Genomic DNA, 57,671 nt, shown 5'->3' on the forward strand with positions numbered 1-57,671 from the left:
TCGCAGGGCTTGCGGTGCTTCTTCAGTACCAGACCGCGGTTGTCCGCCATCCGGTCCGCCTCGGTGACGGTGGTGCCGACGAAGTCGGGGGCCTTGAAGGTTTCCTGGGAGTTGCCGTCTCCGCTGAAGATCCACTTGCCGATGAGTATGGCGCCCACCAGGACCAGCAGACCGGCGGCCATCAGCAGCACCGTCGAGGAGTTGCTCTTCTTCTGCTTTCTGCGGTCCGGCCGGTCGTCGTAGCCGAAGCCGCCGTCGTCCGGATTGGTCGGCGGCAGCATCGAGGTCTGCCCGCCGTCCTGCGACCGCATCGCGGTGGTCGGCTGGTCGTCGCCGTAGCCGTAGCCCGCGGCGCCCATCGCGGCGGCCGCGGCCACCGGCTGCCCGTCCAGCAGGGCCTCGATGTCGGCACGCATCTCGTCGGCCGACTGGTAGCGGTAGTCCGGGTCCTTGACCAGTGCCTTGAGGACGATGGCGTCCATCTCGGGCGTGATCTCGGGATCGAAGACGCTCGGTGGCTGCGCCTCCTCCCGCACATGCTGGTAGGCGACGGCCACCGGTGAGTCACCGACGAACGGCGGCCGCACGGTGAGGAGTTCGTAGAGCAGGCAGCCGGTCGAGTAGAGGTCGGACCGGGCGTCCACGGTCTCGCCCTTGGCCTGCTCGGGGGAGAGGTACTGGGCGGTGCCGATGACCGCGGCCGTCTGCGTCATGGTCATACCGGCGTCGCCCATGGCGCGGGCGATACCGAAGTCCATGACCTTGACCTGGCCGGTGCGGGTCAGCATCACGTTGGCCGGCTTGATGTCGCGGTGCACGATGCCGGCGCGGTGCGAGTATTCGAGGGCCTGGAGGATGCCGATGGTCATCTCCATGGACCGCTCGGGCAGCAGCTTCCGCCCGGAGTGCAGCAGCTCACGCAGGGTCGAGCCGTCCACGTACTCCATCACGATGTACGGGATGGAGACCTGGTCGACGTAGTCCTCGCCCGTGTCGTACACCGCGACGATCGCGGGGTGGTTGAGGGAGGCGGCCGACTGGGCCTCGCGGCGGAACCGGGCCTGGAACGACGGGTCGCGCGCGAGGTCCGCACGCAGCGTCTTCACCGCCACGGTGCGGCCGAGGCGGGTGTCGTGCGCGAGGTAGACCTCCGCCATGCCACCGCGCCCGAGCACCTGGCCCAGTTCGTACCGGCCGCCGAGGCGACGCGGCTCTTCCATAGCTACCTACCAGCCCTCTCCGTCGGTCCGGACCACACCGTGTTGCGTGGTCCGGCGGTGTGCTGCCCGGGCCTCACCGTACCCGGCCCGCCGTGCCCGCTCGGGCCGAGTCGATGACCCGATACAGGACCGGTACAACCGCGTGCGCCGAAGCGTTAACGGGGTGATCGGGGTCACTGCTTGCCGTGGAGGACCGCCTGCATCACGTCCTTGGCGATCGGTGCGGCGAGACCGCCACCGGAGATGTCACCGCGGTTCGCCTTGCTGTCCTCGACGACCACCGCGACGGCGACCGGCGAACCCGAGCCGGTCTTGGCGTAGGAGAGGAACCAGGCATACGGATTGCCCTCGTTGTTGATGCCGTGCTGGGCGGTACCGGTCTTGCCGCCGACGGTGACGCCGGGGATCTTCGCGGTCTGCCCGGTGCCGGTCTGGACCACGGTCTCCATCATCGACTGGAGCTTCTGCGCGTTCTCCGCGGACAGCGGCCGGCTGAGCTCCTTCGGGTCGGTCTTCTCGATGGTGTCCACGTTGGGTCCCTGCAACTGCTGCACCATGTACGGCTGCATCAGCTTGCCGTCGTTGGCCACCGCGGAGGCCACCATGGCCATCTGCAGTGGGGTCGCCGCCGTGTCGAACTGGCCGATGGAGGAGAGCGCGGTCTGCGACTTGTTCATGTCGTCGTCAAAACGGGACGCATTGGCGCGGACCGGGACGAACTGCTCCTTGTTGAAGCCGAACTTCTCCGCGGTCTCCAGCATCTTCTCGTTGCCGAGATCCGAACCGATCTTGCCGAACACCGTGTTGCAGGACCACCGCAGGGCCTCCCGCATGGTGGCGTTCTTGCAGGGGATGTGGCCCTCGTTCGGCAGCGGCGTCGTGGTGCCCGGCATCGTCCACGGCAGCGGCGAGTCCGTCTTCTCGTCCGGCTGGCTGTACTTGCCGTGCTCCAGCGCCGCCGCCGCCGTCACCACCTTGAAGGTGGAACCGGGCGGATAGGTCTGGCGCAGCGCCCGGTTGAGCGTCGGGTCGGACTCGTTGTTCTTCTTCTGCAGACTGTTCCACGCCTTCTCGTCCTTGGTGCCGTTGCCGGCGAAGGACGAGGGGTCGTACGAGGGGGTGGAGGCCAGCGCCAGGATCGCGCCGGTCTGCGGATCGATCGCGGCGACCGCGCCCTTCTTGTCGCCGAGACCGTCGAACGCGGCCTTCTGCGCGGCGGAGTTGAGCGTGGTCACGACATTGCCGCCGGCCTGCTTCTTGCCGGTGAGCATGTCCAGGGTGCGGCGGAAGAAGAGCCGGTCGTCGTTGCCGGTGAGGATGCCGTCCTCGATCGACTCCAACTGCGTGGCCCCGTAGGCCTGCGAGGCGTACCCGGTCACCGGCGCCCACATCGGGCCGTCCTTGTACGTCCGCTTGTACTTGAAGTCGCTGCCCGAGGTCTCCGCGTACCCGGTGACCGACTTGCCGTTGACGATGATGTCGCCCCGCGGCTGCGCGTACCGCTCGATGGAGACCCGGCGGTTGTTCTTGTCCGACTGCAAAGTGTTCGCCTGGGCGTACTGGAGCCAGTTGTCCCGGATCAGCAGGGCGAGCACCAGCAGCCCGCAGAAGATCGCGATGCGGCGCAGTGGCTTGTTCACGGTCGGACCACCTGGGTCATTTCGGCGTCGGGGTTGGGGGCCGGTGCGGGGGCCGGTCTGCGAGCGGTGTCGCTGATCCGGATCAGAATGCCGATCAGCGCCCAGTTCGCAATGACGGACGAACCACCGTATGCGATGAACGGCAGCGTCATACCGGTCAGCGGAATGAGGCCCATCACACCGCCCGCGACCACGAAGACCTGAAGCGCGAACGCGCCGGACAGGCCCACCGCGAGCAGCTTCCCGAACGGGTCGCGCGCGGCCAGCGCCGTCCGCACCCCGCGTTCCACCAGCAGCCCGTAGATCAGCAGGATCGCCATCACCCCGGCCAGACCCAGCTCCTCGCCGTACGTGGCCAGGATGAAGTCGGAGTTGGCGGCGAAGCCGATCAGGTCGGAGTTCCCCTGGCCGAGTCCGGTACCGAGGACCCCGCCGGAGCCGAACGCCCAGAGCGCCTCCATGGACTGCTCGGAGTGGCCCCACTGGCCCTGCTTGCTGAGCATGTACTCGTGCATCGGATCCAGCCAGGCCTGCACCCGCTGCTGGACGTGCGGCTCGAAGGAGGCCACACCGACCGCGCTGACCGCCGACATCAGCAGACCGAAGACGATCCAACTGGTGCGCTCGGTCGCCACGTACAGCATCACCACGAACATGCCGAAGAACAGCAGCGAGGTACCGAGGTCCGTCTCGAAGACCAGGATCAGGATGGACATCGCCCAGACCACCACGATCGGGCCCAGGTCGCGCCCGCGCGGCAGATAGATCCCCATGAAGCGGCGGCTCGCCAGCGCCAGCGCGTCCCGTTTCACCATCAGATAGCCGGCGAAGAAGATCGAGATCACGATCTTCGCGAACTCACCGGGCTGGATGGAGAGCGGGCCCAGGTGGATCCAGATCTTCGCGCCGTTGATGTTCTGCCCGAGGCCCGGCACCAGCGGCAGCAGCAGCAGTATCAGCGCGCCCATCATCGAGATGTAGGTGTAGCGCTGGAGGACGCGGTGGTCCTTCATCAGCATCAGCACCGCCACGAAGAGCGCGATACCGATCGCCGAGTACAGCAACTGCTTGGGCGCCGCCTCGCTGAACTTCCCGAACTGGAACTTCGCCAGCCGCTGCAACCGGTCCGACTGGTCCAGCCGCCAGATGACCACCAGACCGAGCCCGTTGAGCAGCGTCGCCAGCGGCAGCATCAGCGGGTCCGCGTACGGCGCGAATCTGCGCACCACGAGATGGCCGACGCTCGCCAGCAGGCCGAGCCCCAGGCCGTAGCCGAGGAGGCCGGGCGGGATCTCGTCGTCGATGGCCAGGCCCACGTTGGCGTAGGCGAAGACCGGGATGACGACCGCGAAGACCAGCAGCGCCAGCTCGGTGTTGCGGCGGCTCGGCGTGCCGATGGAACCGATGGTCGAGGTGTGCGAGGTCGATTGCGAACTGCTCATGGTGTGGCGTGGCCCCTCACGGCTGCTTACTGCTTACCGGCACAGCGAGACCACCTTCTGCTCTTCCTCGGAGAGGGTGGGCCCGGGCTTCGGCTTCGGTGAGCCCTTGGTCCCGGGGCCGGTGGTGGCGGAGGCGGCGGTCTGCTCGTCGGCGAGCGGCTTGGCGGCGTCGTCCGTGTCGCCCTTCCCCTGGCCGGAGTCCTGCTTTCCCTTGGCGTCGCTCTCCGCGGCCCGCCGCTCGGCGTCCTTGCGGCAGGCGGAGGCCTGGAGTTGGAGCTCCTCGACCTTCTTGCGCGCCCCGCTGAGATCGTCCTCGGCGATGGTGGCCTTGACCCGCTTCTGCTGGAACGGCGGCAGGTACTTGAGTTCGATCTCGGGGTGGTCCGTCCGCACCTTCGACAGGCTCACCCACGCCAGATCCTGGCTGATGCCCTGGTACAGCGCGATGTGCTCGTCCTTGGTGCCGACGTAGTACTGGGTCTGGGTCCAGCGGTAGCCGCCGTAGAGGCCGCCGCCGATCACCGCGAGCGCCAGGACCGCGTAGACGGAACGCTTCAGCCAGGGGCGGCGGGAGCGGGACTTCACGAAGTCGACGTCGTCGTAGTCGCCGAAGGAGTCCTGCGGGGCGTATCCCGGGTCGGCGCCGCTGCCGGGCGGGCCGAACTCGCCGCCGCCCTGCCCGGGGACCTGCCGGCCGAGGCCGGCCGCACGGCCCGCGGGGGTCTGCATGGCGCCGTTGTCGTGCAGTTGGTGCTGGTTCTCGGCGACCGCGCCGACCACCACCGGGGTGTCCGACAACTGCTCGGCGATGGTGTCACCGCTGTCGATGTCCAGTACGTCGGCCACGATCACCGTGACGTTGTCCGGTCCACCGCCGCGCAGCGCGAGCTGGATCAGATCCTGCACGGTCTCCTGCGGGCCCTGGTAGCTGGCGAGGGTCTCCTCCATCGTCTGGTGGGAGACGACCCCGGACAGCCCGTCGGAGCAGATCAGATAGCGGTCGCCGGCCCGCACCTCGCGGATCGACAGATCGGGCTCCACATGGTCACCGCTGCCCAGCGCGCGCATCAGCAGGGAGCGCTGCGGATGGGTGGTGGCCTCCTCCTCCGTGATCCGGCCCTCGTCGACCAGGCGCTGCACCCAGGTGTGGTCCTGGGTGATCTGGGTGAGGACGCCGTCCCGCAGCAGATAGGCGCGGGAGTCGCCGACGTGCACCATGCCGAGCCGCTGCCCGGTCCACAGCAGCGCGGTCAGCGTGGTGCCCATGCCTTCGAGCTGCGGATCCTCCTCGACCATCATGCGCAACTGGTCGTTGGCCCGCTGCACGGCGTTGCCCAGCGAGGTGAGGATGTCCGAGCCGGGGACGTCGTCGTCCAGGGTGACCAGGTTGGAGATCACCTCGGAGGAGGCCACCTCGCCCGCGGCCTGCCCGCCCATTCCGTCGGCGATCGCCAGCAACCGGGGGCCGGCGTAACCGGAGTCCTCGTTGCCCTCGCGGATCATGCCCTTGTGGGAGCCGGCGGCGAAGCGCAGTGACAGACTCATGCGCACCTCGCCCGTCGGCTCCGGGTACACCCGGTCCTGTCGAGCCACCCTGCCCACCCTCCGGTCGTGAGCGCTCCGGCGTCCGGGATACGGACCGCGCCGGCTCGCTCGCTCCGCTCGCGCTCGCTCATGGTCGTGACTACTTCCGCAGCTCGATGACGGTCTTGCCGATACGGATCGGCGCGCCCAGCGGCACCGGCGTCGGTGTCGTCAACCGGGTCCGGTCGAGATACGTGCCGTTGGTGGACCCGAGATCCTCGACGATCCACTGGCCGTCACGATCGGGGTAGATCCTGGCATGTCTGCTGGACGCGTAGTCGTCGTCCAGCACAATCGTCGAATCGTGCGCCCGCCCCAGCGTGATCGTCTGACCCTGGAGGGCCACCGTGGTGCCGGTGAGGATGCCCTCGGACACCACCAACTTGCTGGGGGCGCCCCGGCGTTGACGGCCGCCGCCCTGTCTCTGCTGCGGAGGCGAGTCCTGTCGACGGGCGGACTGCTGCGGGCGTGTGGCCTCCCGCCGCGCCCCGCGCTGCGTGACGCGCGTTCCGAACAGGTCGCTGCGGATGACCTGGACGGCCACGATCACGAACAGCCACAGAACGGCCAGGAAACCCAGCCGCATGACCGTCAGGGTCAGCTCTGACATTGCCCCCGCTTCACCCTTCGGCTTGCCGGTAAATGATGGTGGTGCTGCCCACGACGATCCGCGAGCCGTCGCGGAGCGTAGCGCGGGTGGTGTGCTGTCCGTCCACCACGATGCCGTTGGTGGAGCCGAGGTCCGAAATCGTCGAGGGCGTTCCGGTCCGGATCTCGCAGTGCCGGCGGGAGACGCCGGGGTCGTCGATCCGCACGTCGGCGTCGGTGCTGCGGCCGAGCACCATCGTCGGGCGGGCGATCTGGTGGCGGGTGCCGTTGATCTCGATCCAGCGTCGCGTCTGGGCGCCGGGCATCGGCCCCGCGGCCTGCGGACGGCCCGCGGGCGCCTGTGCGGGGCGGCCGGGCGGGGGCGAGCTGGGCATGGGCGGGGCACCGGCGGGGGCCTGCGGCGGATATCCGCCGCGGCCGGCGGCCGGGGCCGGGCCGGCCTGTGCCTGGGGCTGGCCGTGGGCCTGCGAGGCGCTGCCCGCCAGGGTGCGGCTGCGTACCCGGTAGAGACCGGTGTCCAGGTCCTCGGCCTTCTCCAGGTGCACCTTGATCGGGCCCATGAAGGTGTAGCGCTGCTGCTTCGCGTAGTCGCGCACCATGCCGGAGAGTTCGTCGCCGAGCTGGCCCGAGTAGGGGCTCAGGCGCTCGAAGTCGGGGGCGCTCAGCTCCACGATGAAGTCGTTGGGGACGACGGTCCGCTCGCGGTTCCAGATCGTGGCGTTGTTGTCGCACTCCCGCTGCAGGGCACCGGCGATCTCGACGGGCTGGACCTCGGACTTGAAGACCTTGGCGAAGGTGCCGTTGACCAGGCCTTCGAGGCGTTGCTCGAACTTCTTCAGGACTCCCATGAGGCACCTCCTCCTTCGTTGCCGTCCTGGTACTGCTTACTGATCGTATCCACGCGCCGGTAAATCGGCTGGTTCCCCCTGTCTGCCCGGCCGACGGGTGTCGACCCTCACAGGACATGCCCCCGGCGGGCGGCGGGAATGCCGGCCCGGACGCGGACCCGGCGGCGCTGCCGGGCACCGGCCCGGCCTCCGGGTGGGAGGCGGGCGGGGACGATCCACGGATCCTCTACGGAAGGGATCGTACGGGGGCTCCTGAACCAGTGTCCCGCACCTGTGGACGGTCTCCCGACCACTTCCGCTCCCCGCGGCCCGGCTGGAGCCGGGTTGGGACGAGACCAGTACGCAGGTGGTGCGCAGGAGGTCCACCGGGGCGGACGGGGCGCGTGAGCGGTGCGGAAACGCAGTGGGAGAGGAGGGAGAGAAGGCGGGAGAGAGGGGAGGGAAGAAGAGGACGCCGGAGCGTCCCGCCGGGGCCCCGGGGCGGCCGTTACCGCAGGTGGGGCCCTTGGCCATAAGGATGTGAATCCACCCCTGGCGGCGTGCTAATCTTCTGGATGTCGGAAGGCGCCGGCCCCGAGGGGAAGGCGACCCGAGACACACCTTGCGCGGGTGGCGGAATAGGCAGACGCGCTGGATTCAGGTTCCAGTGCCCGCAAGGGCGTGGGGGTTCAACTCCCCCCTCGCGCACAGCGGAATGGGCGGCATCGCGGTGGCGATGCCGCCCATTCTTCTTTTTCCGGTTTCTCCGGCACCCGCCCTCCGGCCCGGTCGGACTGTGCCGACTGAAGACGGTGTGTGAGGAAGGTCTCAGGGCGTACCGGTCGTCGGCGATGTCGGCCCGCGGCGGTCAACTCCGTTGCCGGCCGGGGGGATTCGGCGGGGGCGGGGGAGCGTCCCCTAGGCTGGACGGGTGACGAGCCCGGAGACCGAGTCCACCCAGCCCGAGGAGCCGTCGGAAGGCGCCGCGACCGCACCGGGCGGCGCCCGTCCCGAGGAGCGCCTGGAACGCGCGGTGCGCGGCGCCGAGCAGGCACTCATCGAGTACGAGATCGCCCTGGAGACCTTCCGGGTGGAGGTGGAGAACTTCTCCCGGCTGCACCATCAGAAGCTCGGCCCGATGTACACCCGGCTCGATGAACTGGACGCCGATATCGCCGAGGCCAAGGCGGCCCGCACCGGCACCCCGGAGGATCTGGCCGCGGCTCAGGAGGCGCGGGCGCGGGTGATGCCGATGCCCGGCGTGGAGGAACTCTTCAACGGGTGGATGGACTCAGACGGCCTCTCCCCCGAGGCCTCCGCCATGCTCACCGAGCAGCCGGTACGCCCCCCGCAGCGGGTCCGGCCCAGCGAAGAGGCCCGCAAGCTCTACCGCGAACTCGCCCGCCGGGCCCACCCGGACCTGGCGCAGGACGACGCCGAGCGGGCCCGCCGTGAGGAGTTCATCACCCGGGTCAACGCGGCGTACAGCCGTGGCGACGAGCCGCTGCTGCGGGAGCTGTCCGAGGAGTGGTCGGCCGGTCCGTCGCCCGCCGCGCAGCCGCCCAGCCGCAGCGAGGAGCTGTACGCCCGGCTGGAGTGGCTGGCGCAGCGCAAGGAAACCCTCTCCGTGGTCGCCCGGGAGCTGGAGGAGAGCGCGATCGGCGCGATGCTGCGGATGGCCCCGGACGACCCGGACCGGCTGCTGGACGAGATCGCCGAACAACTGCTGGCCGAGGTCGCCGAGCGTGAGTCGGAACTGGCCAGGCTGCTCGCCCCGTCGGGCGGCTGACGGTCGGGTAGCGTCGTCCGTATGCATTTCGGATCTGGTGTGCCCACGGTGTCGGTCGGCGATCTCTCGGACGGTGACTTCCTGCTGGACGTCCGCGAGCACGACGAGTGGCGGGCGGGGCACGCCGAGCGCGCGCTGCACCTGCCGATCAGCGAATTCATGGCCCGCTACGGCGAGTTCACCGAGGCGGCGCCGGAGGACGGCCGGGTGTATGTGATCTGCCGCTCCGGAGGCCGTTCCGCCCAGGTCGCCACCTACCTGGTGCAGCAGGGGGTGGACGCGGTGAATGTGGACGGCGGGATGCAGGTGTGGGAGGCGGCCGGCCGCCCCGTCGTCAACGCGCAGGGCGGTCCCGGCGCGATCATCTGAGGCGGTGCCCGGGTCGGTGCGCTGGTCCTGTGGTGGTCCTGGCAGGGCGTCGCGCGGCTGTCGGACGCCGGTCGGTGGCCGGTCTGCGATGGGTTTCAGCCGGTGGTTCTCGGTGGTGGGCTCGGTGGTCGCGGTGAGCCAGTGCCGGGGGCGGTGGTCGAGGTGCAGGTCATGGGGGCTTCGGTGGTCCGGGCTCCGGTCGGGCCGGTACCGATTCGGTTGGGTTCGGTTGGCGGGATTTCGCCGTGACACCTGTCGCCCTTAACGTGTCGAAGCTGTGGAAAGGCCCGGGGCCGCTGTGCCGGGCGTGCCGCCCTGAGTAGCGTTCGACTGCGAACGCGACGGTGGGCGCCGCGGCGCGCACCGGGCGGCGGGGCCGCGGGGGTGACCACGGCGGTTGACCGGGATCGGATTTCGGGGAACGGGGCTCAATTGGACGCGCACGACAGGGGCACGGAGGGCCGTGCCGGGGAGGACGGGCCGGGCGCCCCTCCCGCCGAGGCCCCGCCCGACCGCAGTACTCCGCAGACTCCCGCCGCCGACCACCTCCCGCGCCCGCGTGAGGCGGGTGCGGGGCTGGCCGCGCTCTCGTTCCGGTACCAGGTGGTGGGGGCGCTGGCGCTCGCCGTGATCGGCGTGGTCGCCTGCACCCACCTGGCGATGGTCTTCCTGCATGTCGCCCCGTCGAACACGATGACCAAGCAGCACGGTCAGGCGGTGGACGACTGGGTGTACCCGGAGTTCGAGCAGAACTGGAAGCTGTTCGCGCCCAACCCGCTCCAGCAGAACATCGCCGTCCAGGTCCGGGCCGAGGTGCGCACCCCGGCCGGCGGCACTCGTACCACCGGCTGGACAGACCTGTCCGCGGAGGACGGCGCCGCCATCCGGCACCATCCGCTGCCCAGCCATATCCGGCAGAACGAGCTGCGCCGGGCCTGGGAGTTCTATCTCAACTCGCATGACGAGCGGGACCGGCCCGGCGGTCTGCGCGGCGATCTCTCCCAGCAGTATCTGCGGCGGATCGCCTCACTCCGGCTGGACCGGGACGGGGTGGACGCCGTGCAGCGCCTCCAACTCCGGTCCCGTACCACCAATGTGACGCCGCCGCCCTGGAGCACTGAACGCACCAGCCTGAAGCCGGTCTACCGGACCTTGCCCTGGTGGTCGGTGATCGGCGTGGACCGCTCGTCCGAGGCGGCCGGCGCCCCGCACTCAGATCCGGCGGGGACCCGTCGTACGGAGGCGAGCGCCCGGTGAAGCACTTCGAATGCGCCCTCTCGCGCCCGGTGGCCCGGGTCACCGGCAGCTCACTCGGCCCCTACCAGACGGCCGTCATCCGCATCGGCTTCGCCGGCACCTGGCTCCTCTTCCTGCTGCGTGAACTCCCCCACCGCGCCGAGCTGTACGGGCCCGACGGGCCGTGGAGCTGGGACATGGCACGGCAACTGGTGGACGGCAACGACGCGTTCACCGCACTGCTCTGGTCCGACGGCCGCCTCTGGTTCGAGCTGGTCTACGGGCTGGCGATCCTGTCCAGCGCGCTGCTGCTGCTCGGCTGGCGCACCAGGACCATGTCGGTGCTCTTCATGATCGGCGTGCTGTCGATCCAGAACCGCAGCATCTTCGTCGGTGACGGCGGAGACAACGTGATCCATCTGATGTCGATCTACCTGGTGCTCGTCCGCTGCGGTCAGGTCTGGTCGCTGGACGCCCGGCGGGCGCGCCGGGACCGTGAGGCGGCGGAGTCCGGGGCGCCGATCCGCCCGGATGTGGTCGGGCCGGTGCTGTGGGTGGTGCTCGGTACGGCTCTCGCGGTGGCGGGCGGTATGGGCCGGCTCGGCGGCGGGTGGCTCCTGATCCTCTGGGGACTGTGGATTGCCCAGGGCCTGTGGTGGGCGGCCAACCGGTATGCCCCCGGCGGTGAACAGCGGGCGCTGCTGGACGGGTTTGCCCACCTCGCACACAACGCGGCACTGTTCGTGATCATGGCGGAGGCCTGCCTGATCTACGCCACGGCCGGCTGGTACAAGATCCAGGGCAGCCGCTGGCAGGACGGCACCGCGGTCTACTACCCGCTGCACCTCGACTCCTTCACCCCCTGGCCCGCCCTCTCCGATGCCCTGGCCTCACACGGGCTGATGGTGATGCTGGTGACCTACGGGACGGTCATCGTGCAGGTCGCCTTCCCGTTCACGCTCTTCAACCGGCGAGTCAAGAACGTGCTGCTGGTGGCGATGATCTGCGAGCACGCGGGGATCGCGGTCATCCTGGGCCTGCCGCTCTTCTCCCTGGCGATGATCGCGGCGGACTCGGTCTTCCTCCCCACCCCGTTCCTACGCTGGCTCGGTCGCCGCGTCTCCCTGCTCACCCAACGCCTTCGCCCAGGCCGGGCGAGCGCGAGAACGGAGGCCGTGGCGGAGGCGGTTGGGCCGGCAGCCAGGGTGACCGTGCCTGGTCCGCGGGAGCGGGAGGACGGTGGGGAAGCCCTGGCTGCGGAGGACGGAAGCGCCGTCGCCTCCACCGCGGCCACCACTCGGGACGCCGAGTCCGATCCGGGCCGGGACCTGGGGTGACGGGCCTGGGCGTCGGCCGTCCCGGTGCGCACGTACGCTCAAGGCATGAACGTGAGGGAGACGGCCGCGCCGGGGGATGAGGTGGTGCGGCGCTGGCGTCGGGCGGCGGACGGGGCGGTGCTGCTCGACGGCTTCCATGCGATCAAGCACGCCCTGCGCTTTGACGCCCGCCTGCTCGCCGGGGTGACCAGCGACCTGCCGTCCGTCCTGGCCCTCGCCGGCCAACTCGCCCCCGATACAAGCGAATCCCTCGCCGCACTGCTGGTGGAGGTGACTCCGGAGGCACTACGGACACTGGTGCCGCGACCGCATCCCACCTCGGTGGCCGCCCTCGCCGCCCGCCCGGACCGCGCCACCCATCTCGCGGAACTGGCCCACACCCCGCGCACCGCGCCCATCGTCCTCCTCGACCAGCCCCGCAATCTGGGCAACGCGGGCGCCGTGATCCGGCTGGCGGCCGGATTCGGAGTGACCGGAGTGATCACCACCGGACCACTGGACCCCTGGCACCCCACCGTGGTCCGCGGCGGCGCCGGGCTCCACTTCGCCACCGCGGTGGAACGCCTGGACCAGCATGAAGAGGAGTACGCGGACGGGGGTGTGGTGGGAGCGGGGCTGCCGGAGGGGCCGCTGCTGGCGTTGGACGCGGACGGGGAGGACATCCGGGGGCTGCGTATCCCCGATGACGCGGTGCTCGCCTTCGGTTCGGAGCGCAGCGGGCTCTCCCCTGCCGTCAGAGCCCGCGCCGACCGGCTGATCTCACTGCCGATGCGCCCCCAGGTCTCCAGTTACAACCTGGCCACCAGTGTCGCCATGGCCCTCTTCCACTGGTCCACCGCCGCGGGCCGCCCCACCCCCACCGCCTGAGCACCGCCACCGCCCGGCCCCCGTCCGCTACCGGAGACCGCTCACCGTCACGGCTCCCGGCGGATTTCCACCACCCGGAAACGGTTGGCGACGAAGGCCCCATCGCACAGGGCCGCGTTGGCCGCCGGATTGCCGCCGGAGCCATGGAAGTCGGAGAAGGCGGCGGTCTGGTTGACGTAGACGCCACCGGTGAGGTTCAGCGAGAGCTGGGCGCACTCCTCCAGGCAGGCCTCCTCGATCTGCTCGGAGACCTCCGGCGAGGTGGTGTACGCACCGACGGTCATCGCGCCCTGCTCGCGGACGGTACGCCGCAGCAACTCCACCGCGGCCGCGGAGGAATCGACCGCGACGGCGAAGGAGACCGGGCCGAAGCACTCGTGCAGCAGCGCCGCCTCGGCCTCCGGCTTGGCCGCGTCCAGCTTCACGATCAGCGGGGAGCGCACCACCGCGGCGGGGAACTCCTCGTTGCTGATCTCCCTTGAGGCCAGGGCGACTTCGCCGAGCTCGGCCGCCGCTTCGAGCCGTGCCTTCACATCGTCGTTGACCAGGGCGCCGAGCAGGGCACCGGCTTTGGCGTCGTCGCCGAGGAGCGAGTCCACCGCGGCGGCGAGATCGGACACCACCTCGTCGTAGGACTTGGGGCCGGCGTCGGTGGTGATGCCGTCGCGGGGGATGAGGAGGTTCTGCGGGGTGGTGCACATCTGGCCGCTGTAGAGGGAGAGGGAGAAGGCCAGATTGGCGAGCATTCCGCGGTAGTCGTCGGTGGAGTCGATCAGGACGGTGTTGACGCCGGCCTTCTCCGTGTAGACCTGGGCCTGGCGGGCGTGGGTCTCCAGCCAGTCGCCGAAGGCGGTGGAGCCGGTGTAGTCCACGATGCGGATCTCGGGGCGGACCGCGAGCTGCTTGGCGATGCCCTCGCCGGGGTGCTCGGCGGCGAGGGCCACCAGATTCGCGTCGAAGCCGGCTTCACCGAGGACCTCACGGGCCACCTGTACCGTCAGCGCCAGCGGCAGCACCGCGCGCGGATGCGGCTTGACCAGGACCGGATTGCCGGTGGCGAGGGAGGCGAAGAGCCCCGGGTAGCCGTTCCAGGTGGGGAAGGTGTTGCAGCCGATGAGGAGGGAGACGCCGCGGGGGACCGGGGTGAACTCCTTGCGCAGCTCCAGCGGATCCCGCCTGCCCTGCGGCTTGGTCCACTCCGCGGTGAGCGGGGTGCGGGTCTGCTCGGCATAGGCGTAGGCCACCGCCTCCAGGCCGCGGTCCTGGGCGTGCGGGCCGCCGGCCTGGAACGCCATCATGAACGCCTGCCCGCTGGTGTGCATCACCGTGTGCGCGAACTCCTGGGTGCGGGCGCTGATCCGGGCGAGGATCTCCAGGCAGACCGCGGCCCGTACCTCCGCCCCGGCCCGGCGCCAGTCGGCCATCCCGGCCCGCATCGCCGGCAGCAGTACGTCCGGATCGGCGTGCGGGTAGCTCACGCCGAGGTCCAGGCCGTAGGGGCTGCGCTCGCCCTCGACCCAGCCGTCGGTCCCCGGCTGGTCCAGGTCGATCCGGGTGCCGAGCAGTGCGTCGAAGGCGGCCTTGCCCTCGGCGGGGCTGAGGCTGCCGTTCTCCCCGTAGGCCTTGGGGTGCTCGGGGTGGGGGGACCAGTAGGCCCGGGTGCGGATCGTCTCCAGGGCCTGGTCGAGGACGGGCCGGTGCTTCTCGGTGAGGGTGGTTGCTGCGGGGGCGGCGGCCATGGGGGACCAACTCCTCCTCGGGCCGGCTCGGGCCGGGCCGGCGGTCTGGGCAGGAACGGAATGACAGAGTTAGAGTAACCGAACGATCGGTCGGGACAAGAGGGTCCATCGAGACCTGTGGACAACTCGGAGCCGGGGTCCGCCGGGCCTGTGGAAAACCGGGTGAGGGAGGATCGCGGCCATGACAGGACTCCACCCGGCGCGCGCTCTCGGCACCCTCGTCCCCAAGGGGAACGCATGACCACCGCACGGCGCGACACCTACACCCCCGACTCCCTCCTCGCCGTCGCCGTCACCGTCTTCAACGAGCGCGGCTACGACGGCACGTCCATGGAGCACCTGTCCCGCGCCGCGGGCATCTCCAAGTCCTCGATCTACCACCATGTCTCGGGCAAGGAGGAGCTGCTGCGGCGAGCGGTCAGCCGGGCGCTGGACGGCCTCTTCGGCATCCTCGACGAGGAGGGCGCCCGTACGGGGCCCGCCGAGCAGCGCCTGGAGTACGTCACCCGCCGTATGGTGCACGTCCTGACCGATGAACTCCCTTACGTCACGCTGCTGTTGAGGGTGCGGGGCAATACGGGGACCGAGCGGTGGGCGCTGGAGCGGCGGCGGGACTTCGACCACCGGGTCGCCGCGCTGCTGGCGGAGGCGGCGGCCGACGGCGAGGTGCGCGAGGACATCGAGGGGCGGCTGGCGACCCGGCTGGTCTTCGGCCTGATCAACTCGATCGTGGAGTGGTACCGGCCGGGCCATGGCTCCGGCCAGGACGAGATCGCGGACGCGGTGGTCGGGCTGGTCTTCGGCGGCCTCCGCCGGGAGCACGCCGCCTGATCCGGCGGCGCCGGCCCGGCGCTCACTCCGCCGGGTCCAGGTGCTCCTCCTCGAAGACCAGCAGGGTGCGGGTGCTGAGTACCTCCTCCATGGCCTGGATGCGGGTGAAGATCAGTTCCCGCAGCGCCCGGTTGTCCGGGGTGTGGACCAGCAGCAGTACGTCGAAGTCGCCGCTGACCAGGGCGATATGGGAGGCGCCGGGCAGTCTGCTGAGCTGCTCGCGCACCGAACGCCAGGTGTTCTGCACGATCTTCAGCGTGATGTACGCCGAGGCGCCATGGCCGGCCCGCTCATGGTCGACGCGCGCGCCGAACCCCCGGATCACGCCGTCCTCCACCAGGCGGTTGATCCGGGCATAGGCATTGGCCCGGGAGATATGGACCCGTTCGGCGACCGAGCGGATGGAGGCCCGGCCGTCGGTCTGCAGTATCTGGAGGATCTCCCGGTCCACCGCGTCCAGTGGCCGGGCCGGCGGTGGATCCGGCCAGTCCATGCCCGCCTCGTAGCCGCGGAAGCCGCTGCCCAGCCCCTCCTCCATGTCCCGCGGATCGCCGCTCCCGGCGCCCGTCTCGCCGCCCCGGCCCGCCTCGCCGGACGGCCGGTCGGATGCCATTCGTTCAGATGCCATCGGCCCCCACCTTCCTAGCATGGACGTACGGCGCTCATCACAGGCTGTGGAGAACCGTTTGTCCACAGCCTGGAGGGGCCTGTAGCCAAAATGTGCCGACGACCGAACAATCGGTAGGTGAGGCGCGGTACCTGGCGCGCCTCTGCCGGCTCCCACGAGGAGACCCCGTCCACGAGGAGGTGCACGCGGTGAAGAGGCACAGCACGCCCGTCATGGAACAGGCGGCGCAGTCCGGGCAGGACAGCTCCGCCGAGGCCTACCGGCCCACCCCACCCCCGGCCTGGCGACCGCGTACCGACCCCGCCCCGCTGCTGCCCGACGCGGAGCCGTACCGCGTGCTGGGCACCGAGGCCGCGGCGCAGGCCGATCCGGCGCTGCTGCGGAGCCTCTACGCCCACCTGGTCCGCGGCCGCCGGTTCAACGCCCAGGCCACCGCGCTGACCAAGCAGGGCAGACTCGCGGTCTATCCGTCGAGCACCGGCCAGGAGGCCTGCGAGGTGGCGGCCGCGCTGGCGCTGGAGGAGCGCGACTGGCTCTTCCCCAGCTACCGGGACACCCTGGCCGCCGTCGCCCGCGGCCTCGACCCGGTCCAGGTCCTCTCCCTCCTCCGGGGCGACTGGCACAACGGCTACGACCCGCGGGCCCACCGGGTCGCCCCCCTCAGCACCCCGCTCGCCACCCAACTCCCGCACGCCGTCGGCCTGGCGCACGCCGCGCGGCTCAAGGGCGACGACGTGGTGGCGCTCGCCATAGTCGGGGACGGCGGCACCAGCGAGGGCGACTTCCACGAGGCGCTGAACTTCGCCGCCGTATGGCAGGCCCCCGTGGTCTTCCTGGTGCAGAACAACGGCTTCGCCATCTCGGTGCCCCTCGCCAAGCAGAGCGCCGCCCCGTCCCTGGCCCACAAGGCCGTCGGATACGGCATCCCCGGTCGCCTGGTCGACGGGAACGACGCGCTCGCCGTGCACCAGGTGCTCTCCGAGGCCCTGGCCAGGGCCCGGACCGGCGGCGGCCCCACCCTGGTCGAGGCGGTGACATACCGGATGGAGGCCCACACCAACGCCGACGACGCCACCCGCTACCGCACCGACGAGGAGGTGGACGCCTGGCGCGGGCACGACCCGATCGATCTGCTGCGCGGCGAGCTGACCGGCCGCGCCCTGCTGGACGAGGCGGCGGAGCAGCGGATACGCGAGGACGCCGAGGCGATGGCGGCGGATCTGCGTGAGCGGATGAACGGGGACGCCGAGCTGGATCCGGCGGAGCTGTTCACCCATGTCTTCGCCGAGCCCACGGGTCAACTGCGGGAGCAGGCGGCCCGGTTGGCGGCCGAGCTGGCGGCCGGGGCGGAGGTCGCCGCCGCGCCCGGGGACGGCGCGGGCGGCAGCGGTACCGGAGCGGACGACAGGGGGGCACGATGACCACCGCGGCGGCGAAGCCTTCGGCAGCGTCGAAAGAGGCGAGGGCCGCGAAGGCGGCCAAACCGGCCACCATGGCCTCGGCTCTCGGCCGGGCCCTGCACGACGCGATGGCCGAGGACCCGTCGGTGCACGTCCTCGGCGAGGACGTCGGCGCCCTCGGCGGCGTCTTCCGGATCACCGACGGCCTGGCCGCGGAGTTCGGCGAGGAGCGCTGCACCGACACCCCACTGGCCGAGGCCGGCATCCTCGGCGCCGCCGTCGGCATGGCCATGTACGGTCTGCGGCCGGTGGTGGAGATGCAGTTCGACGCCTTCGCCTACCCGTCGTTCGAGCAGCTCGTCTCCCATGTGGCGCGGATGCGGAACCGCACCCGCGGCACCCTCCCGCTGCCCATCACGATCCGGGTGCCGTACGGCGGCGGTATCGGCGGGGTGGAGCACCACAGCGACTCCTCCGAGGCGTACTACATGGCCACCCCGGGGCTGCATGTGGTCACCCCCGCCACCGTCGAGGACGCCTACGGACTGCTGCGTGCCGCCATAGCCTCCGACGACCCGGTCGTGTTCCTGGAGCCCAAGCGCCTCTACTGGTCCAAGGCCCGGTGGGACGCCTCGGCGCCGACGCCGGTGGAGCCGATCGGCCGGGCCGCGGTGCGCCGCCCCGGCCGCAGTGCCACCCTCATCACCTACGGGCCCTCGGTGCCGGTCTGCCTGGAGGCGGCCGAAGCGGCACAGGCCGAGGGCTGGGACCTGGAGGTGGTGGACCTGCGCTCGCTGGTGCCCTTCGACGACGCCACGGTCTGCGCCTCGGTGCGCCGTACCGGGCGGGCCGTGGTGGTGCACGAGTCGGCTGGGTTCGCCGGGCCGGGCGGGGAGATCGCCGCGCGGGTCACCGAGCGCTGCTTCCACCATCTGGAAGCGCCGGTGCTGCGGGTGGCCGGTTTCGATATTCCCTATCCGCCGCCGATGCTGGAGCGGCACCATCTCCCGGGGGTCGACCGGATCCTCGACACGGTGGCGCGACTGCAGTGGGAGGCCGAGAGCTGATGGCGCAGGCCTATGACATGCACAGCCTGGAGTTCAGGCTGCCCGATCTGGGCGAGGGGCTGACCGAGGCGGAGATCGTCCGCTGGATGGTCGAGGTCGGCGATTTCGTCGCCGTGGACCAGCCGGTGGTGGAGGTGGAGACCGCCAAGGCCATGGTGGAGGTGCCCTGCCCGTACGGCGGGGTCGTCACCGCCCGCTTCGGCGACGAGGGCAGCGAACTCCCGGTGGGCGCACCGCTGTTGACGGTCGCAGTGGGTGAACGCCCGGCCGGCGGCCCGGCCACCGCCCCGCCCGGGACGGCTCCCCCGGAGGTCTCAGACGTCTCGGAGGTCTCGGAGGGCTCCGAGACGGCGGACGGCGGTGGGGCCGAAGATTCCGGAGACGGCGGTTCCGGTGCGGCCGCGGAGCCGGAGGGCTCGGGCAATGTGCTGGTGGGATACGGCACCGGCGCCGCCCCCGCACGCCGCCGCCGGCTCCGCCCCTCCGCCCTCGGCGGCCCACCCGCCACCGCCGAGCCCGCGACCGGCAAGGGCACGGTGCGCGCCGCCGCGTCCCGTAAGGCGGCCGACCGAGCCGAGGGCCCGGTGCCGGTGATCTCCCCGCTGGTACGCAAGCTGGCCCGCGATCACGGCCTGGATCTACGGGAGTTGACCGGTTCCGGACCGGACGGCCTGATCCTCCGCGCCGACGTCGAGCACGCGGTACGGTCCGGCGGCCCCCGCCCCGGTACGGCGGTCACCACCCCGCCCGAGGCGGCCCCGGCCGGCCCGGCTCCCGCGGTCGAGGGCACCCGGGTGCCGTTGCGCGGGGTGCTCGGTGCCGTGGCGGAGAAGCTCAGCCGCAGCCGCAGCGAAATCCCGGACGCCACCTGCTGGGTGGACGCGGACGCCTCGGAGCTGATGCGGGCCCGCGCCGCGATGAACGCCGGGGGCGGGCCGAAGATCTCGGTGCTGGCACTGCTCGCCCGGATCTGCACCGCGGCCCTCGCCCGCTTCCCCGAGCTGAACTCCACGGTCGACACCGAGGCCCGCGAGATCGTACGGCTGCCCGCCGTGCACCTCGGGTTCGCCGCCCAGACCGAACGCGGCCTGGTGGTGCCCGTGGTGCGGGACGCGCATCTGCGGGACACGGAGTCGCTGAACGCGGAGTTCGCCCGGCTCACCGAGTCCGCCCGGACCGGCCGCCTGGCACCGACGGAACTGACCGGCGGCACCTTCACCCTCAACAACTACGGCGTCTTCGGAGTCGACGGCTCCACGCCGATCATCAACCACCCGGAGGCCGCCATGCTCGGCGTCGGCCGGATCACCCCCAAACCATGGGTGCACGAAGGCGAGTTGGCGATACGCCAGGTCGTGCAGCTCTCCCTCACCTTCGACCACCGGGTGTGCGACGGCGGGACCGCGGGCGGATTCCTGCGGTACGTGGCGGACTGCGTGGAGCGACCGGCGGTGCTGCTACGCACCCTCTGACGCGGTTCGCGGCCCCGGGGACGGCAGCACATCCCCGGGCGCCCATACTCGGGGCATGAACGTGTACGAGTCGGACCGTGCACCGGCCCGTGCGGCGTGGCCCGAGTTCGACGCCGTGGTGCTGGCCGGTGGGGCGGCCCGGCGGCTCGGCGGTGCCGACAAGCCGGGGCTGCGGGTCGGCGGCCGTTCGCTGCTGGACGGGGTGCTCTCCGCCTGCGCCGAGGCCACCGCCACCGTGGTGGTCGCGGAGCCCCGGCCCACCGCCCGCCCGGTCCGCTGGGCCCGCGAGGATCCACCCGGCGGCGGTCCGCTGGCGGCGCTCGACGCGGGGCTCGCCCGGACCACGGCACCCCTGGTCGCCGTCCTCTCCGCGGACCTGCCGTTCCTCCGCCGCGCCACCGTCCACCGCCTGCTCGAAACGCTGACCGGACCGACGTCCGAAGCCCTCTTCACCGGCGCCCCGCCGGAACGTATCGACGGGGTGCTGCTGGTCGACGGCGAGGGGCGGTGGCAGCCGTTGGTCGCGTGTTACCGGAGTGAGGTGCTCCGGCGGGAACTGGCGCTGCTCGCAGAGGAGAACGGCGGGACGGCCGGGCTGCCGCTGCGCGCCCTGACCCGGCGGCTCGAACTGGCCGCGGTCCCGGACCCGTTGGCCTCGTTCGACTGCGACACCTGGAACGACATCGCCACCGCACGGTCACGTATCAGGGAGCATGAGCACGTGTTGGAAGAATGGATCACCGCAGTCAAGGACGAGCTGGGCATCGATCTGGACGTGGACACCCGCGCCCTGCTCGACCTGGCCAGGGACGCCGCCCACGGTGTGGCGCGGCCGGCCGCCCCACTGACCACCTTCCTGGTGGGCTATGCCGCGGCGCAGCACGGGGGCGGTCCCGAGGCGGTCGCGGAGGCGGCCCGCAAGGCGGCCTCGCTGGCCGTCCGCCGGGGCGAGGAGCAGGCCGCCGCAGAGGCCCAGGACGCAGGCCCCGCCACCGAGTCGACCCCCGACTCGGCAACCGGCTCGGACGACGGATGACCGGCCGAGGTCACTCGCGGGACGCCCCCCGCGCCCCCCACCCGCACGCCCCGCACCGCGAGCACAGCGCCACCCCGTGGGCGGCGGCACGCGATATCGCCGCCCGGGCCGGCCGGGAGCGGGGCGGTGACCGTCCGGTGCGGCGGCTGCCGCTGGACAAGGCGCTCGGCCGGGTGCTCGCCGAACCGCTGGACGCCCTCACCGATCTGCCGCCCTTCGACACCTCCGCGATGGACGGCTGGGCCGTGGCGGGCCCCGGCCCCTGGCAGGTCAGGGACGACAGCCTGCTCGCCGGGCGTACCGACCCGGGGGCGCTGGACGACGGTGAGGCGGTGCGGATCGCCACCGGTGCCCGAGTGCCCGGGGAGGCCACGGCCGTACTGCGGTTGGAGCGGGGCCACCTCGACGAGAAGGGCGGGCTGCACGCCGCCGGGGACACCGGGCCGGGACAGGACATCCGCCCCCGCGGCCAGGAGTGCCGCCGCGGCGACCGGCTGCTGCCCGCGGCGAGCACTGTCACCCCCGCGGTACTGGGCCTCGCCGCCGCGGCCGGTTACGACACCCTGGCCGTCGCCGAGCGGCCCGCCGTACAGGTGCTGGTACTCGGCGACGAGCTGCTCACCTCCGGGCTGCCGCGGGACGGGCTGATCCGCGACGCGCTCGGGCCGCTGCTGCCGCCGTGGCTGCGGGCGCTCGGCGCCGAGGTGTCCTCGGTGCAGCGGCTGGGCGATGACGCGGAGGCGCTGCACAAGGCCGTCGCCACGTCCACGGCCGATCTGCTGGTCACGACCGGCGGCACCGCCTCGGGCCCTGTCGACCATGTCCACCCGACGCTGCACCGGGTGTCCGCCGAGCTGCTGGTGGACGGGGTGGCGGTGCGCCCGGGGCATCCGATGCTGCTGGCGCGGACGCGGCCCGGGCAGTATCTGGTGGGGCTGCCCGGCAATCCGCTGGCCGCCGTCTCCGGGCTGCTGACCCTGGCCGAGCCGCTGCTGCGGGGGCTCAGCGGCCGGGCGGCGGTGGAGTCCTCGCCGGTCGCGGTGGCGGCGGCGGTGCCGGGGCATCCGCAGGACACCCGGCTGGTCCCGGTGGCCCGGCGGGAGGGGAGGGCGGTGCCGCTCCACTTCCATGGACCTGCCATGCTGCGCGGCATCGCCGGGGCCGACGCCCTGGCTGTCGTTCCGGCGGGCGGTGCCGCCCACGGTCAGGAACTGGAGCTCCTTGACCTGCCCTGGGGGCAGGCTTGGGGAACGGGGAGTGTTTCACGTGAAACTGCCTGGTCATGACGTCATCGCCCGTCGAGCCGATGAACGTCTGACCACCCACCGGGTGAAGCTGCCCCGGCGGGAGGTCCAGCGGCCGCTGCGTCAGGTCGTCCGGCGGCTGGCCATGGCCCTGCTGGTCCTCGTCGCCACCGCCTTCATCGTCTACTTCGACCGTGCGGGCTACCACGACGGCGCCGACAAGACGCTCGACCTGCTGGACTCCTTCTACTACGCCACCGTCACCCTCTCCACCACGGGCTATGGAGATGTCACCCCGGTCAGTGACGGTGCGCGGCTCACCAATATCTTGGTGATCACGCCACTGCGCGTGCTCTTTCTGATCATCCTGGTCGGTACCACTCTCGAAGTCCTCACCGAGCGGACCCGCGAGGAGTGGCGGCAGAACCGCTGGAGGTCCACCTTGCGTGACCACACCGTCGTCGTCGGCTTCGGCACCAAGGGCAGGTCCGCCATCAAGACGGTCTGCGCCACGGGCCTGAAGAAGGAACAGGTGGTGGTCGTCGACCCGAGCGCCAAGGCGATCGAGGCGGCCAACGCCGAGGGCTACGCCGGTGTCGTGGGCGACGCCACCCGCAGCGATGTACTGGTCCGGGGCGAGGTGCAGCGCGCCCGCCAGATCATCATCGCCACCCAGCGCGACGACACCGCCGTCCTGGTCGCGCTCACCGCGCGCCAGCTCAACCGTGGCGCCAAGATCGTGGCCGCGGTCCGCGAGGAGGAGAACGCGCCGCTGCTACGGCAGTCCGGTGCCGACGCGGTGATCACCAGCGCCAGCGCCGCGGGCCGCCTGCTCGGGCTGTCCTGTCTGAGCCCCAGTGCCGGCATGGTGATGGAGGATCTGATCCAGCAGGGCAGCGGCCTCGACCTGGTCGAACGCCCGGTGATAAAGGCCGAGGTCGGCCTCGGCGTCCGGGAGACCGAGGATCTGGTCGTCAGCGTGATCCGCGGCCACCGGGTCCTCGGCTACGACGATTCCGCCGTCGGCACACTCCAGTTGACGGACCGTCTCATCACCATCGTGCGCGCCACCCCCGCCACCCAGGTCGCCCCCGACACCCGCCCCCTGCGCCAGGACTGAGCCTTCCGCCCGGGGTGCGATCCGGGTCCCCGGTGCGCCGCCGCCCGGTCCGTCGGCCGGTGAACGAACGGTTCCGACCCGGCGCGGCGGCCGCGCACCGAGGTAGCGTCACTTTTATGTATGCAATCACGATCCCCGAACCAGGCGGACCCGAGGCGCTTGTCTGGGCCGAGGTCCCCGACGCCGTGCCCGGCGAGGGCGAGGTCCTCGTCGAGGTGGCGGCCAGCGCCGTCAACCGCGCCGACGTACTCCAGCGGCAGGGCCACTACAACCCGCCGCCCGGCGCCTCCCCCTACCCCGGCCTGGAGTGCTCCGGCCGGATCGCCGCACTGGGCGCCGGGGTCTCCGGCTGGACGGTGGGCGACGAGGTCTGCGCCCTGCTCTCCGGCGGCGGCTACGCGGAGAAGGTGGCGGTACCGGCGGGCCAACTGCTGCCCGTACCGGACGGCGTCGACCTGGCGCAGGCCGCGTCGCTGCCGGAGGTGACCTGCACGGTCTGGTCCAACGTCTTCATGGTGGCCCATCTGCGCCCCGGCGAGACCCTGTTGGTGCACGGCGGGGCCAGCGGTATCGGCACCATGGCGATCCAGCTCGCCAAGGTGGTCGGGGCCAGGGTCGCCGTCACCGCGGGCAGCGAGGAGAAGCTGGAGCGGTGCGCGGAGCTCGGCGCGGACATCCTGATCAACTACCGCGACGCCGACTTCGTCACCGAGATCAAGGAGGCCACCGGTGGTGCCGGGGCCGATGTGATCCTGGACATCATGGGCGCCAAGTACCTGGAGCGGAACGTGAAGGCGCTCGCCGTCAACGGGCGGCTGGCCGTGATCGGTCTCCAGGGCGGCGTCAAGGGCGAGTTGAACCTCGGGCTGCTGCTCTCCAAGCGGGCCGCGGTCACCGCGACCTCGCTGCGGGGCCGGCCCGACTCGGAGAAGGCGGCCATCGTGGCGGCTGTCCGCGAGCATGTCTGGCCGCTGGTCGCCTCGGGCCAGGTCCGCCCGATCGTCGACCGCACCCTGCCCATGAGCGAGGCCCCCGCCGCCCACCGGGTCATCGAGGAGAGCAGCCACGTGGGCAAGATCCTCCTCACCCGCTGAGTACGGGGGTGGGCCAGGCAGCCGGGGCGGGCGGCCGTCCCGGCACGGCCCGCCCTCGTCGGAGTAGTCCGGGCGTGGAGCGGATGCCGGGGTGGGGGAGGCGTGTGAGGCTGGCGGTGTCGCCTTGGTGCGGTCCGCCGGACCGCCGCGCGCCGGGCCGTGCCGCGGACCGGTTCCGTCTCGGGAGGGGGCCATCCCCGTGACTCGTCGGCTCAGGCTCAGCAGGCTCGGTGCCGCCGGAGTGCCCTGGCTGCTGGCCGTACTGCTCTGGCAGGGAGGCCCCGCGTATGCGGCGGATCCCGAGCCTTCGGCCGGGTCCTCCCGGGCCGGCAGCCTGCCCGGCGAGGGCCGGGTACGCCCCGGCCGCCCCGACGACCCCACCGCCCGCCCGGACCCCCACCCGTCCCCCGCCCGCACCGAGAGCAGCCCGGACCCGCGGGACCCGGCCGCCTCCACCAGCCCCACCCCGGACCCCGGCCACCACCGGGGCGACGGGCACGGGCACGGCACCGGCAAGGACGGTACGCCCACCGCCTCCCCGCGTCCCTCGGACTCCGCCGCCCCCTCGCACCGCCCGCACCGGCACCGCTCCACCGAGCACCAGGCACCCGACCCCGATACCGACCCGGACCCCGATACCGACACCGAGCCCTCCGGCTCCGGGGATGGCGGTGGTGGGTGGGGCGGTGACGACGAGGCCGCGTCCAGTGCCCCCGCTGTCAGCCCGCGGCCCTCGGTGCAGGGGACCCGGGACCATGCGAACAGTGCGGGGCGGCCGGTCGCCGGGAAGGGGGCGCCGGCCGCGTTCCAGCCGCTGCCGCTGGGTACCGGCCTGGTCCTGATCGGCCTCGGTCTCGCGTTCCTGGCCGTCCGCCTCCGCCGCGGCCCCTGACCTCCTGCGGTGCCCCGGCGGCCGGGGCCGCCGGGTGGGTGAGTGACAATGGCGGCATGGAGATGCCGAGGAACGACAGGTCGCAGGAGAACCCGAAGGTGCTGGTCGTGGGCCAGGACGGGATGGCGCTCGGCGGCGGAGACGACGAGGACTCCCGTGAGATCCCGGTGACCGATCAGGTGGAGCAGCCCGCCAAGGTCATGCGCATCGGCAGCATGATCAAGCAACTGCTGGAAGAGGTCCGGGTGGCGCCACTGGACGAGGCCAGCCGGCAGCGTCTGAAGGAGATCCACGCCAGCTCGGTGAAGGAACTGGAGGACGGCCTGGCGCCGGAGCTGGTGGAGGAGCTGGAGCGGCTCTCGTTGCCGTTCACCGACGAGACCACGCCCAGCGACGCCGAACTGCGCATCGCCCAGGCCCAGTTGGTGGGCTGGCTGGAGGGCCTCTTCCACGGCATCCAGACCACGCTGTTCGCCCAGCAGATGGCGGCGCGGGCCCAACTGGAGCAGATGCGGCGGGCGTTGCCGCCCGGCGTCGGCGGCGAGGACGCCGAGGAGGGCCACCCGACCGGCCGCACCGGAGGCCCGTACCTCTAGCCGCTGCCGAGGCGGGAGCCCCTACCGCGGCGAAGGCCCCGTGCCGACCGGAACTCCGGTTCGGTGCGGGGCCTTTCGCGGGTGGAGCGGGTGCGTGAGGCAGGCGGTCAGGAGGTGGCCGGGTCGCCGGTGGAGACGTTCAGCTGGATGCTCGGCGGGTTCTGGCGGTCGAAGTCGGTGGTGGGCTTGGGGAACTGGTCCGTCACGGTGTCCTGGCCCCAGGTGTTCTCGTTGACCTTCTTGATGTCGTAGTTCCAACCCGCCGCCTGCAGACAGGCCTTGACCGACTTGATGTTCTTGAAGATGAAGTTCGGCATCTGGTACTTCTTCTCGTCGTTGTACGACTTGTCCGGATCCGTGCACTTCTCCGCGTCGATGGTGCGGGCCTCGTCGGGGCCCTTGTGCCCGGCCACCGGGGCGGGCTTGGCGGGCTTGTCGTCGCCCTGGTTGACGAGGTAGATGGTGACGCCGCCGCCGATGAGCACCAGGGCCGTCACGATGGAGCCGACGATCAGCGGCATCCGGCTCTTGCCCGGGGCGCCATGGCCGCCGCCCTGCGGCGAGATGGTGTACGGCGGCGGAGTCGCCGGGGTCTGCGGGGCGTACGGCGCCGGGGTCTGGTAGCCGCCCGACTGCGGGTAGCCGTAGCCCGGGGTGGGCGCGGGGGTGGGGGCGCCGCCGTAGGGGCCGGGCTGGTACGGCGTCTGCACACCGTTCGCCGGGGGCTGGGCGCCGTTCTGGTCGACGGGCGGGAAGACGGTGGAGCCGACGCCCGAGCCGCTGCCGGTCTGCGCCCCGGGCACGATGCTGGGCGCGGCGATCTGCAGGGACTGCGCCACCCGCAGGCACTCGTCGCGCATGGCCTCGGCGCTGGGGAAGCGCTCGTTGGGGTTCTTCTTCAGGGCGCGGGCGACCAGCGCGTCCACCGCGGGCGGCAGCGCCCGGTTGATGCTGGAGGGCGCGACCGGCTCCTCCTGGACGTGCGCGTAGGCGATGGCCAGCGGGGAGTCCGCGTCGAACGGGAGCCGCCCGGTGACCAGTTGGAAGAGCATGATGCCGACCGAGTACAGGTCGGAGCGGGCGTCCACACCGCGGCCGAGGGCCTGCTCGGGCGAGAGGTACTGGGGGGTGCCGACGACCATGCCGGTCTGGGTCATGGAGGTGACGCCGGACTGCATGGCGCGGGCGATGCCGAAGTCCATCACCTTGACCACGCCGCGCTTGGTCATCATGACGTTGCCCGGCTTGATGTCGCGGTGGACCAGGCCCATCTCATGGCTGATCTCCAGCGCCGCCAGCACATCCGCGGTGATCTTCAGCGCCTTGTCGGCGGGCATCGCGCCATGGGTCTGGATGTCCTGGTCGAGCACGGAGCCCAGCGGGCGGCCCTCGACGTACTCCATGACGATGTAGGGGGTGGCGCCGATGCCTTCGAGCTCGTCCTCGCCGGTGTCGAAGACGGAGACGATGTTGGTGTGGGTGAGTTTCGCCACGGACTGGGCCTCGCGGCGGAAGCGCTCGCGGAAGGCCTGCTCGCGGCCCAGCTCGGTGTGCAGGGTCTTGATCGCCACCTGGCGGTCGAGTACGGCGTCGTACGCGAGGTGGACCGAGGCCATGCCGCCCTCGCCCAGCAGGTCCCTGAGCTGGTAGCGCCCGCCGGCCACGGAGCGCCCTGCGTACCGGCCCTGTGCGCCGTCCTGGCTCATCTTCTGCGTCCCCCATCGGCGGCACGGGCGGTTGCACAACCCGCATTCCTGGTGATCGACCCTGTCATTCCCGGCCAAGTCTGCCCGAGGCCGATCTGAGGTCAAGCTCGGTGCCCGTTCCGTGACCGTACGGACAACAAGCGTCGCGGAAGCGTTACCGGGTCTGTACGGATGGTGGGTGGGATTTGCACGTGTCCCCGGGCAGCGGGTTTGATGGCCGGTCCGCCTCGCACCGGCGACCGGAAGCCGGTGCTTCGGACCGGGCCGGTGCGCCACATGGAGCCTGTAGCGTGGGCGTGGATACCGGGTGACCTTTACGACCACCGCGCGGGCCTCTCGCCGGTGCAGGCAGAGACGACGGCGAGGACCGATGGCACAGACGCAGCGCGCTCAGGGCCCGTCCGACCCCGAGGCGACTGGCGGCGGGATGTCGGACGGGCCGGAGCTCTGGGGCAACGGCGGTCTCGTCGGCGACGGCCGTTACCGCCTGACCCGCCGTCTGGGCCGCGGTGGTATGGCGGAGGTCTTCGCCGCCGAGGACGTACGGCTGGGGCGGACCGTCGCGGTGAAGCTGCTGCGGGCCGATCTCGCCGAGGACCCGGTCTCCAAGGCCCGTTTCACCCGCGAGGCACAGTCCGTGGCGGGGCTCAACCACCATGCGGTGGTGGCGGTCTACGACTCCGGTGAGGACTTCGTCGCGGGGAACACCGTCCCCTATATCGTCATGGAGCTGGTCGAGGGCCGCACCATCCGCGATCTGCTGCTGAACGCGGAGGCGCCCGGCCCCGAGCAGGCGCTGATCATCGTCTCCGGGGTGCTGGAGGCGCTGGCGTACTCGCACCAGCACGGCATCGTGCACCGCGACATCAAGCCCGCCAACGTGATCATCACGCAGACCGGTGCGGTCAAGGTGATGGACTTCGGCATCGCCCGCGCCCTGCACGGCGCGCAGTCCACCATGACGCAGACCGGCATGGTGATGGGCACCCCCCAGTACCTCTCCCCCGAGCAGGCCCTCGGCAAGGCCGTCGACCACCGCTCCGACCTCTACGCCACGGGCTGCCTGCTGTACGAACTCCTCGCGCTGCGCCCGCCGTTCACCGGTGAAACGCCGCTGTCGGTGGTGTACCAGCATGTGCAGGACCAGCCGGTGCCGCCCTCCGAGGCGCTGCCCGAGGTGCCGCCGGAGCTGGACGGGCTGGTGATGCGCTCGCTGGCGAAGGACCCCGACGACCGCTTCCAGACCGCGGAGGAGATGCGCGGCCTGGTCCAGTACGCCCTCCAGATGCTCTACGACCAGGGCGGCCACACCGGCACCTGGAGCACCGGCCAGATCGACGGGCACCAGGGCGGCTCCACCCCGGCGATGGGCATGGCCGCCGCCGGGGCCCGGCCGCACCCGGGGGAGTCCGGCACCACGCAGCAGCCGCTGCTGCCGCAGGGCCACCGGGACGACGGCGGCTTCGACGGCGGCGGGAACCGCGGCGGCTCCGGCCGGGGCAAGATGTGGCTGCTGGCGATGCTCGCGGTGATCGCGGTCGTGGTGGGCGCCGCCTTCGCGTTGCAGAACCTGGGCTCGGACCAGAAGACGGACGGCACCAAGCAGTCGCCGACGCCGACGCACTCGAAGACCAAGGACAAGCCGAGCGACTCCACCGGCGAGCAGACGCCCGACCAGACCACCGACCCCGGTACCGGCACCGGCGACGAGGGCGACTGGACCCCGCCGCAGGACTCCACCGACGGCGGGCAGACCCAGCCGACGACGCAGCCCACCTCTCCCCCCGGCAAGCCCACCGACACCGCGCCCACCACCCCGCCGACCGACGGCACCAGCACCGGCCAGCAGAACGGCGGCACCTCCACCGGGAACGCGGGCGGTGGCAACGACGGCGGTACCGGTGACGGGGGCGCGGCCGACGGCGGCAACACCGGCCAGCAGAACGCGGGCGGCACCTCCACCGGAAACGCCGGCGGCGGTACCGCCAACGACGGCGGGGCCGCGGCCGGGGGTCCCGACGGGGGCGGCAGCGCGGGCTGACCGTCCGCCCGGCGCCGCGTCCCCGGGAGGGTCAGGCGATCGGGCCGCCGCCCGCCGCGTGCACCGTGGCGAACTGCGGCGTGATCCGCAGATAGACCGCCTCATAGCGCTCGCCGTCCAGGAACTCCGGGGCGGGCCCGAAGCGCAGCAACTGGGACTCGGTCGGCGAGGCCGCCTCGCACATCCCGACGCACTGCACCGACCACGCCCCGCTCACCGGGGCGGCGGAGGCGGCACCGAGATTGTCCGCGCCGTACGCCACCACGCTGCCGATGCACGCCAGGTGGTAGCCGTAGCCGCGGTGCAGCCGCAGCACGATGCCGTCGTCGGTCACGATGTGCCGGGCCGAGGCCATACAGGGCAGGGCCCGCATACTGGTGGCGATGCTGCCGTAGCCGGTCCGGCCGAGCAGGTCCAGGGCGAGCGCGGTGTCGTGGTGGGTTTCGCTGCGCGGGCCGGCCCCGGAGTCGCGTTCGTCGATCGGCATGACGGCCAGTCTTCGCCACCGGCGGGCCACCGCAGAAGAGGAGCAGGCCCCCAGACCGCGGGACGTTGGTCCTGATTCGGCGCCCGATTCATCACGGTCTGTGACAGGGGTGGGCGGGGCGGCGGTCAGCGCTTCTCGGCCTGCATCCGCGCCACATAGGCCGCGGCCTGCGAGCGGCGCTCCATACCGAGCTTGGCGAGCAGGCTGGAGACGTAGTTCTTGATGGTCTTCTCGGCGAGGTGCAGGCGCTCGCCGATGGCCCGGTTGGTGAGGCCCTCGCCGATCAGATCGAGGATCCGGCGCTCCTGCTCGGTCAGTTGGGCGAGGCGGGTGTCACCCTGACCGGTGGCGCCGGAGCGCAGCCGCTCCAGTACGCGGGCGGTCGCCACCGGGTCGAGGAGCGACCTGCCCGCGGCCACGTCCCGGACCGCGGAGAGCAGTTCCTCGCCGCGGATCGCCTTGAGGACATAGCCGGAGGCGCCCGCCATGATCGCGTCGAAGAGCGCCTCGTCGTCCGCGTACGAGGTGAGCATCAGGCACTTGACGTGCTCGTCGGTGGAGCGGATCTCGCGGCAGACCTCCACGCCGCTGCCGTCGGGGAGCCGTACGTCGAGCACCGCCACATCGGGGTGGGCGGCGGGGATACGGGCCAGGGCCTCGGCGGCGGTGCCGGCTTCGCCGACCACTTCGATGTCCGTTTCGCCGGCCAGCAGTTCATGGACTCCGCGTCGCACGACTTCATGGTCATCGACGAGGAACACCCTGATTTCGGCTGTTTCCGGCACTCCATCAGTGTCACACACGATCTCTTCCGCTGCCCGGGGTGACCGGGATAACGTGCCGGTGTTCCGGCCTCCTGCAAGGCTGTGACCAGCGCCACTGCCGGCAGTCGGGGAGCCCGCCGCGATTTACTTGGAAATCCAATAAAAATCGCAGGTCAGGTGAGGTTTCACGGATGTGGCGGGCACTGGGTAACGTGCTGTTGCAGGGCGCTCGCCGGGGCACCTGTCACGCCTGTTCCCGGCTGCGTCGCACCCCACCCCGTGCGCGGGCACGGAACGGGCGAACCGCTCTCCCGGGCTCAGAAGGGACCTGGGAGAACCGAGTTCCCGGCGGACCCCGGGGGCCGGACCGACGGAGGAGCACACGTGACCGTGGAGAGCACTGCCGCGCGCAAGCCGCGTAAGCGCACCGGTGCGAAGGACCCGACAGGCAAGGCGAAGGGCGCAGCGCCCGACCTGGTGCAGTTGCTGACCCCCGAGGGCAAGCGGACCAGGCCGCGCACCGGCCGGAACGCCGAGTTCGCCGCCTACGTCTCCGACATCACCCCCGAGGACCTGCGCGGGCTCTACCGCGACATGGTGCTCACCCGGCGCTTCGACGCGGAGGCGACCTCCCTCCAGCGGCAGGGCGAACTGGGCCTGTGGGCCTCGCTGCTGGGCCAGGAGGCCGCGCAGATCGGCTCCGGCCGTGCCACCCGCGACGACGACTACGTCTTCCCGACCTACCGCGAGCACGGTGTGGCCTGGTGCCGCGGGGTGGACCCGACGAACCTGCTGGGCATGTTCCGCGGGGTCAACAACGGCGGCTGGGACCCCAACAGCAACAACTTCCACCTGTACACCATCGTGATCGGCTCCCAGGCGCTGCACGCCACCGGCTACGCGATGGGCGTCGCCAAGGACGGCGCCGACGCGGCCGTGATCGCCTACTTCGGGGACGGCGCCTCCAGCCAGGGCGATGTGGCCGAGGCCTTCACCTTCTCCGCCGTGTACAACGCGCCGGTCGTCTTCTTCTGCCAGAACAACCAGTGGGCGATCTCCGAGCCCACCGAGAAGCAGACCCGGGTCCCGCTCTACCAGCGCGCCCAGGGCTTCGGCTTCCCCGGCGTCCGCGTCGACGGCAACGACGTACTGGCCTGTCTGGCGGTGACCCGGTGGGCGCTGGAGCGGGCGCGCAACGGTGAAGGCCCCACGCTGGTCGAGGCGTTCACCTACCGGATGGGCGCGCACACCACCTCCGACGACCCGACCAAGTACCGCGCCGACGAGGAGCGCGAGGCCTGGGAGGCGAAGGACCCCATCGCGCGGCTCCGCGCCCACCTGGAGTCCCAGGGCCACGCCGACGAAGCGTTCTTCGCGGAACTCGACACCGAGTCCGAGACGTTGGGCAGGCGGGTGCGCGACGCGGTACGGGCCATGCCCGACCCGGACCGCTACGCCATCTTCGAGAACGTCTACGCGGACGGGCACGCCCTCGTGGACGAGGAGCGCGCTCAATTCGCCGCTTACCAGGCGTCGTTCGCCGACGACCAGGCCGACAAGGAGGTCGTCTGACCATGGCACCCACCAAGCTTCCGCTGGCGAGGGCGATCAACGCGTCCCTGCGTACGGCGATGGAGAACGACCCCAAGGTCCTGGTCATGGGCGAGGATGTGGGGCGGCTCGGCGGCGTGTTCCGGGTGACGGACGGGCTGCAGAAGGACTTCGGCGAGGGCCGGGTGATCGACACCCCGCTCGCCGAGTCCGGGATCGTGGGCACGGCCATCGGTCTGGCGCTGCGCGGGTACCGGCCGGTGGCGGAGATCCAGTTCGACGGTTTCGTCTTCCCGGCGTACGACCAGATCGTGACGCAGCTCGCGAAGATGCACGCACGGGCGCTGGGCAAGATCAAGCTGCCGGTCGTGATCCGCATTCCGTACGGCGGCGGCATCGGCGCGGTGGAGCACCACTCGGAGTCGCCGGAGGCGCTGTTCGCGCATGTCGCGGGCCTGAAGGTGGTCTCGCCCTCGAACGCCTCGGACGCCTACTGGATGCTTCAGCAGGCCATCCAGAGCGATGACCCGGTGATCTTCTTCGAGCCGAAGCGGCGCTACTGGGACAAGGCCGAGGTCGACACGGACGCCATCCCCGGCCCGCTGCACACCGCGCGCGTGGTGCGGGCGGGAAGCGATCTGACGCTGGCCGCGTACGGGCCGATGGTGAAGGTGTGCCTGGAGGCGGCGGCCGCGGCCGAGGAGGAGGGCCGCTCGCTGGAGGTGCTGGATCTGCGGTCGATGTCGCCGATCGACTTCGACACCGTGCAGTCCTCCGTGGAGCGCACCCGGCGGCTGGTCGTGGTGCACGAGGCACCGGTCTTCCTCGGTACCGGCGCGGAGATCGCCGCCCGGATCACCGAGCGCTGCTTCTACCACCTGGAGGCGCCCGTACTGCGGGTCGGCGGCTACCACGCCCCGTACCCGCCGGCGCGCCTGGAGGACGAGTACCTGCCCGGCCTCGACCGGGTACTCGACGCCGTCGACCGCTCGCTGGCGTACTGAGAAGGGGAGGGTCGTGACGACGATGACGGAGGCCTCCGTGCGTGAGTTCAGGATGCCCGACGTGGGCGAGGGGCTCACCGAGGCCGAGATCCTCACCTGGTACGTCAAGCCCGGTGACACGGTCACCGACGGGCAGGTGGTGTGCGAGGTGGAGACCGCGAAGGCCGCGGTCGAGCTGCCGATCCCGTTCGACGGGGTGGTGCACGAGCTGCGCTACCCGGAGGGTGCCACGGTCGACGTGGGCCAGGTGATCATCACCGTGGACGTGGTCGGTGACGCACCGCCCGTCCCGGCGGAGGCCCCGGCCACCGCCCCCGCCGAGGTTCCGGCTCCCGCGCCCGCCGAGGCGGCGGAGCCGGAGGGGCGCCAGCCGGTCCTGGTCGGGTACGGGGTGGCGCAGTCCTCGACCCGGCGCCGTCCGCGCAAGCCGGCCGCCGGGGTCAACGGACACGGTACGACGGCGCCCGCCGCCCCGGCCGCGCCCTCGGCCCCGGCCGCGCCCTCGGCTCCGGCCGCGCCTCCGGCTCCGGCGGCCGCTCCGGCTCCCACCGAGGGGGGCCGGCCGCTGGCCAAGCCGCCGGTGCGGAAGCTCGCCAAGGACCTGGGGGTGGACCTCGCGGTAGTGGTGCCCACCGGCCGCGACGGGGTGATCACCCGCGAGGACGTCCACGCGGCGGCGGCCCCCGCGCTCGCCGAAGCCGTGGCCCCGGCGCCCGCGGCAGTGCCCGTGGCGCCGCCCGTGGCGCAGGCTCCCGCCCCCGTGGCGGCCGCCGAGGCCGGTGCGCGGGAGACCCGGGTGCCGATCAAGGGCGTGCGGAAGGCGACCGCGGCGGCGATGGTGGGGTCGGCGTTCACCGCGCCGCATGTCACCGAGTTCGTCACGGTGGACGTCACCCGCACCATGAAGCTGGTCGAACGCCTGCGCAAGGACCCGGAGTTCAGCGGGGTGCGGGTCAATCCGCTGCTGATCGTCGCCAAGGCGCTGCTGGTGGCGATCCGGCGGCATCCGGAGATCAACGCGGCCTGGGACGAGGCCCGCCAGGAGATCGTGGTCAAGCACTATGTGAACCTGGGCATCGCCGCCGCCACCCCGCGCGGACTGCTGGTGCCGAACATCAAGGACGCGGACCGGCAGACCCTGCCCCAACTGGCGGCCTCACTGGGCGAGTTGGTGTCCACGGCACGGGAGGGCAAGACCTCGCCCGGTGCCATGCAGGGCGGCACGGTCACCATCACCAACGTCGGCGTCTTCGGCGTCGACACCGGTACCCCGATCCTCAATCCGGGGGAGTCCTCGATCCTCGCCGTCGGCTCGATCAAGCTCCAGCCCTGGGTGCACAAGGGCAAGGTCAAGCCCCGGCAGGTCACCACCCTCGCCCTCTCCTTCGACCACCGGCTGGTCGACGGTGAGCTGGGCTCCAAGGTCCTGGCGGACATCGCGGCCGTACTGGAGCAGCCCCAGCGGCTGTTCACCTGGTCCTGACGCAGGCTCCGGCTTCGGGCGTATCCGGCCCCCGCACTCCACCCGGAGTGCGGGGGCCGTCCCGTATCGCGGACGGGACAGCGGATGCACCTCTCTTGTATCTATGCTGTGCGCATGTCCTCCCCGGTGTCCGCCTCACCCTCTGCCTCGCCCGCACTTCCCGCCCCCGCCGCCGACAAGCAGCCGCCCGCCGCCGACCGCGTCTACCAGCACATCAAGCAGGGCGTGCTGGATCGCAGCTACGAGGGCGGCACCCTCCTCACCGAGGGCGAGCTGGCCGCCGCGGTGGGCGTCTCCCGCACCCCCGTACGGGAGGCGCTGCTGCGGCTTGAGGTGGAGGGGCTGATCCGGCTCTACCCGAAGAAGGGCGCGCTGGTGCTGCCGGTCTCCGCGCAGGAGATCCGGGACGTGGTGGAGACCCGCAGACTGGTCGAGACGCACGCCGCCCGCAAAGCGGTGCCCGCGCCGCCCCAACTGCTGGCCAGGCTGGCCGAGTTGCTGGCACAGCAGCGCGACCAGGCCGCCGCGGGCGATCTCACCGGCGCCGCCGTCACCGACCGCTGCTTCCACGCCGAGATCGTCCGGCACGGCGGCAACGAGATCCTCTCCCGCCTCTACGACCAGTTGCGCGACCGGCAGTTGAGAATGGGCGTCGCCGTGATGCACGCCCACCCGGAGCGCGTCACCAGGAACATCGGCGAACACGAGGAGATCCTCGCCGCCCTGCGCGACGGGGACGCCGAGGCGGCCGTGGCCGTGGTCGACCGGCATGTGGGCCGGGTGCTCCAGCTCGCCCGGGGCGAGGCCCGATGAGCACCGGGGACTCCGTCCCGTCCACCCGTCTGCTGCCCGGCGATCCGCCCGGCGGCGCCCGCGCGATCGGCGTCTGGTCGATCGGGGTCGCCGTCTACTTCACCGCGGTCACCTTCCGCACCTCGCTCGGCGTGGCCGGACTGGACGCCGCCGACCGCTTCCATGTCAACGCCTCCGCCCTGTCCACCTTCTCCATCCTCCAACTGCTGGTCTACGCGGGGATGCAGATACCGGTGGGCCTCCTCGTCGACCGGCTCGGCACCAAGAGGGTGCTGACCATCGGCGCCGTACTGTTCACCCTCGGCCAGCTCGGCTTCGCCCTCGCACCCTCGTACGGGACGGCGCTAGCCTCGCGGGCGATGCTGGGGTGCGGGGACGCGATGACCTTCATCAGTGTGCTGCGGCTCGGCACCCGCTGGTTCCCGGCCCGGCGCGGGCCGCTGGTGGCGCAGTTCGCCGGGCTGGTGGGGATGGCGGGCAATCTGGTCTCCACCCTGGTCATCGCCCGGCTGCTGCACGGCGTCGGCTGGACCACCGCGTTCGCCGGCAGCTCCCTGGCCGGGGGCGTCGTCCTGGTGCTGACGCTGCTCTTCCTCAAGGACCACCCGGAGGGCTTCGCGCCCGCGCCGCCGTCCCGGTCGGGCGGGGGCCGGCCCCGTGCGCGCGGGCTCATCGCCGCGTCCTGGCGGGAGCCCGGCACCCGGCTCGGTATGTGGACCCACTTCACCACCCAGTTCCCCGCGATGGTCTTCCTGCTGCTGTGGGGGATACCGTTCCTGGTCGAGGCCCAGGGCCTGTCGCGCTCCACCGCGGGCGGGCTGCTGACCCTGGTGGTCGTCTCCAACATGGTGATCGGCCTGGCCTACGGGCAGCTCGTGGCCCGGCACCAGGCGGCCCGGCTGCCGCTGGCACTGGGCACGGTCGGCGGGACGGCGGCACTGTGGGCGCTCACCCTGGCCTGGCCGGGAGACCACGCGCCGATGGGGCTGCTGGTCGTGCTCTGCGCGGTGCTCGGCGCCTGCGGCCCCGCCTCGATGATCGGCTTCGACTTCGCCCGCCCGGCCAACCCGCCGGAGCGTCAGGGCACCGCCTCCGGCATCGTCAACATGGGCGGTTTCACCGCCTCGATGACGACGCTGCTCGCCATCGGCGTCCTGCTGGACGCGACCGGCGACGACTACCGCCTCGCCTTCTGCGCGGTGTTCGTACTGGAGGCGCTGGGCCTGAGCCAGATGCTCCGGCTCCGCCACCGCGCCGCCGCCCGCGAGCGGGACCACCTGGTGACCAGCCGCGTCACCTCGGTCCACGTCCCGGTCTGAGGCTCCGGCGAGGGCGCGGGCGCGTGGCCTCGGGCGGGCCGGGTCGGGGGCGGCCCGCCCGCAGCGGATGGACGTGGCCGGTCGAACTGCTAGGGCGTGACGGGCAGTTCGCGGAGGATGGCCGCGGCGAGGGCGTCGTCGCCCTCCGCCTTCACCCGGTCCGCGACGGCCTGCGGGGTGACCCGGCCGCAGGCGAGGCGGACGAAGGTCTCCCAGTCCATGCCGAGGGTGACCAGGGGGCCCAGGGAGGGCGCGCCGTCCACCGAGCCGCGTCCCTCGGCGTTCACCCGCACCGTGCGCAGGAACTCGATCGGGCCGTGTACATCGAAGACCACCGCGCAGTTGGCGGGCGCCGCGGCCTTCTTGGCGACGACCATGGGCAGCGCCTCCACCAGGCGGTCACGCGCCACGTACGCGCCGGGGGAGTCGAGATTGCCGGGCGCGCGCAGTGCCGCGCGCAGGTCCTGCTCATGCACCCAGATGTCGAACGCCCGCCTCCGCATGGCCTGTTCAAGGGTCTCCTCGGCGCCCCGCGGGCCGCGTACCACGGTGTCCGGCTGCCGTGACTCGTTCCGCAACTGCCGGTTCCGCCGGATCACCGTGTACTCCAGCTCGGACGTCATCTCCGGCGCCGTGTGGTGGCGCCGCACGTCGACCTGGACCTCCTGGTAGCGCTGCGCCTCGTTCTGCACATGGTGCAGGTCGCGGGGGAGGGTGTGGATGGGCCGCGGATCGCCCAGCATCTCGCAGTCCACACCGATCACATGGGAGACGATGTCCCGCACCGACCAGCCGGGGCACGGCGTCTGCTGGTTCCACTCCCCCTCCGTGAGCGGCCCCACTAGCTCGGATATCGCCTCTACGGAATGGCTCCAGGCGTCGGCGTAGGTCTGAAGGCTGGGATGGAGAGTCACAGATCCCCTCGGGCGGAGTGTGCGTGCGGCGGGTGGACGGTGGGGTGCGGGGATTCCCCCGCATGGACAGTACGCTGACTGCAGGTATCCCTGCAGTCCTTTCGTGTGACGATCGTAGGTCGGTTTCCAAGGCTTCAGAGCCAGGACGGTGGTATCGTGCGCGCCTCCCTGATCCAGATCGACGTGAACGACGACGAGACCACCGAGGCACGCCGCCGCAGAACGGCCGCTCTGGTACGCGAGCAGTCCGCCGCCGACCTGGTCGTACTCCCCGAGTTGTGGACCACCGGCGCCTTCGCCTACGCGGACTTCGGCACCGAGGCGGAGGAGTTGCACGGCCCCACCCGCACCGCGATGGCCGAGGCCGCGCGGGACGCCGGGGTCTGGCTGCACGCCGGTTCCGTCCCGGAACGCGCACCGGCGCCCGGCGGCCGTACCCGTCTCTACAACACCTCGCTGGTCTTCTCCCCCGACGGCCGTCTCGCCGCCAGCTACCGCAAGATCCACCGCTTCGGCTTCGACAAGGGCGAGGCGGTCCTGATGAGCGCCGGGAGCGAACTGGTCACCGCCGACCTGCCGGACACCACCATCGGCCTCGCCACCTGCTACGACCTGCGCTTCCCCGAACTCTTCCGGGGCCTGGTGGACGCCGGGGCCGAGGTGCTGGTGGTACCCGCGGGCTGGCCGGAGCGGCGCCGCGCCCACTGGTCCCTGCTGGCCCGCGCCCGCGCCGTGGAGAACCAGGCGTATGTACTGGCCTGCGGCACCGCGGGCAGCCACGCCGGGGTGGCGCAGGCCGGCCACAGTGTGGTCGTCGACCCCTGGGGCGAGGTGCTGGCGGAGGCGGGCGCCGGGGAGTGCGTGCTCACCGCCGACTTCGATCCGGCGCGGGTGGCCGGGACACGGGAGCAGTTCCCCGCCCTCAAGGACCGCGTCCTCGGCCTCCCCACGCCGGGCTAGCCGCTCAACCACCCTCCGGGCGGCCCGCGTTCAGTGTTCCTCCCGCTCCTTCTCCGACATATGGATCACGGCCACCGCGACCGCGACCAGCAGCGCCGGATCGGCGTCGTCGCGCACGATCTCCACGCCGTAGGTGTCCCGCACATGCAGCCAGCGGCGGGAGATGTCGGCGAGCAGTTCGCCGTCGTACTCGACGGCGAACTCGCGGTCCATGATCTTGCCGCTGACGTCGAGTTCGCTGCCGTCGGCCAGGTCCACCCGGAAGTGGTTGCGGAGCAGGGAGAGGAACTTGCGGTGGATCTTGGCGAGCGGTTCGCCGTCCCGCTCCAGGGTCATGGTCTCGCGCAGCGCCAGCATCTTCTGCCGGATGCGCACCAGCACAGTGCCGTCGAGATCCTTCAGCTCGAAGGTGTCCCGCAGGCGCATCGCCTTGCCGTCGACGAGGAAGACCTTGCGGCCGTGCTCGTCCTCGATCCAGTAGTCGTCGCCGATGCCCAGGATCCGGTCCCGTACGAGGAGTTTCATACCCGGCATCCTCCCCCACCGCCGCCCACGGGCGCCGCAGGACCGGATGGCACCCTGGAGGAATGGACGACACCGCCCCCGCCCCCGAGCCCCGCACTCCCCGGGTCCGCGCCCCCGAGCTGACCGGCCGGGGCGGCTGGCTCAACACCGGCGGCCGCGACCTCACCCTGGCCGACCTGCGCGGCCGCGTCGTGGTCCTCGACTTCTGGACCTTCTGCTGCGTCAACTGCCTCCATGTCCTGGACGAACTGCGGGAGTTGGAGGAGAAGCACCGGGACACCGTGGTGATCGTCGGGGTGCACTCGCCGAAGTTCGCGCATGAGGCGGAGCACACGGCGGTGGTGGACGCGGTCGAGCGGTACGGCGTGGAGCACCCGGTGCTGGACGATCCGGAGCTGGCCACCTGGAAGCAGTACGCGGTACGGGCCTGGCCCACGCTGGTGGTGGTCGACCCGGAGGGGTATGTGGTCGCCCAGCACGCCGGTGAGGGTCATGCGCACGCCATCGAGCGGCTGGTGGCCCGGCTGGAGGAGGAGCACACCGCGAAGGGCACCCTGCGCCGCGGCGCGGGCCCCTATGTGCCGCCGGAGCCGGTCGCCGGTGAACTCCGCTTCCCCGGCAAGGCGTTGCTGCTGCCGTCGGGGAATCTGCTGGTCTCCGACACCACCCGGCACCAGGTGGTGGAGCTGGCGGCGGACGGGGAGAGCGTGCTGCGGCGGATCGGTTCCGGCAGTCGCGGCCTCACCGACGGGCCGCCCGGCACCGCCGCGTTCAACGAACCCCAGGGCCTGGCCCTGCTGGACGAGGCGACGGTGGTCGTCGCGGACACCGTCAACCACGCGCTGCGCCGTCTCGACCTCGCCACCGGTGTGGTCGCCACCCTGGCCGGCACCGGCCGCCAGTGGTGGCAGGGCGCCCCCACCGAGGGCCCGGCCCGCGAGATCGCGCTGTCCTCCCCGTGGGATGTGGCGCTCTTCGGCGGCCGGGTGTGGATCGCGATGGCGGGTGTCCACCAGTTGTGGACGTACGACCCGGTGGCGGGCACGGTGGCGGTGGCGGCCGGTACCACCAACGAGGGGCTGGTGGACGGCCCGGGACACGAGGCCTGGTTCGCGCAGCCCTCGGGTCTCGCCGCGGCCGGGGACCGGCTGTGGGTGGCGGACTCGGAGACCTCGGCGCTGCGCTGGGTGGACCCGGAGGGCGTGGTGCACACCGCGGTCGGCACCGGCCTCTTCGACTTCGGCCACCGCGACGGGCCCGCCGAACAGGCCCTGCTCCAGCACCCGTTGGGCGTGACCGCGCTACCGGACGGCTCGGTCGCGGTCTGCGACACCTACAACCACGCGCTGCGCCGCTTCGACCCGGCGACCGGTGAGCTGACCACGCTCGCCACCGATCTGCGGGAGCCCTCGGACGCGGTGGTCGCGGGTGCGGACGTGGTGGTCGTCGAGTCGGCCCGGCACCGGCTGACCCGGCTGCGGCTGCCCGAGGAGGCGGTGCGCGTGGAGGGCGTGGCGCACCGTACGCGGCGGGCGGCGACCGAGGTGGCCGTGGGCCGGCTCCGGCTGGAGGTGGTGTTCCAGGCGCCCGCGGGCCAGAAGCTGGACACCTCCCTCGGCCCCGCCACCCGGCTGCTGGTCTCGGCGACCCCGCCGGAGCTGCTGCTCGCGGGGGAGGGCGCCGGTACCGAGCTGGCCCGCACCCTGGAGCTGGACCCGGCGGTGCCGGAGGGGGTGCTGCATGTCTCGGCCATGGCCGCGTCCTGCGACGACGACCCGGACAAGGTGTACCCGGCCTGCCATGTGCACCAGCAGGACTGGGGGGTGCCGGTCCGGCAGTCCCCGGCCGGGGTGGCGCGCCTGCCGTTGGTACTGGCCGGGCTCGACACCCAGTAGGCCGGTCAACTCCTGGCCGGTCAGGGCCGGTTGGGCCGGTACGCGGCTCAGTCGCGGAGGAACGCGGTCAGGGCGTTGGCCAGCAGATAGGGGTCTTCCGCCGCGCACAGCTCGCGGGCGCTGTGCATGGAGAGGATGGCGACGCCGATGTCGACGGTGCGGATGCCGTGCCGGGCGGCGGTGATGGGGCCGATGGTGGTCCCGCAGGGCATCGCGTTGTTCGACACGAAGGACTGGAACGGCACTCCGGCCCGCTCGCAGGCCGCGGCGAACACGGCGCGGCCCGAACCGTCCGTCGCATAGCGGTTGTTGACGTTGACCTTGAGGATGGGGCCGCCGCCCGCCCGGGGGTGGTGGGTGGGGTCGTGCCGCTCGGCGTAGTTGGGGTGGACGGCGTGGCCGGTGTCGGAGGAGAGGCAGATGGTGCCGGCGAAGGCGCGGGCCCGGTCCTCGTAGCCACCGCCGCGGGCGATGACGGAGCGCTCCAGCACCGTGCCGAGCAGCGGCCCGTCCGCGCCGGTGTCGGACTGGGAGCCGTTCTCCTCGTGGTCGAAGGCGGCCAGGACCGGGATGTACGGCAGCTCGTCGTCGGCGGCAGCGGCGGTGAGCGCGGCGGTCCCGGCGTGCACCGAGAGGAGGTTGTCCATCCGGGGGCCGGCGAGCAGCTCGCGGTCCCGGCCGAGGTAGGCCGGCGGCTCCACGGAGTGCACCATCAGGTCCCAGCCGGTGACCTCGCCGGCGGGCAGCCCCTCCTGCTCCTCCAGGAAGCGGATCAACTCGCCCTCGTGCGGCTCGCCGAGACCCCAGACGGGCTGGAGGTGGCGCTGCTTGTCCAGCTTGAGGCCCTCGGTGCTGACGCTGCGGTCGAGGTGGATGGCGAGCTGCGGGACGCGCAGCAGCGGCCGGTCGACGTTGACCAGGCGGGTGGTGCCGTCGCGGAGGCTGAGGCGGCCGGCGAGGCCCAGGTCCCGGTCGAGCCAGGAGTTCAGCAGGGGGCCGCCGTAGATCTCCACGGCGACCTGGCGCCAGCCGTGCGCCCCGGCGTCGGGCAGCGGTTTGACGCGGAGGTTGGGCGAGTCGGTGTGGGCGCCGACGATCCGGAACGGGGTGTGGGGGGTGGCGTTCTCCGGCACGTACCAGGCGATGAGGGCGCCGCCGCGGAGCACGTACCGGCCGCCGGTGCCGCCGTCCCAGGAGTCGGTCTCGGTGAGCTGCCGGAATCCGGCCTTCTCCAGCCGTGCGCCGGCACCGGCCACCGCGTGGTAGGGCGTGGGGCTCGCCGCCAGGAACGACATCAGGTCGTCGGTGTGGCCGAGGCCGAAGGGGGCGCCCGCGGGGGGACCGGAGGTGCGGGAGGTATCGCTCATGGTTCTCACTTTAACTATGTGCACCGACAGCCGAGGGCCCGCTCCCGAGGATGGGAGCGGGCCTTGACAGATGGGCCCGGGACCGGTGCGGATCCCGGTCCGCGGTGGGCTCAGAAGGCGTCTTCCGGCAGGTCCATCAGGTCCAGGTCGATGCCTTCGGCCACCTGCCGCTGGACGGCGACGTTCGGCAGGATCGTGGTGGCGAAGAACTTCGCCGCGGCGATCTTGCCCTGGTAGAACGCCCGGTCCCTGGCGCCGGCGGTCTCCAGCTTCCCGATGGCCACCGCGGCCCCGCGCAGCAGCAGGTACGCCACCACGACATCACCGGAGGCGAGCAGCAGGCGGGTGGTGTTGAGGCCCACCTTGTAGATGTTCCTGGTGTCCTGCTCGGTGGCCGTGAGGTCGGTGAGCATGGCGCCGACGATGGCTTCGAGGTCGACCGCCGCCTTGGCCAACTGCTCGCGGGCGGCGGCCAGTTCCTCACCGCCGGTGGCCAGCGCCAGGAACTTCTTGATGTCCTCGGAGAGGGTGTTCAGCGCCTGGCCCTGGTTGCGGACGATCTTCCGGAAGAAGAAGTCCTGGCCCTGGATCGCGGTGGTGCCCTCGTAGAGGGTGTCGATCTTGGCGTCCCGGATGTACTGCTCGATCGGGTACTCCTGGAGGAAGCCGGAGCCGCCGATCGTCTGCAGGCACTGGGCGAGCTGCTCGTAGCCCTTCTCGGAGCCGTAGCCCTTCACGATGGGCAGCAGCAGGTCGTTCAGGGCGTGCAGGGCGGAGGTGTCCTCGCCCGCGGCCTCCTTGACGGCGATGTCGTCCTGGACGGCGGCGGTGTGCAGCACCAGGGCCCGCATCCCCTCCGCGTACGCCTTCTGCGTCATCAGCGAGCGGCGTACGTCGGGGTGGTGGGTGATGGTGACCTTGGGCGCGGTCTTGTCCATGAAGTCCGCCAGGTCGGGGCCCTGGACGCGCTCCTTGGCGTACTCCAGGACGTTGAGGTAGCCGCTGGAGAGGGTGGAGATGGCCTTGGTGCCGACCATCATGCGGGCCATCTCGATGATGCGGAACATCTGGCGGATGCCGTCGTGCTTGTCGCCGATCAGCCAGCCCTTGGCGGGGTGCCGGTCGCCGAAGGTCATCTCGCAGGTGTTGGAGACCTTGAGGCCCATCTTGTGCTCGACGTTGGTGGCGTAGACGCCGTTGCGCTCCCCGAGTTCACCGGTCTCGGGGTCGAACTCGTACTTGGGCACCAGGAAGAGGGAGAGGCCCTTGGTGCCGGGGCCGGCGCCCTCGGGGCGGGCGAGGACGTAGTGGAGGATGTTCTCCGCCAGGTCGTGCTCGCCCGAGGTGATGAAGCGCTTGACGCCCTCGATGTGCCAGGAGCCGTCCGCCTGCTGCACGGCCCTGGTGCGGCTGGCGCCGACGTCGGAGCCGGCGTCCGGCTCGGTGAGGACCATGGTGGAGCCCCACTGCCGCTCGACGGAGAGCGCGGCGGTCTTCTTCTGCTGCTCGTTGCCCTCCTGGAAGAGGATGCGGGCGAAGGCCGAGCCCGAGGCGTACATCCAGATCGCCGGGTTGGCGCCGAGGACCAGCTCGGCGTAGCCCCAGAGCAGGCTGGGCGGCGCGGGGGTGCCGCCGACCTCCTCGGGCAGACCAAGCCGCCAGTACTCGGAGTCCATGAAGGCGCGGTAGCTCTTCTTGAACGACGCGGGGACCGGCGCGGTGCTGGTCTCCGGGTCGAAGACCGGCGGGTTGCGGTCCGAGTCGGCGTAGGACTCGGCGAGTTCGTTCTCGGCGAGGCGGTTCAGCTCGGCGAGGACGCTCTTGGCGGTCTCGGTGTCCATCTCCGTGAACGGGCCGCTGCCGTACAGCTTGTCGCGGCCGAGCACCTCGAAGAGGTTGAACTCGATGTCGCGGAGATTCGACTTGTAGTGGCCCATGGCAACGGCTCCGTAAATCAGCAAGCTACTGGTTCGTCGGACTCCGATGATGCTACCCGCCGGTAATAAGAGCAACCCCCGCAGCCCAGAGTGTGAGCAGGCCTACGCGGCCCCCCGAGCCTCGGTACCCTTGCGCGCATGTACGGCTACGACCAGAACCCGGGCGCCGGGCAGGGGTATGCGGCACCCCAGCCGCCGCCGCAGCCGCCCGGTGGATACGGGCAGCCGCCGCCGCTCTATCCGGAGCCGTCGCCGCCGTCGCTGGCGGAGGCCGTGCGTGCCTTCACCACGGGCGCCCTCGCCGCCGAGGACTTCCAGCAGATCTTCGCCACCGCCAAGGTCTACTGCCCCCGCGGCGACAACCCGGGCTTCCTTGCCCTGCACAACACCCAGCAGCCGGTCATCCCGATGTTCACCTCCCTCAAGGAGCTGCGCCGGTACGCGGGCAAGGAGTCCAAGTACTTCGTGATCACCGGCGCCGAGGTCATCGACCTGCTGCCCACCGGGTACGGCTTCGTCCTCGACATGGAGGGCGAGCACCGGATGGTCTTCGACGCCAAGGCCGTGGAGCAGATGGTCGACTTCGCGATGCGCCGCATGTACGGCTGAGCCCTCCTCGTTTCCTCTCTCCCGGCTTTTTCCTCTCTCGGCGCCCGCAGGGAATGTCCTGCGGGCGCTCTTCGTTGCTGCGGGGGTAGCCGAAAGTTCTACTTTCAACTAAAGTCGACGCAGGAGGTGGCGACCATGCCCGCAGTAACCGTTGAGAACCCGCTGACCCTGCCCCGCGTGGCAGCACGCACGGACGCCCTGCCGCGCCCGGTGCTCACCGTGACCACCGCACCGCAGGGCTACGAGGGCGAGGGCTTCCCGGTACGCCGCGCCTTCGCCGGCATCGACTACCGGCACCTCGACCCGTTCATCATGATGGACCAGATGGGCGAGGTGGAGTACGCGCCCGGCGAGCCCAAGGGCACCCCCTGGCACCCGCACCGCGGCTTCGAGACCGTCACCTACATCATCGACGGCACCTTCGTGCACCAGGACTCCAACGGTGGCGGCGGCACCATCACCAACGGCGACACCCAGTGGATGACGGCCGGCAGCGGCCTGCTCCACATCGAGGCCCCGCCGGAGGAACTCGTCGTCTCCGGCGGCCTGTTCCACGGCCTCCAGCTCTGGGTCAACCTCCCCGCCGCCGACAAGATGAAGGCCCCCCGCTACCAGGACATCCGCGGCGGCCAGGTGCAGTTGCTGACCACCACCGACGGCGGCGCCCTGCTGCGCGTCATCGCCGGTGAACTCGACGGCCACGACGGCCCCGGCATCACCCACACCCCGATCACCATGATCCACGCCACCGTCCGCCCCGGCGCCGAGGTCACCCTGCCCTGGCGGTCCGACTTCAACGGCCTCGCCTACGTCCTCGCCGGGCGCGGCACCGCGGGCCCCGACCGGCGGCCCGTGCACACCGGGCAGACCGCCGTCTTCGGCACCGGCTCCTCGCTCACCATCCGCGCCGACGAGACCCAGGACGCCCACACCCCGGACCTGGAGGTCGCCCTCCTCGGCGGCCGCCCCATCCGCGAACCGATGGCGCACTACGGGCCGTTCGTCATGAACACCCGGGAAGAACTGCAACAGGCCTTCGACGACTTCCAGAAGGGCCGGCTCGGCACCATCCCCGCCGTGCACGGCATGTGACAGCCCGTCACCCGCGCGGGGGCCGCCGGAGTGCCGGCCGGCCCCCCGCGTGATCGGGTGGCAGGGTGCCGCAACCCTCCCCTCCGCCCGAGCCCCCGACCCCCGAACCCCCGTCAGGTCCCGGCGGACCGGGGGCTTCCGCCGCTCCGCTCCCGACCGGGAACGCGGGCCGGCCCCTGCTGCCGGAGGCGGTCCTGCGTACCGCGGCCTGGTGCGGGGCGATCCTGCTGGTGGCCGGGGTCCTCGGTCTCGGCGTCTGGCTCTGCGTCGTTCTCAAGACCGCCGTCACCCCGCTTCTGCTCGCCCTCCTCGGCACCGCACTGCTGCGGCCCCTGTACCGGCGGCTGATCGCGGTCCACGTCCACCGCTCCCTCGCCGCGGGCCTCACCTGTGCCGCCGTGGTGGCCGTGGTCGGCGGCGCCACCTACATCGTGGTGCGGGCCCTGGTGGACACCGGTGACCAGATCATCTCCTCGCTGCGGCACGCCGCGAAATCCCTCAGTGTGCACTTCGGCGCGGCCGGCACCTCCCTCGACGATCTGGCGTCCAACTCCCGTGAGCTACTGGGCAAGTTCGGCGGTACCGCTGCCTCCGGAGTGATCAGCGGCATCAGCGTCGTCGGCGAGACCATCGCCGCCGCCGTCCTCGCCCTGCTGCTGGTCTTCTTCTTCCTCCGCGACGCCCCGCACGCCGTACGCGCCCTGCGCTCGGTCGCCCCCGGGCGCACCGGCGAGACCCTGGAGGCCATGGCCCGCCGCGCCTTCCGCGCCGTGGAGGGCTTTATGCGCGGCACCACCGTCATCGCCCTCATCGACGCCCTCTGCATCACCATCGGCCTGCTCATCCTGCGGGTACCGGGCGCCGTCGGCCTCGGCGCCCTGGTCTTCGTCGGCGCCTACATCCCCTACCTCGGGGCGTTCGTCTCCGGCGCGGTCGCGGTCCTGGTGGCGCTGGCCGACCGCGGGTTCGCCATCGCGCTCTGGGCCCTGGGCGTGGTGCTCGCCGTACAGGTACTGGAGGGGCATGTGCTCCAGCCGGTGATCCAGAGCCGCACCGTCCAGATGCATCCCGCGGTCGTCCTGCTCGCGCTCACCGCCGGGGCCTCCGTCGCCGGAATTCTCGGTCTGCTCCTCGCCGTCCCGCTCACCGCGGCGGCCTTCGGAGTGATCGCCGAACTCCGCACCCGCGTCTGAGCCGCTCAGCCCTCCCGCTCCGCCAGCTCGAACCAGATGCACTTGCCCTCGCCCTGTGGGGCCACGCCCCAGGTGTCGGCGAGGAGTTCGGTGAGGATCAGACCGCGGCCCGAGGAGGCCAGCTCCCCGGGGCGGCGCTTGTGCGGCAGCTCATCACTGCCGTCCGCCACCTCCACCCGCAGCCGCCGCCCCCGCTCGTGCTCCTCGGCCCCGGTCAGCGTCACCTCGGCCACCAGCAGCGCGTCCTCGTCGGTGTGCACCAGCACATTGGTCAGCGCCTCCGACACCAGCAGTACGGCCGAGTCGACCTGCTCCCCGTCGGCCCAGTCATGCAGCAGCTCCCGCACCTGCTGGCGGGCCCCCGCCACCCGCTCCGGGTCGTCCTGGGCGACGGTCAGCGCGATCCGACGGGCACCGGAGACGGGACGGCGGGGCGCGGTCCGGCTGAGCAGCAGGACCGCGATGTCGTCCTCCCGGCGATCGGCGAGCGGCCCGGTGAAGTGGTGCGAGGACGGCCCGTGCACCGCCTGCACCAGGGAGTCGGCCAGCTCCTCCAGATCGTCCGCGCCATGCTCCTGGAAGACCTCCCGGATCCGGAGCCAGCCGGTCTCCAGATCGTGGCCGCCGGTCTCGATCAGACCGTCGGTGCACATCAGCAGGGTCTCGCCCGGATCCAACTGGAAACTCGTCGTCGGATAGTCCGTGTCCGGATCCACCCCCAGCGGCAGCCCGCCCGCCGTCGGCCGCAGCACCACCGTCCCGTCCGCCAGCCGGATCGCCGGCTCCGGATGGCCGGCCCGCGCTATCTCCAGCACCCCGCTGCCCGGGTCGACCTCCACATACAGGCAGGTGGCGAAGCGGGTGTCGTCCGGATCGGGGGCGGTCGCGCCGGCCGGGCCGCCGTCGGAGGAGCCCTGCACCACGGAGTCCGCCATACCGGCGAGGAAGCGCCCGGCGCGGGCCAGTACCGCGTCCGGGGGGTGGCCCTCCGAGGCATAGGCACGCAGCGCGATCCGCAACTGCCCCATCAGGCCCGCGGCCCGCACATCGTGACCCTGCACATCCCCGATGACCAGCGCGAACCGGCCGGAGGGCAGCGGAATCATGTCGTACCAGTCGCCGCCGACCTGGAGGCCGCCCCCGGTCGGCACATAGCGGGCGGCGGCGCTCATGCCCGGGATACGGGGGCCGAGCGTCGGCAGCATGGAGCGCTGCAAACCGTCGGACAGCTCGCGCTCCGACTCGGCGGCGCCCGCCCGGGACAGCGCCTGCGCCAGCATCCGCGCCACGGTGGCCAGTACAGACCGCTCATCGGGGGTGAACGCGACCGGGTACGCGAAGGACGCCATCCAGGCGCCCAGGGTGCGGCCGCCCACGGCCAGCGGCAGATACGCCCAGGACTGCCGCGGATAACGGCTGATCAGCGGCCAGCTCTCCGGGAAACGCCGCTGGTACTCGGCCCGGGAGTTCAGGTAGACGGCGCGGCCGCTGCGCATCACCTCCGCCGCCGGATAGCGGTCCGCCACCGTGAAGTCGCTGAACAGCGCCAGGTCGTCCGCGCTCTGCCCGCGGTGGCCGATCACCGTCAGCCGCTCGCCCTGCACCCCGAAGACCGCCAGACCGTCCGGCGAGAACCCCGGCATGGACAGCCCGGCGGCGACCCTCAGCACCTCCTCCGTGGACGCCGCCTCCGCCAGCGCCCGCCCCGCGTCCAGCAGGAACGCCTCCCGGGAGCGGTGCCAGTCACCGATGACGGGGGTGGGGGCCGCCGCGTCCGGGCCCGGCTGGGTGACCTCCTGGAAGGTGCCGAACAGCTCGTAGCCGTCCTCGTAGTTCGCGCCCGCCACCGGTCGGCAACGGGTGCGGACCACGCGGATCTGCCGGCGCCGGCCGTCCAGCACCCGCAGCCGGGCCTCGGCGAGGGTGCCTTCGACCAGGGCGAGTTGCAGCACATCGTCGATCTCGCCCCAGTCGACCGGGTGGAAGCAGGCGCGCATCGCGGCCTCGGTGAGGGACTGGCCGTGGGCCGGCAGACCGCACAGCCGGGCCGCCTCCGCGTCGAGATGGATCCGGCCGGTGCCCGAGTCCCACCGCCATACGCCGATGGCGAGATCGCCGAGGATCGCCGCCAGCGGCGGCAAGGAGAACTCCTCGGCGGGCCGGCTGGGATCGTCGGTGCGCATCGTCCCACTGTAGGAAGCGGCTCCGGAGAGCCGCCACCGAACAATCCGGCAGGCGATCCCGGCGCTGACGGTAACCTTGACGGGTCTCTCCCGCACCACCCACCCACGGTCACCGACCTCTGACGCGAAGACTGGATGAACGACGATGCATCGGTACAGGTCCCACACCTGCGGCGAGCTCCGCGCCTCTGACGTCGGCAGTGACGTCCGGCTGAGCGGCTGGCTGCACAATCGCCGAGACCTGGGCGGCATCCTCTTCATCGATCTCCGCGACCACCATGGCATCACCCAGCTCGTCGGCCGCCCCGGCACCGCCGCCGCCGAGACCCTGGACAAGCTCTCCAAGGAGACCGTGGTCCGGATCGACGGCAAGGTCGTCTCCCGCGGCGCCGAGAACGTCAACACGGAGCTGCCCACCGGCGAGGTGGAGATCGAGGCCGCCGAGGTCGAGGTGCTCGGCGAGGCCGGCCCGCTGCCCTTCACCATCAACACCGAGGACGGCGTCAACGAGGAACGCCGCCTGGAGTACCGCTTCCTCGACCTGCGCCGCGAGCGGATGCACCGCAACATCATGCTGCGCAGTGCGGTGATCGCCTCGATCCGCTCCAAGATGGTCGCGCTCGGCTTCAACGAGATGGCGACGCCGATTCTCACCGCCACCTCCCCCGAGGGCGCCCGCGACTTCGTGGTGCCCTCCCGGCTGAACCCGGGCAAGTTCTACGCCCTGCCGCAGGCCCCGCAGCAGTTCAAGCAGTTGCTGATGATCTCCGGCTTCGACCGGTACTTCCAGATCGCGCCCTGCTTCCGCGACGAGGACGCCCGCGCGGACCGCTCGCCGGGCGAGTTCTACCAGCTCGATGTGGAGATGTCCTTCGTCGAGCAGGAGGACGTCTTCCGGCCCATCGAGAAGCTGATGACGGAGCTGTTCGAGGAGTTCGGCGGCGGCCGCCACGTCACCTCGCCGTTCCCCCGCATCCCGTTCCGCGAGGCGATGGCCAAGTACGGCTCGGACAAGCCGGATCTGCGGGCCAAGCTGGAGCTGGTCGACCTCACCGATGTCTTCGCGGACTCCGGGTTCAAGGCCTTCGCCGGCAAGCATGTACGGGCGCTGCCGGTGCCGGATGTCTCCGGGCAGCCGCGGAAGTTCTTCGACCAGCTCGGCGAGTACGCGGTGGAGCAGGGCGCCAAGGGCCTGGCCTGGGTGCGGGTCGCCGAGGACGGTTCGCTGACCGGCCCGATCGCCAAGTTCCTCACCGAGGAGAACGTCGCCGAGCTGACCAAGCGGCTCGCCCTGGCCCCCGGCCACGCGGTGTTCTTCGGCGCCGGCGAGTACGACGAGGTCTCGAAGATCATGGGCGCGGTCCGCGTCGAGGCCGCCAAGCGCGCCGGCCACTTCGAGGAGGACGTCTTCCGCTTCTGCTGGATCGTGGACTTCCCGATGTACGAGAAGGACGAGGAGACCGGCCGGATCGACTTCTCGCACAACCCGTTCTCCATGCCCCAGGCCGGGATGCAGGACCTCCTGGAGAAGGACCCGCTGGACATCCTGGCCTGGCAGTACGACATCGTCTGCAACGGTGTGGAGCTGTCCTCCGGCGCCATCCGGAACCATGAGCCGGAGATCATGCTCAAGGCCTTCGAGATCGCGGGCTACGACCGGGACACCGTGGAGCACGAGTTCGCGGGGATGCTGCGCGCGTTCCGCTTCGGCGCCCCGCCGCACGGCGGCATCGCCCCCGGCGTCGACCGCATCGTGATGCTCCTCGCCGACGAGCCGAACATCCGCGAGACCATCGCCTTCCCCCTCAACGGCAACGCCCAGGACCTGATGATGGGCGCCCCCACCGAACTGGACGAGGCCCGGCTGCGGGAGCTCAACATCCAGTTGCGCAAGCCGGTGGCGGCGAAGACCGCGGCGGCCGAGCGAGTGGACAAGGCGGTCCGCCCGGAGTAATCCGCCGCCCCCGCGTTTCACGTGAAACAACCCCCGGTCACCAAGTGGTGACCGGGGGTTGTCGCGTTCCGCCCGCCCCGGTCAACGCCGAGGCAGGGATGGTCAGTTGGCGGCCTTCTCTTCCAGGCGGGGGAAGAGGACGGCGCCCTTGGTGACGGTGCTGCCGGCGGGGAGGGTGCCCCAGGCGGCCGCGGAGTGGATGGGCTGCTCGGCCAGGGCACCGAGGGCCGCTTCCGCACCGAGCGAGTCCCACAGCTTCTGCGAGGTCTCCGGCATCACCGGGTTCAGCAGGATGGCCACCGCACGCAGCGACTCGGCCGCCGTGTAGAGGATGGTCGCCAGCCGGGCCCTGCCCTCGGCGGAGTCGTCCTTGGCGACCTTCCACGGCTCCTGCTCCGTGATGTAGCCGTTGACCTGCTTCACGAAGTCGAAGACGGCGAGGATGCCGCCCTGGAAGTCCAGCTCCTCCCCGATCCTGCGGTCGGCTTCGGTGACCGCCCTGGCCAGGCCGTCCTTGATCGCCTGCTCCGCCTCGCCGTCGGCGGTGGCCGCCGGCAGTTCGCCGCCGAAGTACTTGCCGACCATGGCCGCCACCCGGGAGGCCAGATTGCCGTAGTCGTTGGCGAGTTCGCTGGTGTAGCGGGCGGAGAAGTCCTCCCAGGAGAAGGAGCCGTCCTGGCCGAAGGCGATGGCGCGCAGGAAGTACCAGCGGTAGGCGTCGACGCCGAAGTGCGAGGTGAGGTCCTGCGGCTTGATACCGGTCAGATTCGACTTGGACATCTTCTCGCCGCCGACCATCAGCCAGCCGTTGGCGGCGACCCTGCCGGGGAGCGGCAGGCCGTTGGCCATCAGCATGGCCGGCCAGATGATCGCGTGGAACCGGAGGATGTCCTTGCCGACGAGGTGCACATCGGCCGGGAAGGTCTGGTCGAACTTCGCCTGGTCCGCGCCGTAGCCGACGGCGGTGGCGTAGTTGAGCAGGGCGTCGATCCACACATAGATGACGTGCTTCTCGTCCCAGGGGACCTTGACGCCCCAGTCGAAGGTGGAGCGGGAGATCGAGAGGTCCTGGAGGCCCTGGCGGACGAAGTTGACCACCTCGTTGCGCGCGGACTCCGGCTGGACGAAGCCCGGGTTCGCCTCGTAGAACTCCAGCAGCCTGGGGCCGTACTCGCTCAGCTTGAAGAAGTAGTTCTCCTCCTTGAGGATCTCCACCGGCTTCTTGTGCACGGCGCACAGCTTCTGGCCGGCGAACTCGGTGCCCGCCACGCCGTCGATCAGATCGCCGGGCAGCTTGTACTCCTCGCAGCCCACGCAGTACGGGCCCTCGTAACCGCCCTGGTAGATCTCGCCCTTGTCGTACAGGTCCTGGACGAACTCCTGCACCCGGTCGGTGTGGCGCTTCTCGGTGGTGCGGATGAAGTCGTCGTTGGCGATGTCCAGATGCTCCCAGAGGGGCTTCCAGGACTCCTCGACCAGCTTGTCGCACCACTCCTGCGGGGTGACCCCGTTCGCCTCCGCGGTGCGCATGATCTTCTGACCGTGCTCGTCCGTGCCGGTGAGGTACCACACCTTCTCGCCACGCTGACGGTGCCAGCGCGTGAGCACGTCGCCTGCGACGGTCGTATAGGCGTGGCCCAGGTGAGGAGCGTCGTTCACGTAATAGATGGGGGTGCTGACGTAGTACGTCGTCCCGCTCTGCTTCTCGGATCCAGTGGCCGCCATGGTCGAAATCCTACTGGCCCGCGGAAGATCCACTCACCTCGGTTACCGACGGCGCACGGCCGGGCCCCGGGGTGCGGGGCCCGGCCGTGGCGGGCTGGGATGGTGCTCAGGCGGTGCTCAGGGGCGGGGCCGCCAGGTGCCGAGCAGGCCCTCGTACAGCTCGGCGTCGGTCAGCTCGCGCGGGGTGGGGCCGGCGTGGAAGAAGGCCGCGTTCTCGGCGGTCAGCTTCCGCAGATAGTCGAAGCCCTTGGCGTCCTGCGCGCCGAACGCCACGAACTGGAAGAACAGCGGGAGCCGGGCCGCGGCGGCGAGCGCCTCGGTGGCCGGGCCGCGGGTGTCGGGCGGGCCGTCGGTCTGGAACACCACCAGGGCGGGGCCGGTGGCGCCGGACTTCTCGTAGTCGGCCACGACCTCCTCGACGGCACGGTGGTAGCTGGTGCGCCCCATCCGGCCGCAGGCGGCGTGCAGTTCGTCGATCCGGCCCTCATGGGAGTCGAGGGTCAGCTCGCCGCTGCCGTCGATCTCGGTGGAGAAGAAGACGACCCGCACGGTGGCCTCGGTGTCGAGATGCGCGGCGAGCGCCAGCACCTGCTCCCCGAGGCTCTGCGCCGACCCGTCCTTGTAGTACGGGCGCATCGAGCCGGAGCGGTCCAGCACCAGGTAGACCCTGGCCCGGGTGCCGGTGAGGTCCTGCTTCCGGAGCGTGGCCCCGGCCGCCTTGTACGCGGCGGCCAGACCGGGCGCCCGCCCCTTCACCTTGGCCCCGGACACGGCGGGGCGCTCGGCGGCGGTCTCGGCCTCCGCCTCGGCGGGCTCTGCCTCGGCGGAGACGGGCTCCGGTTCCGCGGGAGCGGGCTCCGCCTCTGCGGGGGCGGTCTCGGTGGGCGTGGGCTCCGGCTCCGGTACGGCTTCCGCTTCCGGCACGGCTTCCGGTTCCGGTGTGGCTTCCGCTTCCACCTCCCGTGTGGCTTCCGCTTCGGCCTTCGGCGCCGGTGTGGTCTCGGCGGCTTCGGTCTTGACGGGCTCCGGCTCCGCCTTGGCGGCGGTCTCGGCCTCTGCCTCCTCGGCCTCCGTGGTGGCCGGCTCGGGCTCGACGGCTTCCGGTTCCACGGCTTCCGGCTCGGCCGTCGCGGTCGGCTCGGTCACCGTCGCTGCCGTGGGCTCCGGCGTCGGCTCGGCTTCGGGCAGGGTGACGGTCGCCCTGATCACCGTCTCCGTGGCGACGGCCTCCGACTCGACCTCGGGCTCCGGCTCGGTCACCGTCTCGGGCGCCGCGCCTGCTTCCGCCTTCGCCTCGGTCACCGGCTCTGCCTCCGGCTTGGCGGGTGTGTTGCCGGCGCCGGGTTCCAGCTCCGGTTCCGGTTCCGGTTCCAGGGCGGATTCCGGTTCCGGGGCGGGGCGTGGGGTGGGCCTGGTGGGTTCGGGGCGGGTGGTGGGGTCCGTCGGCTTGGGGACCGTGACGCGGTCGAAGGCGGCGGTGACGAGTTCATGGTCGTCGTGGGCCGGCTTGCGCAGCGGGTCCTGCTCGCGGGAGGGGCCGGGTACGCGCCCCGTGGCGTCGGCCGGCTTGGGCTCGGAGGCGGGTGCCGGTACGACCGCCTCGGCGGAGAGTGCGCGCTCCGCCGCGGTGGGCCGGGCGTCGGTCTCCGCCGGGCCGGGCTCCGCGGCGTCGGCGGGGACGGGTGCCGCCTCGTCCCGCGCCTGGGGCACGGAGGGGTCGTCCGGTGAGTTGCCGCGGCCCTTGCGCGACCGTTCGAACGCATCCCGTAGGCGACTGAGAATGCCCATCTACGCAATCCTTAGCGTGAGTTGTTCCGCTGATCCCTGGCCAGGGCGGACACGTAAGGTTAGCCGCCACTGGGAGTGATCTTCGGAAGGGTCCATCGCCGTACCGGCCCTGTACGCACCCGCGCGCCCCCCGGGTGCGCCGACTCGCCCCTCCGGACGGGGGTGGAGACCGTTCCCCCCGGCCGTCCCGACCGCTGTCTACGCCGCCGGTGCGCGTCCGCCCCGGCCGCGGCCGGGGCGGCGCGGGACCCGGTCCTGGACGGCCTTGGCGGCGCAGGCCCGGGGGCCCCGGGACGGGATGTGGACGGCGGGGACGGACCCGGGGCGGCGTTCCAGCCAGTCCCGGTAGACCGGTGAGGCCCGCGCCACCTCCCAGTACGCCTCCGCCAACTCCCCGTAGGCCGCGTCGAGTTCGGCCTCGCTGCGGGCGGCGAGCAGAAGGCGGACGCCGATCGGGTCGCCGTCCATGGGGCGGATCGCGAGTTCGGGGCGGGGGTGCGAGGTGGGCTGGATGACGGTGACCACCTCGCCGGTGGCGACCAGGGAGAAGGCGGTGAGGTAGTCGCCGTGCAGCAGTTCCGGTTCGATTCCGGCGGCGCGCAGGACCCGGGTGAGGGCCTCCCACTCGCCGTCCACGGTGGAGTCGATCATCCAGCGGTGCCCGGCGAGTTCGGCGAGCCGCACCTGCGGGCGGGCGGCGGCCGGATGGTCCGCGGGGAGGGAGACGAACTGCGGTTCGCGCTCCATCAGGACCCGGGTGCGCAGCTTGTGCGGCACCCGCAGCGGGCTGCCCTCCACCTCGTGTACGAAGGCGAGGTCGAGCTGCCCGCCGTCCACCATCCGCAGCAGGGAGTTGGCCGACACATCGGTCTGGAGGGTGGGTTCGGTGCGCGGTGGGCGGGCGCGGAGTCTGCGCAGCCAGCCGGGCAGGGCGCGGCTCGCGGTGGCGCCGATGCGCAGTTGGACGCCGGCGGTGGCGCGGGCGGCCGCGGCCCGGGTGTCGGAGACCAGGTCGGAGAGTTCCGCGATCAGGGGCCGGGCGCGGCTGAGGACGGCGTGGCCGAGCGGGGTGGGGCGGCAGCCGGTGCGTTCCCGGGCGAACAACTGGCCGCCCAGGGAGTGCTCGATACGGCGTAGCTGAGTGCTCAACGAGGGCTGGGCCATACCGAGTTCGCGTGCCGCCTTGTGCAGGCTGCCCGTGTCGGCGATGGCGCACAGCACCCGCAGATGCCTCACCTCCAGCTCCATGGCCCGAGGGTAAGGCTGCTGACGGCCTCGGCACCAGGCGGTTAAATGGCCATGAACCAGCATGAGTTGAGTGGTGATAGGGCGCTGCTATCCCCAACTGCCATCATCCGCCGGGCTGGTGGGCTCCCCATACTCCTCAGTAACCGATCGTTCTCCACCCCACGCCGGAACGATAAGGAGCCCCACCCATGCACTCGTCTGCGAAGAAGCCCAAACGGCTGCTGTCCCTCGCGCTCGGCCTCGGCCTGGCCACCGCCGCGCTCGGCACCGCCGTACCCGCCTCCGCGCAGACCCCGGTCCCCGACGCGGGCCAACGGCAGGGCTACGCACAGGGATCCGGAGAGTACGCGGGCTCCGGTGAGAGTGCCCAGGCCAACAGGGCGTTCTTCGAAGCGGTACTGAAGTCCGTGGTGGAGAAGCGGGCGGCGCACCCCGGTCTCAAGACGGTCACCGTCACCTACGACCCCTCGGGCGCACCTAGCTTCGCCTCCCAGATAGCGGGCGCCGCGCAGATCTGGAACAGCGCCGTCTCCCATGTGAAACTCCAAGCCTCCGCCGGCGGCGGCGACTTCGCGTACTACGAGGGCGACGACCCCCGCGGCTCGTACGCCTCCACGGACGGGCACGGCGGCGGCTACATCTTCCTCGACCACGCGCAGAACCAGCAGTACGACTCGGTGCGCGTCACCACCCATGAGACCGGTCATGTGCTGGGTCTGCCGGACCACTACGAGGGTCCGTGCAGCGAGTTGATGTCCGGCGGCGGACCCGGCCCGTCCTGCACCAACAGCCAGCCCGACGCCAACGAACGTGCCCAGGTCGACCAGTTGTGGGTCAACGGGCTGAAGAAGGCGGTGGCCGAAGTGCGTGCGGCGCACCCCGCGCACTGAATCCGCCCCACCTGCTCCGGCCTTTCCCGTCTGCCACCCCCCACCCGGTGCCGCACCCGCCCAGCGGGTCGCCCCACCGGACCCGGGCGGCGGGAAAGGCCGGCTCCATGCCGGCCGTCCGGGCCGGCGTACCAGGACTCCGCACCGCCGAGCCGACGGGCGGTGCGGGGGTGGCCGGCCGCGG

46 protein-coding genes, 1 tRNA gene and 1 pseudogene (1 of these 48 only partly in view) are annotated in these 57,671 nt (G+C 71.7%); 29 read left to right on the plus strand and 19 right to left on the minus strand.

All coding sequences use genetic code 11. From position 1 onward, the window contains the following. The 6 genes from pknB to ACFVST_RS06765 all read right to left on the minus strand — a co-directional run. Positions 1–1,220, minus strand: partial view of a Stk1 family PASTA domain-containing Ser/Thr kinase gene (gene pknB / locus ACFVST_RS06740; protein ID WP_390147553.1) — the 5' portion only. The gene continues 799 nt to the left of window position 1, outside the view; the window shows 1,220 of its 2,019 coding nt (coding positions 1–1,220); its start codon is at positions 1,218–1,220; the stop codon falls past the left edge of the window. A gap of 173 nt (positions 1,221–1,393) precedes the next feature. Next, positions 1,394–2,860, minus strand: coding sequence for a peptidoglycan D,D-transpeptidase FtsI family protein (locus ACFVST_RS06745; protein WP_390147555.1), 1,467 nt, complete (start codon positions 2,858–2,860; stop codon positions 1,394–1,396). Next, positions 2,857–4,302, minus strand: a complete 1,446-nt coding sequence (locus ACFVST_RS06750; protein ID WP_390147557.1) for an FtsW/RodA/SpoVE family cell cycle protein — start codon at positions 4,300–4,302, stop codon at positions 2,857–2,859. Before ACFVST_RS06750 ends, ACFVST_RS06745 begins: the two co-directional genes overlap by 4 nt. Before the next feature lie 33 nt (positions 4,303–4,335). Continuing rightward, positions 4,336–5,847, minus strand: a complete 1,512-nt coding sequence (locus tag ACFVST_RS06755; protein ID WP_390147715.1) for a Stp1/IreP family PP2C-type Ser/Thr phosphatase — start codon at positions 5,845–5,847, stop codon at positions 4,336–4,338. Between the two features lie 139 nt (positions 5,848–5,986). Beyond that, positions 5,987–6,496, minus strand: a complete 510-nt coding sequence (locus ACFVST_RS06760) for an FHA domain-containing protein (RefSeq protein WP_390147559.1) — start codon at positions 6,494–6,496, stop codon at positions 5,987–5,989. A 10-nt stretch (positions 6,497–6,506) separates the two neighbouring features. Then, positions 6,507–7,343: an FhaA domain-containing protein gene (locus ACFVST_RS06765; protein ID WP_390147561.1), complete on the minus strand. Its 837-nt coding sequence runs from the start codon at positions 7,341–7,343 to the stop codon at positions 6,507–6,509. A 603-nt stretch (positions 7,344–7,946) separates the two neighbouring features. On the opposite strand from ACFVST_RS06765, the gene ACFVST_RS06770 reads away from it, so the two are divergent. The 6 genes from ACFVST_RS06770 (at position 7,947) to ACFVST_RS06795 (ending at position 12,920) form a co-directional block, all read left to right on the plus strand. Continuing rightward, a tRNA-Leu gene (locus ACFVST_RS06770) sits at positions 7,947–8,030 on the plus strand. Positions 8,031–8,253: 223 nt separating this feature from the next. Further along, positions 8,254–9,111 (plus strand): J domain-containing protein, encoded by an 858-nt coding sequence (locus ACFVST_RS06775; RefSeq protein ID WP_390147563.1) that lies wholly within the window; start codon positions 8,254–8,256, stop codon positions 9,109–9,111. 39 nt (positions 9,112–9,150) lie between these two features. Beyond that, a complete protein-coding gene (locus ACFVST_RS06780) occupies positions 9,151–9,480 on the plus strand; it encodes a rhodanese-like domain-containing protein (protein WP_390147717.1) in 330 nt (109 codons plus the stop codon). A gap of 432 nt (positions 9,481–9,912) precedes the next feature. Continuing rightward, positions 9,913–10,737: a DUF5819 family protein gene (locus ACFVST_RS06785; RefSeq protein ID WP_390147565.1), complete on the plus strand. Its 825-nt coding sequence runs from the start codon at positions 9,913–9,915 to the stop codon at positions 10,735–10,737. Then, positions 10,734–12,053 carry an HTTM domain-containing protein gene (locus ACFVST_RS06790; protein ID WP_390147567.1) on the plus strand — a complete coding sequence of 440 codons (1,320 nt, stop codon included), beginning with the start codon at positions 10,734–10,736 and terminating at the stop codon, positions 12,051–12,053. Before ACFVST_RS06785 ends, ACFVST_RS06790 begins: the two co-directional genes overlap by 4 nt. Positions 12,054–12,098: 45 nt before the next feature. Further along, complete coding sequence (locus ACFVST_RS06795) at positions 12,099–12,920, plus strand: TrmH family RNA methyltransferase (protein WP_390147569.1); 822 nt, start codon at positions 12,099–12,101, stop codon at positions 12,918–12,920. Positions 12,921–12,967: 47 nt separating this feature from the next. Here ACFVST_RS06795 and paaN read toward each other — a convergent pair whose 3' ends face one another. Beyond that, positions 12,968–14,659 carry a phenylacetic acid degradation protein PaaN gene (paaN, locus tag ACFVST_RS06800; RefSeq protein WP_390147571.1) on the minus strand — a complete coding sequence of 564 codons (1,692 nt, stop codon included), beginning with the start codon at positions 14,657–14,659 and terminating at the stop codon, positions 12,968–12,970. Between the two features lie 237 nt (positions 14,660–14,896). Between paaN and ACFVST_RS06805 the strand changes: the two genes are divergently transcribed. Further along, on the plus strand, positions 14,897–15,490 hold the full coding sequence (locus ACFVST_RS06805; protein WP_390147573.1) for a TetR/AcrR family transcriptional regulator: 594 nt from the start codon (positions 14,897–14,899) through the stop codon (positions 15,488–15,490). A 22-nt stretch (positions 15,491–15,512) separates the two neighbouring features. On the opposite strand, the gene ACFVST_RS06810 is transcribed toward ACFVST_RS06805, so the two are convergent. Next, entirely contained in the window at positions 15,513–15,983 is a 471-nt protein-coding gene (locus ACFVST_RS06810; RefSeq protein WP_390147719.1) for an Lrp/AsnC family transcriptional regulator, read from the minus strand. Positions 15,984–16,330: 347 nt separating this feature from the next. On the opposite strand from ACFVST_RS06810, the gene pdhA (ACFVST_RS06815) reads away from it, so the two are divergent. The 9 genes and pseudogenes from pdhA (ACFVST_RS06815) (at position 16,331) to ACFVST_RS06855 (ending at position 26,039) form a co-directional block, all read left to right on the plus strand. Further along, a complete protein-coding gene (gene pdhA, locus ACFVST_RS06815; protein WP_390147720.1) occupies positions 16,331–17,539 on the plus strand; it encodes a pyruvate dehydrogenase (acetyl-transferring) E1 component subunit alpha in 1,209 nt (402 codons plus the stop codon). After that, the gene (locus tag ACFVST_RS06820) at positions 17,536–18,585 is read left to right on the plus strand and encodes an alpha-ketoacid dehydrogenase subunit beta (protein WP_390147575.1); all 1,050 of its coding nucleotides are present in this window, start codon (positions 17,536–17,538) and stop codon (positions 18,583–18,585) included. The genes pdhA (ACFVST_RS06815) and ACFVST_RS06820 overlap by 4 nt, the downstream gene beginning before the upstream one ends. After that, on the plus strand, positions 18,585–20,057 hold the full coding sequence (locus ACFVST_RS06825; protein ID WP_390147577.1) for a dihydrolipoamide acetyltransferase family protein: 1,473 nt from the start codon (positions 18,585–18,587) through the stop codon (positions 20,055–20,057). The genes ACFVST_RS06820 and ACFVST_RS06825 overlap by 1 nt, the downstream gene beginning before the upstream one ends. Before the next feature lie 55 nt (positions 20,058–20,112). After that, positions 20,113–21,093, plus strand: coding sequence for an NTP transferase domain-containing protein (locus ACFVST_RS06830; protein ID WP_390147579.1), 981 nt, complete (start codon positions 20,113–20,115; stop codon positions 21,091–21,093). Positions 21,094–21,110: 17 nt separating this feature from the next. After that, positions 21,111–22,363: pseudogene (locus tag ACFVST_RS06835) on the plus strand (molybdopterin molybdotransferase MoeA); the annotation flags it as partial. Then, positions 22,351–23,457: a potassium channel family protein gene (locus ACFVST_RS06840; protein WP_390147581.1), complete on the plus strand. Its 1,107-nt coding sequence runs from the start codon at positions 22,351–22,353 to the stop codon at positions 23,455–23,457. The pseudogene ACFVST_RS06835 and the gene ACFVST_RS06840, both read left to right, overlap by 13 nt. 116 nt (positions 23,458–23,573) lie before the next feature. Further along, positions 23,574–24,551: an NAD(P)H-quinone oxidoreductase gene (locus tag ACFVST_RS06845; protein WP_390147582.1), complete on the plus strand. Its 978-nt coding sequence runs from the start codon at positions 23,574–23,576 to the stop codon at positions 24,549–24,551. 199 nt (positions 24,552–24,750) lie between these two features. Next, positions 24,751–25,443 (plus strand): hypothetical protein, encoded by a 693-nt coding sequence (locus ACFVST_RS06850; RefSeq protein WP_390147584.1) that lies wholly within the window; start codon positions 24,751–24,753, stop codon positions 25,441–25,443. A 56-nt stretch (positions 25,444–25,499) separates the two neighbouring features. Continuing rightward, complete coding sequence (locus tag ACFVST_RS06855) at positions 25,500–26,039, plus strand: bacterial proteasome activator family protein (RefSeq protein WP_390147586.1); 540 nt, start codon at positions 25,500–25,502, stop codon at positions 26,037–26,039. Positions 26,040–26,146: 107 nt separating this feature from the next. Here ACFVST_RS06855 and ACFVST_RS06860 read toward each other — a convergent pair whose 3' ends face one another. Beyond that, complete coding sequence (locus tag ACFVST_RS06860; RefSeq protein ID WP_390147588.1) at positions 26,147–27,745, minus strand: protein kinase; 1,599 nt, start codon at positions 27,743–27,745, stop codon at positions 26,147–26,149. Positions 27,746–28,115: 370 nt separating this feature from the next. Here ACFVST_RS06860 and ACFVST_RS06865 point away from each other — a divergent pair, with 370 nt between their 5' ends. Next, the gene (locus ACFVST_RS06865) at positions 28,116–29,786 is read left to right on the plus strand and encodes a protein kinase (protein WP_390147591.1); all 1,671 of its coding nucleotides are present in this window, start codon (positions 28,116–28,118) and stop codon (positions 29,784–29,786) included. Between the two features lie 31 nt (positions 29,787–29,817). Here the strand turns inward: ACFVST_RS06865 and ACFVST_RS06870 are convergent, their stop codons facing one another. Continuing rightward, positions 29,818–30,273 (minus strand): pyridoxamine 5'-phosphate oxidase family protein, encoded by a 456-nt coding sequence (locus ACFVST_RS06870; protein ID WP_390147592.1) that lies wholly within the window; start codon positions 30,271–30,273, stop codon positions 29,818–29,820. A 125-nt stretch (positions 30,274–30,398) separates the two neighbouring features. Then, positions 30,399–31,058, minus strand: coding sequence for a response regulator (locus ACFVST_RS06875; protein ID WP_390147594.1), 660 nt, complete (start codon positions 31,056–31,058; stop codon positions 30,399–30,401). 363 nt (positions 31,059–31,421) lie between these two features. Between ACFVST_RS06875 and pdhA (ACFVST_RS06880) the strand changes: the two genes are divergently transcribed. The 5 genes from pdhA (ACFVST_RS06880) (at position 31,422) to ACFVST_RS06900 (ending at position 37,207) form a co-directional block, all read left to right on the plus strand. Further along, entirely contained in the window at positions 31,422–32,609 is a 1,188-nt protein-coding gene (gene pdhA / locus ACFVST_RS06880) for a pyruvate dehydrogenase (acetyl-transferring) E1 component subunit alpha (RefSeq protein ID WP_390147596.1), read from the plus strand. A gap of 2 nt (positions 32,610–32,611) precedes the next feature. Further along, positions 32,612–33,592: an alpha-ketoacid dehydrogenase subunit beta gene (locus ACFVST_RS06885; RefSeq protein ID WP_390147598.1), complete on the plus strand. Its 981-nt coding sequence runs from the start codon at positions 32,612–32,614 to the stop codon at positions 33,590–33,592. 13 nt (positions 33,593–33,605) lie between these two features. After that, on the plus strand, positions 33,606–35,075 hold the full coding sequence (locus tag ACFVST_RS06890; protein ID WP_390147600.1) for a dihydrolipoamide acetyltransferase family protein: 1,470 nt from the start codon (positions 33,606–33,608) through the stop codon (positions 35,073–35,075). Between the two features lie 114 nt (positions 35,076–35,189). After that, positions 35,190–35,888, plus strand: coding sequence for a GntR family transcriptional regulator (locus tag ACFVST_RS06895; protein WP_390147602.1), 699 nt, complete (start codon positions 35,190–35,192; stop codon positions 35,886–35,888). Continuing rightward, positions 35,885–37,207, plus strand: coding sequence for a nitrate/nitrite transporter (locus ACFVST_RS06900; protein WP_390147604.1), 1,323 nt, complete (start codon positions 35,885–35,887; stop codon positions 37,205–37,207). Before ACFVST_RS06895 ends, ACFVST_RS06900 begins: the two co-directional genes overlap by 4 nt. 89 nt (positions 37,208–37,296) lie before the next feature. Here ACFVST_RS06900 and ACFVST_RS06905 read toward each other — a convergent pair whose 3' ends face one another. After that, a complete protein-coding gene (locus ACFVST_RS06905; RefSeq protein ID WP_390147606.1) occupies positions 37,297–38,121 on the minus strand; it encodes a maleylpyruvate isomerase family mycothiol-dependent enzyme in 825 nt (274 codons plus the stop codon). 156 nt (positions 38,122–38,277) lie between these two features. On the opposite strand from ACFVST_RS06905, the gene ACFVST_RS06910 reads away from it, so the two are divergent. Continuing rightward, complete coding sequence (locus ACFVST_RS06910; RefSeq protein WP_390147608.1) at positions 38,278–39,081, plus strand: carbon-nitrogen family hydrolase; 804 nt, start codon at positions 38,278–38,280, stop codon at positions 39,079–39,081. A 30-nt stretch (positions 39,082–39,111) separates the two neighbouring features. Here ACFVST_RS06910 and ACFVST_RS06915 read toward each other — a convergent pair whose 3' ends face one another. Continuing rightward, entirely contained in the window at positions 39,112–39,606 is a 495-nt protein-coding gene (locus ACFVST_RS06915) for an LURP-one-related/scramblase family protein (protein ID WP_390147610.1), read from the minus strand. Between the two features lie 62 nt (positions 39,607–39,668). Here ACFVST_RS06915 and ACFVST_RS06920 point away from each other — a divergent pair, with 62 nt between their 5' ends. Beyond that, positions 39,669–41,501, plus strand: coding sequence for an NHL domain-containing thioredoxin family protein (locus ACFVST_RS06920; RefSeq protein ID WP_390147612.1), 1,833 nt, complete (start codon positions 39,669–39,671; stop codon positions 41,499–41,501). 47 nt (positions 41,502–41,548) lie between these two features. Here the strand turns inward: ACFVST_RS06920 and ACFVST_RS06925 are convergent, their stop codons facing one another. Further along, positions 41,549–42,868 (minus strand): M18 family aminopeptidase, encoded by a 1,320-nt coding sequence (locus tag ACFVST_RS06925; RefSeq protein WP_390147614.1) that lies wholly within the window; start codon positions 42,866–42,868, stop codon positions 41,549–41,551. Between the two features lie 110 nt (positions 42,869–42,978). Next, positions 42,979–44,805 (minus strand): acyl-CoA dehydrogenase, encoded by a 1,827-nt coding sequence (locus ACFVST_RS06930; protein ID WP_390147616.1) that lies wholly within the window; start codon positions 44,803–44,805, stop codon positions 42,979–42,981. Between the two features lie 138 nt (positions 44,806–44,943). Between ACFVST_RS06930 and ACFVST_RS06935 the strand changes: the two genes are divergently transcribed. From ACFVST_RS06935 to ACFVST_RS06945, 3 genes are all read left to right on the plus strand, one after another. Continuing rightward, positions 44,944–45,414, plus strand: a complete 471-nt coding sequence (locus ACFVST_RS06935; RefSeq protein ID WP_390147618.1) for an SseB family protein — start codon at positions 44,944–44,946, stop codon at positions 45,412–45,414. A 135-nt stretch (positions 45,415–45,549) separates the two neighbouring features. Beyond that, positions 45,550–46,506, plus strand: a complete 957-nt coding sequence (locus ACFVST_RS06940) for a pirin family protein (protein ID WP_390147620.1) — start codon at positions 45,550–45,552, stop codon at positions 46,504–46,506. Positions 46,507–46,682: 176 nt separating this feature from the next. Beyond that, positions 46,683–47,699: an AI-2E family transporter gene (locus tag ACFVST_RS06945; protein ID WP_390147721.1), complete on the plus strand. Its 1,017-nt coding sequence runs from the start codon at positions 46,683–46,685 to the stop codon at positions 47,697–47,699. Positions 47,700–47,704: 5 nt separating this feature from the next. Here the strand turns inward: ACFVST_RS06945 and ACFVST_RS06950 are convergent, their stop codons facing one another. Beyond that, the gene (locus ACFVST_RS06950; RefSeq protein ID WP_390147622.1) at positions 47,705–49,882 is read right to left on the minus strand and encodes a SpoIIE family protein phosphatase; all 2,178 of its coding nucleotides are present in this window, start codon (positions 49,880–49,882) and stop codon (positions 47,705–47,707) included. A 145-nt stretch (positions 49,883–50,027) separates the two neighbouring features. Here ACFVST_RS06950 and aspS point away from each other — a divergent pair, with 145 nt between their 5' ends. Beyond that, a complete protein-coding gene (gene aspS / locus ACFVST_RS06955; RefSeq protein WP_390147624.1) occupies positions 50,028–51,836 on the plus strand; it encodes an aspartate--tRNA ligase in 1,809 nt (602 codons plus the stop codon). Positions 51,837–51,938: 102 nt separating this feature from the next. On the opposite strand, the gene metG is transcribed toward aspS, so the two are convergent. The 3 genes from metG to ACFVST_RS06970 all read right to left on the minus strand — a co-directional run bounded on the left by metG (position 51,939) and on the right by ACFVST_RS06970 (position 56,597). After that, on the minus strand, positions 51,939–53,561 hold the full coding sequence (gene metG, locus ACFVST_RS06960; RefSeq protein ID WP_390147626.1) for a methionine--tRNA ligase: 1,623 nt from the start codon (positions 53,559–53,561) through the stop codon (positions 51,939–51,941). 117 nt (positions 53,562–53,678) lie between these two features. Further along, on the minus strand, positions 53,679–55,349 hold the full coding sequence (locus ACFVST_RS06965) for a VWA domain-containing protein (RefSeq protein WP_390147628.1): 1,671 nt from the start codon (positions 55,347–55,349) through the stop codon (positions 53,679–53,681). 198 nt (positions 55,350–55,547) lie between these two features. Then, entirely contained in the window at positions 55,548–56,597 is a 1,050-nt protein-coding gene (locus ACFVST_RS06970) for a LysR family transcriptional regulator (protein WP_390147630.1), read from the minus strand. 188 nt (positions 56,598–56,785) lie between these two features. Here ACFVST_RS06970 and snpA point away from each other — a divergent pair, with 188 nt between their 5' ends. Then, on the plus strand, positions 56,786–57,487 hold the full coding sequence (gene snpA / locus ACFVST_RS06975) for a snapalysin (RefSeq protein WP_390147632.1): 702 nt from the start codon (positions 56,786–56,788) through the stop codon (positions 57,485–57,487). Positions 57,488–57,671 lie beyond the last annotated feature (184 nt).

Origin of the sequence: Streptomyces sp. NPDC058045 (assembly GCF_042885635.1) — a bacterium.
In the GTDB taxonomy this organism is placed as follows: domain Bacteria; phylum Actinomycetota; class Actinomycetes; order Streptomycetales; family Streptomycetaceae; genus Streptomyces.

Bases quoted from the DNA above. Each gene is read 5' to 3' on its own strand.
- ACFVST_RS06930 (WP_390147616.1), bottom strand. From the start codon at position 44,805: ATGGGCCACTACAAGTCGAATCTCCGCGACATCGAGTTCAACCTCTTC.
- ACFVST_RS06895 (WP_390147602.1), top strand. From the start codon at position 35,190: ATGTCCTCCCCGGTGTCCGCCTCACCCTCTGCCTCGCCCGCACTTCCC.
- ACFVST_RS06900 (WP_390147604.1), top strand. From the start codon at position 35,885: ATGAGCACCGGGGACTCCGTCCCGTCCACCCGTCTGCTGCCCGGCGAT.
- ACFVST_RS06825 (WP_390147577.1), top strand. From the start codon at position 18,585: ATGGCGCAGGCCTATGACATGCACAGCCTGGAGTTCAGGCTGCCCGAT.
- ACFVST_RS06760 (WP_390147559.1), bottom strand. From the start codon at position 6,496: ATGTCAGAGCTGACCCTGACGGTCATGCGGCTGGGTTTCCTGGCCGTT.
- ACFVST_RS06795 (WP_390147569.1), top strand. From the start codon at position 12,099: ATGAACGTGAGGGAGACGGCCGCGCCGGGGGATGAGGTGGTGCGGCGC.
- ACFVST_RS06935 (WP_390147618.1), top strand. From the start codon at position 44,944: ATGTACGGCTACGACCAGAACCCGGGCGCCGGGCAGGGGTATGCGGCA.
- aspS (WP_390147624.1), top strand. From the start codon at position 50,028: ATGCATCGGTACAGGTCCCACACCTGCGGCGAGCTCCGCGCCTCTGAC.
- ACFVST_RS06885 (WP_390147598.1), top strand. From the start codon at position 32,612: ATGGCACCCACCAAGCTTCCGCTGGCGAGGGCGATCAACGCGTCCCTG.
- ACFVST_RS06920 (WP_390147612.1), top strand. From the start codon at position 39,669: ATGGACGACACCGCCCCCGCCCCCGAGCCCCGCACTCCCCGGGTCCGC.
- ACFVST_RS06755 (WP_390147715.1), bottom strand. From the start codon at position 5,847: ATGAGTCTGTCACTGCGCTTCGCCGCCGGCTCCCACAAGGGCATGATC.
- ACFVST_RS06860 (WP_390147588.1), bottom strand. From the start codon at position 27,745: ATGAGCCAGGACGGCGCACAGGGCCGGTACGCAGGGCGCTCCGTGGCC.
- ACFVST_RS06810 (WP_390147719.1), bottom strand. From the start codon at position 15,983: ATGGACTGGCCGGATCCACCGCCGGCCCGGCCACTGGACGCGGTGGAC.
- ACFVST_RS06965 (WP_390147628.1), bottom strand. From the start codon at position 55,349: ATGGGCATTCTCAGTCGCCTACGGGATGCGTTCGAACGGTCGCGCAAG.
- ACFVST_RS06765 (WP_390147561.1), bottom strand. From the start codon at position 7,343: ATGGGAGTCCTGAAGAAGTTCGAGCAACGCCTCGAAGGCCTGGTCAAC.
- paaN (WP_390147571.1), bottom strand. From the start codon at position 14,659: ATGGCCGCCGCCCCCGCAGCAACCACCCTCACCGAGAAGCACCGGCCC.
- ACFVST_RS06750 (WP_390147557.1), bottom strand. From the start codon at position 4,302: ATGAGCAGTTCGCAATCGACCTCGCACACCTCGACCATCGGTTCCATC.
- ACFVST_RS06830 (WP_390147579.1), top strand. From the start codon at position 20,113: ATGAACGTGTACGAGTCGGACCGTGCACCGGCCCGTGCGGCGTGGCCC.
- snpA (WP_390147632.1), top strand. From the start codon at position 56,786: ATGCACTCGTCTGCGAAGAAGCCCAAACGGCTGCTGTCCCTCGCGCTC.
- pdhA (WP_390147720.1), top strand. From the start codon at position 16,331: ATGGAACAGGCGGCGCAGTCCGGGCAGGACAGCTCCGCCGAGGCCTAC.
- metG (WP_390147626.1), bottom strand. From the start codon at position 53,561: ATGGCGGCCACTGGATCCGAGAAGCAGAGCGGGACGACGTACTACGTC.
- ACFVST_RS06845 (WP_390147582.1), top strand. From the start codon at position 23,574: ATGTATGCAATCACGATCCCCGAACCAGGCGGACCCGAGGCGCTTGTC.
- ACFVST_RS06925 (WP_390147614.1), bottom strand. From the start codon at position 42,868: ATGAGCGATACCTCCCGCACCTCCGGTCCCCCCGCGGGCGCCCCCTTC.
- ACFVST_RS06805 (WP_390147573.1), top strand. From the start codon at position 14,897: ATGACCACCGCACGGCGCGACACCTACACCCCCGACTCCCTCCTCGCC.
- ACFVST_RS06970 (WP_390147630.1), bottom strand. From the start codon at position 56,597: ATGGAGCTGGAGGTGAGGCATCTGCGGGTGCTGTGCGCCATCGCCGAC.
- ACFVST_RS06870 (WP_390147592.1), bottom strand. From the start codon at position 30,273: ATGCCGATCGACGAACGCGACTCCGGGGCCGGCCCGCGCAGCGAAACC.
- ACFVST_RS06940 (WP_390147620.1), top strand. From the start codon at position 45,550: ATGCCCGCAGTAACCGTTGAGAACCCGCTGACCCTGCCCCGCGTGGCA.
- ACFVST_RS06855 (WP_390147586.1), top strand. From the start codon at position 25,500: ATGGAGATGCCGAGGAACGACAGGTCGCAGGAGAACCCGAAGGTGCTG.
- ACFVST_RS06950 (WP_390147622.1), bottom strand. From the start codon at position 49,882: ATGCGCACCGACGATCCCAGCCGGCCCGCCGAGGAGTTCTCCTTGCCG.
- ACFVST_RS06865 (WP_390147591.1), top strand. From the start codon at position 28,116: ATGGCACAGACGCAGCGCGCTCAGGGCCCGTCCGACCCCGAGGCGACT.
- ACFVST_RS06820 (WP_390147575.1), top strand. From the start codon at position 17,536: ATGACCACCGCGGCGGCGAAGCCTTCGGCAGCGTCGAAAGAGGCGAGG.
- ACFVST_RS06915 (WP_390147610.1), bottom strand. From the start codon at position 39,606: ATGAAACTCCTCGTACGGGACCGGATCCTGGGCATCGGCGACGACTAC.